General features: G+C 64.7%; 52 protein-coding genes and 1 pseudogene (2 of these 53 running past the window's edge). 25 read left to right on the top strand and 28 right to left on the bottom strand.

What is annotated here, in order from left to right; translation table 11 throughout:
- The 3 genes in view from CIT39_RS27805 to CIT39_RS27795 are tightly spaced (at most 15 nt apart) and all read right to left on the bottom strand, a layout consistent with a single transcriptional unit that may run on beyond the window.
- A protein-coding gene (locus CIT39_RS27805; protein WP_094977157.1) for an IclR family transcriptional regulator crosses the window boundary here: on the bottom strand, window positions 1–125 show its beginning. The gene continues 670 nt to the left of window position 1, outside the view; the window shows 125 of its 795 coding nt (coding positions 1–125); it begins with the start codon at window positions 123–125; its stop codon lies off the left edge, out of view.
- A 15-nt stretch (window positions 126–140) separates the two neighbouring features.
- A complete protein-coding gene (locus CIT39_RS27800; RefSeq protein WP_094977158.1) occupies window positions 141–1,874 on the bottom strand; it encodes an FAD-dependent oxidoreductase in 1,734 nt (577 codons plus the stop codon).
- An 8-nt stretch (window positions 1,875–1,882) separates the two neighbouring features.
- The gene (locus tag CIT39_RS27795; protein ID WP_094977159.1) at window positions 1,883–3,097 is read right to left on the bottom strand and encodes an ABC transporter substrate-binding protein; all 1,215 of its coding nucleotides are present in this window, start codon (window positions 3,095–3,097) and stop codon (window positions 1,883–1,885) included.
- Window positions 3,098–3,307: 210 nt separating this feature from the next.
- Here CIT39_RS27795 and CIT39_RS27790 point away from each other — a divergent pair.
- Window positions 3,308–3,785: pseudogene (locus CIT39_RS27790) on the top strand (fumarylacetoacetate hydrolase family protein).
- A gap of 65 nt (window positions 3,786–3,850) precedes the next feature.
- Here CIT39_RS27790 and CIT39_RS27785 read toward each other — a convergent pair.
- From CIT39_RS27785 to CIT39_RS27770, 4 genes are read right to left on the bottom strand one after another with little or no spacing between them, the layout of a single operon-like run.
- A complete protein-coding gene (locus tag CIT39_RS27785; RefSeq protein ID WP_094977160.1) occupies window positions 3,851–4,591 on the bottom strand; it encodes an IclR family transcriptional regulator in 741 nt (246 codons plus the stop codon).
- A 22-nt stretch (window positions 4,592–4,613) separates the two neighbouring features.
- Window positions 4,614–5,465 (bottom strand): HpcH/HpaI aldolase/citrate lyase family protein, encoded by an 852-nt coding sequence (locus CIT39_RS27780; RefSeq protein WP_162308719.1) that lies wholly within the window; start codon window positions 5,463–5,465, stop codon window positions 4,614–4,616.
- Complete coding sequence (locus CIT39_RS27775) at window positions 5,465–5,917, bottom strand: MaoC family dehydratase (protein WP_011089535.1); 453 nt, start codon at window positions 5,915–5,917, stop codon at window positions 5,465–5,467. The genes CIT39_RS27780 and CIT39_RS27775 overlap by 1 nt, the downstream gene beginning before the upstream one ends.
- A 44-nt stretch (window positions 5,918–5,961) precedes the next feature.
- On the bottom strand, window positions 5,962–7,164 hold the full coding sequence (locus CIT39_RS27770) for a CaiB/BaiF CoA transferase family protein (RefSeq protein ID WP_094977162.1): 1,203 nt from the start codon (window positions 7,162–7,164) through the stop codon (window positions 5,962–5,964).
- Window positions 7,165–7,384: 220 nt separating this feature from the next.
- Here CIT39_RS27770 and CIT39_RS27765 point away from each other — a divergent pair, with 220 nt between their 5' ends.
- From CIT39_RS27765 to CIT39_RS27745, 5 genes are read left to right on the top strand one after another with little or no spacing between them, the layout of a single operon-like run.
- Entirely contained in the window at window positions 7,385–8,413 is a 1,029-nt protein-coding gene (locus tag CIT39_RS27765) for a TRAP transporter substrate-binding protein (RefSeq protein WP_094977163.1), read from the top strand.
- Window positions 8,414–8,449: 36 nt separating this feature from the next.
- Window positions 8,450–9,004, top strand: coding sequence for a TRAP transporter small permease subunit (locus CIT39_RS27760; protein ID WP_094977164.1), 555 nt, complete (start codon window positions 8,450–8,452; stop codon window positions 9,002–9,004).
- A gap of 11 nt (window positions 9,005–9,015) precedes the next feature.
- Complete coding sequence (locus CIT39_RS27755) at window positions 9,016–10,305, top strand: TRAP transporter large permease (protein WP_094977165.1); 1,290 nt, start codon at window positions 9,016–9,018, stop codon at window positions 10,303–10,305.
- Between the two features lie 38 nt (window positions 10,306–10,343).
- Complete coding sequence (locus tag CIT39_RS27750; protein WP_094977166.1) at window positions 10,344–11,510, top strand: acyl-CoA dehydrogenase family protein; 1,167 nt, start codon at window positions 10,344–10,346, stop codon at window positions 11,508–11,510.
- Window positions 11,511–11,523: 13 nt separating this feature from the next.
- On the top strand, window positions 11,524–12,768 hold the full coding sequence (locus CIT39_RS27745; RefSeq protein ID WP_094977167.1) for an acetyl-CoA hydrolase/transferase family protein: 1,245 nt from the start codon (window positions 11,524–11,526) through the stop codon (window positions 12,766–12,768).
- Window position 12,769: 1 nt separating this feature from the next.
- Here CIT39_RS27745 and CIT39_RS27740 read toward each other — a convergent pair whose 3' ends face one another.
- Genes CIT39_RS27740 through CIT39_RS27730 form a run of 3 tightly spaced genes read right to left on the bottom strand, consistent with a single transcriptional unit; the run spans window position 12,770 to window position 17,110 of the window.
- Window positions 12,770–13,306 carry a hypothetical protein gene (locus tag CIT39_RS27740; protein ID WP_094977168.1) on the bottom strand — a complete coding sequence of 179 codons (537 nt, stop codon included), beginning with the start codon at window positions 13,304–13,306 and terminating at the stop codon, window positions 12,770–12,772.
- Window positions 13,307–13,316: 10 nt separating this feature from the next.
- The gene (locus CIT39_RS27735) at window positions 13,317–14,636 is read right to left on the bottom strand and encodes a hypothetical protein (protein ID WP_094977169.1); all 1,320 of its coding nucleotides are present in this window, start codon (window positions 14,634–14,636) and stop codon (window positions 13,317–13,319) included.
- A 59-nt stretch (window positions 14,637–14,695) separates the two neighbouring features.
- Window positions 14,696–17,110, bottom strand: coding sequence for a hypothetical protein (locus CIT39_RS27730; RefSeq protein WP_094977170.1), 2,415 nt, complete (start codon window positions 17,108–17,110; stop codon window positions 14,696–14,698).
- A 512-nt stretch (window positions 17,111–17,622) separates the two neighbouring features.
- Between CIT39_RS27730 and CIT39_RS27725 the strand changes: the two genes are divergently transcribed.
- From CIT39_RS27725 to CIT39_RS27705, 5 genes are all read left to right on the top strand, one after another.
- On the top strand, window positions 17,623–18,309 hold the full coding sequence (locus tag CIT39_RS27725) for an RNA polymerase sigma factor (RefSeq protein ID WP_094977171.1): 687 nt from the start codon (window positions 17,623–17,625) through the stop codon (window positions 18,307–18,309).
- Window positions 18,310–18,452: 143 nt separating this feature from the next.
- On the top strand, window positions 18,453–19,277 hold the full coding sequence (locus CIT39_RS27720; RefSeq protein ID WP_094977172.1) for a flagellin: 825 nt from the start codon (window positions 18,453–18,455) through the stop codon (window positions 19,275–19,277).
- A 63-nt stretch (window positions 19,278–19,340) separates the two neighbouring features.
- On the top strand, window positions 19,341–21,023 hold the full coding sequence (fliD, locus tag CIT39_RS27715; RefSeq protein WP_094977173.1) for a flagellar filament capping protein FliD: 1,683 nt from the start codon (window positions 19,341–19,343) through the stop codon (window positions 21,021–21,023).
- A 21-nt stretch (window positions 21,024–21,044) separates the two neighbouring features.
- Window positions 21,045–21,473, top strand: a complete 429-nt coding sequence (locus CIT39_RS27710; RefSeq protein ID WP_094977174.1) for a flagellar export chaperone FliS — start codon at window positions 21,045–21,047, stop codon at window positions 21,471–21,473.
- Window positions 21,474–21,647: 174 nt separating this feature from the next.
- Window positions 21,648–21,920: a hypothetical protein gene (locus CIT39_RS27705; protein WP_094977175.1), complete on the top strand. Its 273-nt coding sequence runs from the start codon at window positions 21,648–21,650 to the stop codon at window positions 21,918–21,920.
- Between the two features lie 23 nt (window positions 21,921–21,943).
- Here the strand turns inward: CIT39_RS27705 and CIT39_RS27700 are convergent, their stop codons facing one another.
- Window positions 21,944–22,120, bottom strand: a complete 177-nt coding sequence (locus CIT39_RS27700; protein WP_155526034.1) for a hypothetical protein — start codon at window positions 22,118–22,120, stop codon at window positions 21,944–21,946.
- Window positions 22,121–22,184: 64 nt separating this feature from the next.
- Between CIT39_RS27700 and CIT39_RS27695 the strand changes: the two genes are divergently transcribed.
- Genes CIT39_RS27695 through CIT39_RS27670 form a run of 6 tightly spaced genes read left to right on the top strand, consistent with a single transcriptional unit; the run spans window position 22,185 to window position 27,598 of the window.
- Window positions 22,185–22,850, top strand: a complete 666-nt coding sequence (locus CIT39_RS27695; RefSeq protein WP_094977176.1) for a flagellar hook assembly protein FlgD — start codon at window positions 22,185–22,187, stop codon at window positions 22,848–22,850.
- Between the two features lie 19 nt (window positions 22,851–22,869).
- The gene (flgE, locus tag CIT39_RS27690) at window positions 22,870–24,135 is read left to right on the top strand and encodes a flagellar hook protein FlgE (protein WP_094977177.1); all 1,266 of its coding nucleotides are present in this window, start codon (window positions 22,870–22,872) and stop codon (window positions 24,133–24,135) included.
- 39 nt (window positions 24,136–24,174) lie between these two features.
- The gene (locus CIT39_RS27685; RefSeq protein WP_244607463.1) at window positions 24,175–24,399 is read left to right on the top strand and encodes a hypothetical protein; all 225 of its coding nucleotides are present in this window, start codon (window positions 24,175–24,177) and stop codon (window positions 24,397–24,399) included.
- 15 nt (window positions 24,400–24,414) lie between these two features.
- Window positions 24,415–24,882: a flagellar protein FlgN gene (locus CIT39_RS27680; protein WP_094977178.1), complete on the top strand. Its 468-nt coding sequence runs from the start codon at window positions 24,415–24,417 to the stop codon at window positions 24,880–24,882.
- 18 nt (window positions 24,883–24,900) lie between these two features.
- Window positions 24,901–26,673 carry a flagellar hook-associated protein FlgK gene (gene flgK / locus CIT39_RS27675; protein WP_094977179.1) on the top strand — a complete coding sequence of 591 codons (1,773 nt, stop codon included), beginning with the start codon at window positions 24,901–24,903 and terminating at the stop codon, window positions 26,671–26,673.
- A 13-nt stretch (window positions 26,674–26,686) separates the two neighbouring features.
- On the top strand, window positions 26,687–27,598 hold the full coding sequence (locus CIT39_RS27670; protein ID WP_162308718.1) for a flagellin: 912 nt from the start codon (window positions 26,687–26,689) through the stop codon (window positions 27,596–27,598).
- A 7-nt stretch (window positions 27,599–27,605) separates the two neighbouring features.
- Here the strand turns inward: CIT39_RS27670 and CIT39_RS27665 are convergent, their stop codons facing one another.
- From CIT39_RS27665 to CIT39_RS27620, 10 genes are all read right to left on the bottom strand, one after another.
- Complete coding sequence (locus tag CIT39_RS27665) at window positions 27,606–29,177, bottom strand: AMP-binding protein (protein ID WP_094977180.1); 1,572 nt, start codon at window positions 29,175–29,177, stop codon at window positions 27,606–27,608.
- Window positions 29,178–29,210: 33 nt separating this feature from the next.
- Window positions 29,211–29,846 carry a uracil phosphoribosyltransferase gene (gene upp / locus CIT39_RS27660; RefSeq protein ID WP_094977181.1) on the bottom strand — a complete coding sequence of 212 codons (636 nt, stop codon included), beginning with the start codon at window positions 29,844–29,846 and terminating at the stop codon, window positions 29,211–29,213.
- A 154-nt stretch (window positions 29,847–30,000) separates the two neighbouring features.
- Entirely contained in the window at window positions 30,001–30,129 is a 129-nt protein-coding gene (locus CIT39_RS27655; protein WP_256471536.1) for a hypothetical protein, read from the bottom strand.
- Window positions 30,130–30,227: 98 nt separating this feature from the next.
- A complete protein-coding gene (locus tag CIT39_RS27650) occupies window positions 30,228–30,605 on the bottom strand; it encodes a hypothetical protein (RefSeq protein ID WP_334273042.1) in 378 nt (125 codons plus the stop codon).
- Window positions 30,606–30,653: 48 nt separating this feature from the next.
- The gene (locus CIT39_RS27645) at window positions 30,654–30,845 is read right to left on the bottom strand and encodes a hypothetical protein (protein ID WP_094977830.1); all 192 of its coding nucleotides are present in this window, start codon (window positions 30,843–30,845) and stop codon (window positions 30,654–30,656) included.
- A gap of 111 nt (window positions 30,846–30,956) precedes the next feature.
- Window positions 30,957–31,394, bottom strand: a complete 438-nt coding sequence (locus CIT39_RS27640; protein ID WP_244607462.1) for a hypothetical protein — start codon at window positions 31,392–31,394, stop codon at window positions 30,957–30,959.
- Window positions 31,378–32,295 carry a 4-hydroxy-tetrahydrodipicolinate synthase gene (dapA, locus tag CIT39_RS27635; RefSeq protein ID WP_094977183.1) on the bottom strand — a complete coding sequence of 306 codons (918 nt, stop codon included), beginning with the start codon at window positions 32,293–32,295 and terminating at the stop codon, window positions 31,378–31,380. Before dapA ends, CIT39_RS27640 begins: the two co-directional genes overlap by 17 nt.
- Window positions 32,296–32,319: 24 nt before the next feature.
- Window positions 32,320–32,574 carry a hypothetical protein gene (locus CIT39_RS27630; RefSeq protein ID WP_162308717.1) on the bottom strand — a complete coding sequence of 85 codons (255 nt, stop codon included), beginning with the start codon at window positions 32,572–32,574 and terminating at the stop codon, window positions 32,320–32,322.
- Window positions 32,575–32,707: 133 nt separating this feature from the next.
- Complete coding sequence (locus CIT39_RS27625) at window positions 32,708–32,986, bottom strand: hypothetical protein (protein WP_162308716.1); 279 nt, start codon at window positions 32,984–32,986, stop codon at window positions 32,708–32,710.
- A gap of 20 nt (window positions 32,987–33,006) precedes the next feature.
- Window positions 33,007–33,474 (bottom strand): hypothetical protein, encoded by a 468-nt coding sequence (locus CIT39_RS27620; RefSeq protein ID WP_162308715.1) that lies wholly within the window; start codon window positions 33,472–33,474, stop codon window positions 33,007–33,009.
- Between the two features lie 624 nt (window positions 33,475–34,098).
- Here CIT39_RS27620 and CIT39_RS27615 point away from each other — a divergent pair.
- The 6 genes from CIT39_RS27615 (at window position 34,099) to CIT39_RS27590 (ending at window position 42,220) form a co-directional block, all read left to right on the top strand.
- Window positions 34,099–34,188 (top strand): K(+)-transporting ATPase subunit F, encoded by a 90-nt coding sequence (locus tag CIT39_RS27615; RefSeq protein ID WP_018454042.1) that lies wholly within the window; start codon window positions 34,099–34,101, stop codon window positions 34,186–34,188.
- 112 nt (window positions 34,189–34,300) lie between these two features.
- A complete protein-coding gene (kdpA, locus tag CIT39_RS27610; RefSeq protein ID WP_094977186.1) occupies window positions 34,301–36,004 on the top strand; it encodes a potassium-transporting ATPase subunit KdpA in 1,704 nt (567 codons plus the stop codon).
- 33 nt (window positions 36,005–36,037) lie between these two features.
- A complete protein-coding gene (kdpB, locus tag CIT39_RS27605; RefSeq protein WP_094977187.1) occupies window positions 36,038–38,152 on the top strand; it encodes a potassium-transporting ATPase subunit KdpB in 2,115 nt (704 codons plus the stop codon).
- 12 nt (window positions 38,153–38,164) lie between these two features.
- Window positions 38,165–38,770, top strand: a complete 606-nt coding sequence (locus tag CIT39_RS27600) for a K(+)-transporting ATPase subunit C (protein ID WP_094977188.1) — start codon at window positions 38,165–38,167, stop codon at window positions 38,768–38,770.
- A 40-nt stretch (window positions 38,771–38,810) separates the two neighbouring features.
- Complete coding sequence (locus CIT39_RS27595) at window positions 38,811–41,534, top strand: sensor histidine kinase (protein ID WP_094977189.1); 2,724 nt, start codon at window positions 38,811–38,813, stop codon at window positions 41,532–41,534.
- Entirely contained in the window at window positions 41,531–42,220 is a 690-nt protein-coding gene (locus tag CIT39_RS27590; RefSeq protein ID WP_094977190.1) for a response regulator, read from the top strand. Before CIT39_RS27595 ends, CIT39_RS27590 begins: the two co-directional genes overlap by 4 nt.
- Before the next feature lie 115 nt (window positions 42,221–42,335).
- Here CIT39_RS27590 and ku read toward each other — a convergent pair whose 3' ends face one another.
- A complete protein-coding gene (gene ku, locus CIT39_RS27585) occupies window positions 42,336–43,220 on the bottom strand; it encodes a non-homologous end joining protein Ku (RefSeq protein ID WP_094977191.1) in 885 nt (294 codons plus the stop codon).
- Between the two features lie 116 nt (window positions 43,221–43,336).
- On the opposite strand from ku, the gene ligD reads away from it, so the two are divergent.
- Complete coding sequence (gene ligD, locus CIT39_RS27580) at window positions 43,337–46,018, top strand: DNA ligase D (protein WP_094977192.1); 2,682 nt, start codon at window positions 43,337–43,339, stop codon at window positions 46,016–46,018.
- A gap of 164 nt (window positions 46,019–46,182) precedes the next feature.
- Here the strand turns inward: ligD and CIT39_RS27575 are convergent, their stop codons facing one another.
- Window positions 46,183–46,347 carry a DUF3309 family protein gene (locus CIT39_RS27575; protein WP_018318514.1) on the bottom strand — a complete coding sequence of 55 codons (165 nt, stop codon included), beginning with the start codon at window positions 46,345–46,347 and terminating at the stop codon, window positions 46,183–46,185.
- Window positions 46,348–46,529: 182 nt separating this feature from the next.
- Here CIT39_RS27575 and CIT39_RS27570 point away from each other — a divergent pair, with 182 nt between their 5' ends.
- Window positions 46,530–46,847, top strand: a complete 318-nt coding sequence (locus CIT39_RS27570; protein ID WP_094977193.1) for a polyhydroxyalkanoic acid system family protein — start codon at window positions 46,530–46,532, stop codon at window positions 46,845–46,847.
- A gap of 2 nt (window positions 46,848–46,849) precedes the next feature.
- Here the strand turns inward: CIT39_RS27570 and treY are convergent, their stop codons facing one another.
- The 5 genes in view from treY to treS are tightly spaced (at most 3 nt apart) and all read right to left on the bottom strand, a layout consistent with a single transcriptional unit that may run on beyond the window.
- The gene (treY, locus tag CIT39_RS27565; protein WP_094977194.1) at window positions 46,850–49,636 is read right to left on the bottom strand and encodes a malto-oligosyltrehalose synthase; all 2,787 of its coding nucleotides are present in this window, start codon (window positions 49,634–49,636) and stop codon (window positions 46,850–46,852) included.
- A gap of 1 nt (window position 49,637) precedes the next feature.
- Window positions 49,638–51,389, bottom strand: coding sequence for a malto-oligosyltrehalose trehalohydrolase (gene treZ, locus CIT39_RS27560; RefSeq protein WP_094977195.1), 1,752 nt, complete (start codon window positions 51,387–51,389; stop codon window positions 49,638–49,640).
- Window positions 51,386–53,464, bottom strand: coding sequence for a glycogen debranching protein GlgX (gene glgX / locus CIT39_RS27555; protein WP_094977196.1), 2,079 nt, complete (start codon window positions 53,462–53,464; stop codon window positions 51,386–51,388). The genes treZ and glgX overlap by 4 nt, the downstream gene beginning before the upstream one ends.
- 3 nt (window positions 53,465–53,467) lie before the next feature.
- Window positions 53,468–55,606 carry a 1,4-alpha-glucan branching protein GlgB gene (gene glgB / locus CIT39_RS27550; protein ID WP_094977197.1) on the bottom strand — a complete coding sequence of 713 codons (2,139 nt, stop codon included), beginning with the start codon at window positions 55,604–55,606 and terminating at the stop codon, window positions 53,468–53,470.
- Window positions 55,599–57,164, bottom strand: partial view of a maltose alpha-D-glucosyltransferase gene (treS, locus tag CIT39_RS27545; protein ID WP_094977198.1) — the end only. It continues 1,728 nt past the right edge of the window; the window shows 1,566 of its 3,294 coding nt (coding positions 1,729–3,294); the start codon falls outside the window, past its right edge — the gene reads right to left on this strand; the stop codon is at window positions 55,599–55,601. Before treS ends, glgB begins: the two co-directional genes overlap by 8 nt.

The following is a 57,164-nucleotide window of genomic DNA, read 5'->3' as shown; positions in this document are numbered from 1 at the left end:
GCCGGCGTCATGCCGGCCTCGCGGGCGAGATCGCGCAGCATCATCGGCTCGCCGCTGCGGGCGAGCGCCCGGAGCAGTTCTCCGCCGACCTCGATCGATTGGATGCCGCGACTCTCTCTCTTCATGCGCCTCCGAATGCGCTACGCCGCGTCGCGCTTGGCGGCGCTGTCGGCGAGATGACGGCCGGCAATGTAGCCGAAGGTCAGCGCCGGCCCAAGCGTGATGCCGGCACCCGGATAATTGCCGCCCATGATGCTCGCCATGTCGTTGCCGGCGGCATAGAGGCCGGGAATCACGCGGCCCTCGGCGTCGAGGGCCCGCGCGTTCTCGTCGGTGACGATGCCGGCATAGGTGCCGAGGTCGCCGATCACCATCTTGATGGCATAGAACGGCCCGTTTTCGAGCGGCGCGACGCAGGGGTTCGGGCCGTGCATCGCGTCGCCCTGGTAGCGGTTATAGGCCTTCGAGCCCTTGCCGAAGGCGGCGTCGTGTCCCAGCGGCGCCGTCGCGTTGAACTGCCTGACGGTCTCCACGAAGGCGCTAGCATCGATACCGGCCTTCGCCGCCAGCGCCTCCAGCGTATCGCCGCGCATCAGATAGCCGGACTTGAGGTGATGACCCAGCGGCATCGGGAAGGGTGGCACGCAGCCGAGGCCGTATTTCCGCAGCGTTGGGTGATCGCAGACGAGATAAGCCGCGATCTCCTCGCCGGGCTTGGCGGCCTTGACCATGGCCTGGACGAAGTCGTGATAGGAGTTGCCCTCATTGGCAAAGCGCCGGCCGTCACGCATCACCGCGATCACGCCGGGCTTGGCGCGGTCGATGAAATGCGGCATCACGCCCTTCGTGCCGTCCTTGCGCGTGGTCAGCGACACCGGCACCCAGGCCGCCGCGTTCGGCAGGCGATCCTCGACGTGCCCGCCGGCGGATTCCGCCAGACGCAGGCCGTCGCCGGTGTTGCCGGTCGGGCCGGGCGAGAAATGCTCGTTGCCGGTCGGCGCGTGCGGAAACATTTTTCTGCGCCGTTCGACATCATGCGGGAAGCCGCCGCAGGCCAGCACGACGCCCTGCCGCGCGCGGACGCGTACGTCGCGTCCCTCGCGCGACACGATGGCGCCGGTCACGGTGCCGTTCTCGACCGTCAGCTCGCGCACGGGCGAGGACAACCACATCGGAATCTTCAGGTCGAGCGCGGATTTCGCGAGGCGCCCGGCGAGCGCATTGCCGTTGGTCAACGTCATGCCGCGGCCATAGCGCAGCACGTCCATCAAGTGCCGCGACAGTCGCTTGGCGACATAGACCGCCGAGGTCAGCGACTTCGTCACCCGCATGAAATGGATGATCTCCTTGCCGCTTCCCAACATCATGCCGAACACGGTGAGCTCGGGGAGCGGCATGCCCAGCGTCTTGACGAGGTCGCCGAGCTCGCGGCCGTCGAACGGACGCGTCACCATGGAGCGGCCTCCTTGCGCGCCGCCGGGCGCCTCCGCGTGATAGTCGGGAAACACCAGCGGCATGTCGAATCGCAGCGCGGTCTTGCTGGTAAAGAAATCGACCGCCTCGGGACCGGCGCTGAGGAATGCATCGACGCGCGCGGCATCGTAATTGTTTCCGGCCTCATGCCGCAGATAGGTGTGGGCCTGCTCCGGCGTTTCCGCGATGCCGTAAGCCTTCGCCAGCGAGGTGCCGGGGATCCACAGCCAGCCGCCGGAGCGGGCGGTGGTTCCGCCGAAGCGCGGCTCCTTCTCGACGATCAGCACGTCGAGACCGCGATGGCGCGCGGTGATCGCGGCCGACATGCCGGAACAACCCGATCCGGCCACGAGCACGTCGCACTCGTAAGTCTCAATTGCGCTATGCTCGTTGCCGGTCATCACTCACCTCACTTCTTCAGGAGCGGACATTTGGACTCGGAGACTGGGCGGAAGGCGTCCTCGCCCTTCACGGTCTTGACGATCTCCAGGTAATCCCAGGGCTCCTTCGATTGCGCGGGCGTCTTCACCTTGGCGAGATACATGTCGCGGATGACGCGGCCGTCCTCGCGCAACTTGCCGCCGTGGACGAATGTATCCTCGATCGGCAGCTCGCGCATCTTGGCCATCACCTTGGCGGAATCGTCGGTGCCAGCGGCCTTGATGGCCTTCAGATAATGCAGCACCGAGCCGTAGACGCCGGTCTGGATCATGGTCGGCATCACCTTGGTACGCTCAAAGAATTTCTTCGACCAGGCGCGCGTTGCCTCGTCCATGTTCCAGTACGACGCGGTCGTCATGTAGGTGCCCTGCGCGGCCTTCAGGCCGATCGCGTGCACGTCGGTGTCGAACATCAGGAGGCCGACCAGTTTCTGGCCGCCCTGGACCAGGCCAAACTCGCCAGACTGCTTGATCGCGTTGTCGGTGTCCTGACCGGCATTGGCGAAGGCGACCACGTCGGATTTCGAGCTTTGCGCCTGCAGGGCGAAGGAGGAGAAGTCCGCAGTATTGGTCGGATGCTTGACGCCGCCGAGCACCTTGCCGCCCATCTCGTTGACGAAGCGCGTGGCGTCCTTTTCGAGTTGCTGGCCAAAGGCGTAGTCCGCGGTGATGAAGTACCAGGACTTGCCGCCTTCCTTGATCACGGCGGATGCCGTCACCTTGGACAACGCGTAGGTATCGTAGGTGAAATGCACGGTGTTCGGGCTGCACAGCTCGTCGGTCAGAGAGCTCGCGCCGGGACCGGAGAGCAGCGCGATCTTGTTGCGTTCGCGCACCATGTTGTGCACGGCGATCGCGATACCGGAATTGGGGATGTCGACCACGGCGTCGACCTTGCCGTTGTCGAACCAGCCGCGCACAATCTGCACGCCGACGTCGGTCTTCATCTGGTGATCGGCACTGATGATCTCGATCGGCTTGCCGAGCACGGTCGGACCGAACTCCTCCACCGCCATTTTGGCGGCCTCGACCGAGCCAGGTCCTGAGTTGTCGCGGCCCCAGCTCGACAGATCCGTCAACACGCCGATCCGCACCGCGTCGTCGGAGACTTGCGCGGTCGCCGCTGTGGTCATGGCAGCCGAAGTCATGGCCGCGAGCATGGCGCAGGCGAGATGCCCTCTCATGGTTGTTTCCTCTGTTTTATTGGCCGCTTGGCGCGGCTGGCTGGTTCGGAGGTAAATTAGATATAGGCAAACTGGTTTGTCAATGGCGAATGAGATGACGTGGCTTGGTTCGACGATGGCGTGTGACGCCGTTGCGGCATTGGCCTGCCGACCGTTTGTTTCTAAGAACGCCTCTGAGGAAACGAGTCCCCCAAGCCAGGGAACAGAACCATGACGAAGACGTATCGAGGTGACGTGCTCGCTGCGCCGGCCACGATGACCGCGGCGAAGCGGCGCCGGCCGCTGCGCAGGCTGCACCGAGGCCGATCTTTCCGGTGCCGATGGTGACGATCCCGATCGTCGGCGAAAGCCAGGTGTTCCAGGTCCGCCGCATCTACTGCATCGGGCGCAACTACGCCGCGCACGGGATCGAGCGCGGCTCGGATCCGAACCGCGAGCCTCCGTTCTTCTTCCAGAAGCCGACCGATGCGATCCAGAACGTCGCGACCGGCGAGATCGCCGATCATTCCTATCCGTCGCTGACCAGCAACTATCATCACGAGGTCGAGCTGGTCGCCGCGCTGAAATCAGGCGGCACCAACATCCCGGCCGATAGGGCGCGCCGGAAAATGTCGGCCCCGTGGTGAAGGGGGACGTGCTGCTCTGCAAGCTCGACGGCTTGCCGGATATGTCGATCAAGATCGTGTAGCGGCGGCTTTCGTCGCCTCTCCCCGCAAGCGGGGCGAGGGGGCGGACAGTCGGGGCAGCTCTAAGTTACGCCGCTGCTTTCGGTCGCAGCCGATCGACTGTCCGGGCGATCAGTGCGGCCACCTCAGCCACCCTCGGCCCGATCCGGAATTCCGGACCGGCGACGACGACGGACAGCCGGCGGTCGCCGATCGGCAGCGGGATCGCGGCGCCGGCGAGATCGCGGCTGTAATCAGCAAAGCTCTGGCAATAGCCGCGCGCGATCGAGTTGCGCAGCTCGGTCTCCACCGCCTCGATGCTGATCGGCGTCGATGGGCCGTATTGCCTGAACTCGATCTTGCGATAGACGGAGTCGCGCTCTTCCTGAGAATATTGCAGCAGCAGCGCGCGACCGCTGGCGGTCGCGTGGATCGGCACGCGGTGGCCGATGGTGGCGAAATAGCGGATCGCGGCCGCGGATTCGACGACGTCGATGAACACCGCCATCACGCCGGCCGGCGCCACGATCGATGCGGTCTCGCCGGTCTCGGCGGAGAGATCGGCGATCAGCGTATGCGTCCATTGCGGCAGCGGCTCGACCTCTGAGATCATCCGCGCCATGGCGAGCCATCGCGGTGTCGGATAGAAGCCGGCGCGTGGCCGCGGCTCATAGAGATAGCCCTTCTCCGACAGCGTCGCGAGCAGGTTGAAGGTCGAGGAGCGCGGCCAGCCGAAATGATCGGCGATCTCCGCAAGCGTCGCCGGCTTCTTCACTTGCGCGAAGAATTCCATGATCTCCAGGACGTTTGCGGCTTGGCGAACGATCATGGTGGCGTTGCGTCCTGCTTCTCTAGGGCTGGCCGAGGATCTTCTTCGCGGCGCGAAGATGTGGCTTGTCGATCATCTGGCCGTCGAGCCGCAGCGTGCCGGAATTGGGATTGCTGGCGAACGCCGCGATCACTTTCTCCGCCCAGGTCCGTTCGGCTTCCGTCGGCGCGAACGCGGCGTTGACGACATCGACGTGCTTCGGATGGATCAGCGCCTTGGCCGAAAAGCCGTCGCGCCGCGCTGCGCGTGTCTCCTGCTCGAGACCTGTGAGGTTGTCGATGTCGGTATAGACGGTGTCGATCGGCGCAACCTCGGCTGCGGCCGCCGCCATCAGGCAGAGATCGCGCGCGAGACGATAGGGGCTGTGGAACACGCCGCCCGAGGCCTTCTCGGTGGCGCCGAGCGAGGCCGACAGGTCTTCCGCGCCCCACATCAGGCCGGCGAGGCGAGGGGAGCAGTTCTTATAGCTGCCGAGGCCGAAGATCGAGCTTGCCGTCTCCGTCGCGACGCAGACGATGCGGGTGGTGCCGATCGCGATGCCGGCCGCCGCTTCCAGGGCTTCGAGCCAGGTCGCGACCTGGCGCACGTCGTCGCCGCCTTGCGATTTTGGCAGCACGATGCCGTCGGGCCTGCCGGGCATCACCGCCGCGAGATCGGCCAGTGTCATGCCGGTGTCGAGCGCGTTGACGCGGACATAGAGCTGGTGCTGACCGGGGCGGCCCTTCAGCATGGTCAGCGTCAGCCCGCGCGCCTCTTCCTTCTTCTCGGTGACGACGGAATCCTCGAGATCGATGATCAGCGCGTCGGCCTTGCCTTCGCTCGCCTTCTCGAATTTGCGCGGGGAATCGCCCGGCACGAACAACATCGAACGCATCAGACCGGCCTCTTGTGCATCATCGCCATGCGGCGGCATTTTCCGACGATCTCGTCGTTCTGGTTCAAGGCATGGTGCTCGAACTCGACGATGCCCGCTTTCGGGCGCGATTTGGATTCCCTCAACGAAAGCACCTTCGTCGTCGCCCGCAAGGTGTCGCCATGGAAGACCGGTTTTGGAAAGGTCACGTCGGTCATGCCGAGATTGGCGACGGTGGTGCCCATGGTCGTATCATAGACCGTCATGCCGATCATGATGCCGAGCGTGTAAAGACTGTTGAAAATGCGCTGGCCGAACTCGGTCTTTTCGGCGAAATGCGCGTCGATATGCAGCGGCTGCGGATTGAGGGTCAGCAGGCTGAACATGGTGTTGTCCATCTCGGTGACGGTCCGGGTCAGCGGATGCCTGAACTCCTGGCCTACGGAAAAATCTTCGAAATAAAGTCCGGCCATCGCGGTTTCCTCCCTGTATTGGTGCGATTTGGCCCGCGCTGCCGTTACGGCGGCGCGGCCAGGTGAACTCCTTTTTGCTCTGCGAGTTGCTCGATCTCCTCCGTCGAGAAGCCGGCCTCGCGCAAGATGTCGCGGCCATGCTGGCCGAGAGTCGGGGCTGGGCCGGCCGGTTCCGGCTGGGTCACGCTCCAGGTGGAGGGCACGCGCATTTGGCGGATGCGGCCTTCCACGGGATGATCGACTGTCCGGAAAAAATCGACCGCATTGAGATGCGGATCGTCCAGAATCGTCTCCAGCGTGTGCATCGGCATCACCGGAATGTCGGCGCGCTCCAGCAACTCGCGCCATTCCCCGGTCGAGCGCGTTGCGAAGATATGGCCGATCTCCTCGTAGATCTCATCGATGTGCCGGGTGCGCGCGGCGTGGTTGGCGAAGCGCGGCTGATCCAAGAACTCAGGCCGGCCGATCGCTTCGAAGAAGCTGCGCCAGTGCTTGTCGTTGTAGATGAGCACGCAGAGATAGCCGTCGCTGGTCTTGTAGGGCTTTCGGTAGCGCGACAGCAGGCGGGCATAGCCGCCGTGGTCGAGCGGCGGGTCATAGGTGAGGCCGCCCAAATGATCGACCAGCACGAACTCCGCCATGGATTCGAACATCGGCACGTCGATGCGCTGGCCGATGCCGGTGCGTTGCTGGTGCATCAGCCCGCCCATGATGGCGTTGACCATCATCAGCCCGACGATGCGGTCAGCGATGGTGACGGGGACATAGCGCGGCGTTCCGTCGCCGGCGGCTGCGAGCAATGTCGGAATCGTGGATGCGCCCTGGATCAGATCGTCATAGGCGGGCTTGGCCGCATAGGGGCCGGACTGGCCGTAGCCGAACGCACCGACATAGACGAGGGCGGGATTGATCGCGGCAAGCGTCTCGTAGTCGAGACCGAGCCGCGCCATGGCCTGCGGACGCACATTATAGACCAGCGCGTTGGCGCGCTTCGCGAGCCGCAGCAGCGCCTCGCGCCCCTCCGGCTTCTTGAGGTCGAGCACGATGCTCCGCTTGCCGCGATTGGCGTTGAGGAACATCCCGCCCATGCCGGGCGTGCGGCCGGGGCCGATTTGGCGGACGATGTCGCCCTCGGGGCTTTCGACCTTGATGACGTCGGCACCCATGTCGGCCAGCACTTGGGTGCCGTAGGGGCCCATCAGCACCGAGGTCAGGTCGAGAATGGTGAAGCCGGCGAGCGGTCCCATGAAGCCTCGTGTGAATTCATATAGGTGGAGTTAGAGTTCAGAAAACGGGAGTGTCAATTCGATGCTTCCTCGCATTGGTGCATGGCCCTATGCATCGTTCATATGCTTGACAGATAAATTCACATATATGTACATTTTCCTCAAGCAAGAAGTGGAACCGGACGGGCGGGCAGCAAATGGCTGCCGCCTTCCGCGTGAGGGCGCGTCAAGGAGAAGCCAAATGAAGAGGAATTGGGTCTGGGTGGCAGCAGCGTTCGCACTCTCGCTGCCGGTCTCGACGCTGTCGGCACAGGCGCTGGAGCTGAAGGTCGCAGACAGCTTCCCCGCCGACCACTATCTCGTCCGCCTGATGCTGAAGCCGTGGATGGACGATGTCGCCAAGCGCACCAACGGCGCCGTGACATTCACGCATTATCCGAATCAGCAGATCGGCAAGGCCACCGACATGCTGCGGTTGACGCAGTCCGGCGTGATCGACATCGGCTACATCGGGCCATCCTACGTCTCGGACAAGATGCCGCTCTCCGAGGTCGCGCAATTGCCGGGCGCATTCCAGACCAGCTGCCAGGGTACGCTGGCCTATTGGAAGGCGGCGCGGGAAGGCATCCTCGCCAAACAGGAGTATGCGCCCAACAAGATCAAGCTGCTGATGGCCGTGGTGCTGCCGCCCTATCAAGTGTGGACGGCCAAGCAGAAGGTCGAGACGATCAAGGACATGCAGGGCCTGAAACTGCGCACCACCGGCGGCGCACAGGATCTGACCGTGCGCACGCTCGGCGCAGTGCCGGTGCGAATGGCCGCGCCCGATGCCTATGAATCGCTGTCGCGCGGCACGATGGACGGGCTGCTGTTCCCCATGGACAGCGTCGTCGCCTATGGCCTCGACAAGCTCGTCAAATACGCCACCGACGGCGTCAGCTTCGGCAGCTTCATCGTCGCCTACTCGATCAATCAATCGGTCTGGGACAAGCTGCCCGACGATGTGAAGAAGGCAATGGACGCGGCCTCGGAAGCGATCACGCCGAAGGCCTGTGCCGAGGTCGACAAAGAGCAGGACGCGACGCGGCAGAAGATGAAGGACCAGGGCATCAGCTTCACCGCGCTCTCCGAGGCGACGCGCGCGGAGATGAAGGAGAAGCTCAAGGGCGTCGCTCAGGAATGGGCGGCCGGGCTCGACAGCCGCGGCAAGCAGGCCTCCGCAACCCTCAAGGAGTTCGACGGCCTGCTCGCCGCGGGCGGCGCCAAGTAGCGCGACACGATCGCAGCGGAAGAGGAGACGCGGGGGATGATCAGGCGGGCAACGGATGTGCTCGGCGCGCTGGAGCGCGCGCTGACAGTGATCGCCGCGATCGCTCTGTTCGCGATCATGGCGCTGGTGGTGGCCGACGTGTTCATGCGTTACGTCCTCAACAGCCCGTTCTCCTTCACCTACGACCTGATCGGGCTTTATCTCCTGGCGGCCGTGTTCTTCCTGACGTTGTCGGATACATTGCGCGTGCATGCGCATGTCGGCGTGGACATCCTGCTGACACGTTTTCCGACGGCGGGCCGGCGCCTCTCGGAAATCGTCACCGCGCTCGCCGGCCTGTTCGTGTTCGGCCTGATCAGCAAGGTCGGGTTCGAGCGCGCGCTGGAGAATTACGAGCAGCACGACGTGCTTGCCGGCGCCATTGCGTGGCCGACCTGGATTTCGGCCGCGCTGGTGCCGTTCGGCTGCGGCGTGCTCGTGCTGCGGCTGGCGCTGCAACTCGTCGGTAACTTCCTCAGCCTCGTCTCCGGGCGTGATCTGTTTCCCTTGCCGCCTGTCAACGAGACCGGCGAAGCCCATTCCTTCGAATAACGGCGGCAGCGATGACAGTCATTCTCGTGCTCGGACTGCTTTTCGTCCTGCTGGCGATCGGCACGCCGGTCGGTTTCGCCATGGGATTTGCCGGCTCGGTCGGCCTGCTCATGGTCGGCGGCACCGGCACGCTGTTCGGCATTCTCCAGACAGCCCCGCTTTCGACGGTGTCGTCCTATGAGTTGATCACGATCCCGATGTTCCTGCTGATGGCGGATCTCGTGCTGCTGTCCGGCGTCGCCGACGACATGTTCAAGACGGCTTCTGCCTGGGTCGGCCGCATTCCCGGCGGGCTCGGCATGGCAACGGCGCTTGCCGGCGCGGGCTTTGGCGCGATCTGCGGCACTTCGACGGCGTCGGCAGCGACGCTGGCGTCGACGAGCCTCCCTGCGATGATCCGACAGGGCTATGAGCCCAAGATGGCGGCCGGCGTCGTGGCCATCTCGGGAACGCTGGCCATGCTGATCCCGCCAAGCGTGGCGCTCGTCATTTTCGGTTTGCTCGCAGAAGTCAACATCGGGCAGTTGCTGATCGGCGGCATCATTCCGGCGATCCTCGTGACGGCAACGATCATGGCGACGATCGGCTTCCTGGTCTGGCAGGATCCTTCGCGAGCCCCGCGCGTGGAGCCGGTGTCGTGGCGGGAGCGGTTTGCATTGCTGTGGCAGGTCGGCCCGATGGTGCTGCTGTTCTCGCTCGTCACCGGCACCATCTATCTTGGCATCGCAACCCCGACGGAGGCTTCGGCCCTCGGGGCCGCGGGAGCGCTGGTGCTCGCCATCGCCAAGGGCAAGGTGACGCCCGGCACGCTCTACCGCGCGCTGCTCAGCGCCAGCCATGGCACCTGCATGATCGTGACGATCCTCGTCGGCGCCTCGATCTTCGGCTACTTCTTCACGCTCACCCACGTGACGCAGGATCTCGTTGCCTGGGTCGGCAGCTTGCCGGCCTCGCGCTGGGTGATCATCACGCTGATCCTGTGCGGCTACATCGTGCTCGGCTCGTTCATGGATCAGATCGCGATCCTGGTCTTGACCGTGCCGATCGTGCTGCCGCTGATCAAGACGCTCGGCTTCGATCCGATCTGGTTCGGCGTCATCAAGATCGTCACCGCCGAGGTCGGCATGATCACGCCGCCGGTGGGGCTGAATTGCTTCATCGTCGCGCGCTATGCCAAGCGGCCGGTGGCGGAGGTGTTCCACGGCACCTTCCCGCATTTCATCGCGCACCTGATCGCGATCGCGATTTTGGTGGCGTTTCCGTCTATCATCCTCTGGCTACCCTCGCAGATGGGGCGCTAGGATCGGAGCTCGCGGCTCCCAAGAAGGAGATCAAGAACGTGGATTTCGCGCTCACCGATCAGCAGGAAGCCATTCGCGACGCCATCGCCAAGATCTGCGAAGGCTTTCCGGACGCCTATTGGCTGAAGAAGGACCACGACGGCGGCTTCCCGCACGATTTTCACAAGGCACTTGCCGACGCCGGCTGGCTCGGCATTTGCGTGCCGGAGGAATATGGCGGCTCGGGGCTCGGCATCACCGAAGCCGCGATCATGATGCGCACCATCTCCGAATCCGGCGCCGGCATGTCCGGTGCCTCTGCGGTGCACATCAACGTGTTCGGGCTCAATCCCGTCGTCGTGTTCGGCACCGAGGAGCAGCGCAAGCGCATGCTGCCGCCGATGGTCGAGGGCCGCGAAAAGGCCTGCTTCGCCGTCACCGAGCCCAACACCGGCCTCAACACCACGCAGCTGAAGACCCGCGCGGTTGCCAAGAACGACCGCTACATCGTCAACGGCCAGAAAGTGTGGATCTCCACCGCGCAGGTCGCGCACAAGATCCTGCTGCTCGCGCGGACCACGCCGCTGGAAGAAGTGCGCTCGCCGACCCATGGGTTGAGCCTGTTCTACACCGATTTCGATCGCAACAGGATCAAGGTCCACGAGATCGAGAAGATGGGCCGCAAGGTGGTCGATTCCAACGAGTTGTTCTTCGAAGACTTTGAGATTCCGATGGAGGACCGCATCGGCGAAGAGGGCAAGGGCTTCCAGTACATCCTCGAAGGCATGAACCCGGAACGCATTCTCATTGCGGCGGAAGCGGTCGGCCTAGGAAGGATCGCGCTGTCGCGCGCCACCGAATACGCCAAGACGCGCGTTGTCTTCAATCGCCCGATAGGCAAGAACCAGGGCATCCAGCATCCGCTCGCGGTGAACTGGATCGAGCTCGAGGCCGCCTGGCTGCTGGTGATGCAGGCAGCCTGGCAATACGACAAGGGCTTGCCCTGCGGCGCTGGCGCGAATGCGGCAAAGTATTTCGCCGGTGAGGCCGGTTACCATGCCTGCGAGCAGGCGGTGATGACCCATGGCGGCTTCGGCTATGCCAAGGAATTCCACGTCGAGCGCTATTTGCGCGAAGTGCTGATCCCGCGCATCGCGCCGGTCAGCCCGCAGCTCGCGCTCAGCTTCATCGCCGAAAAGGTGCTGGGCCTCGCCAAGTCGTATTGAGCTCACGCCCGCAATGTCCGTGGACTCGCCGCCGATAGACTTCTACGGCCTGATCCGCGAGGGCGATCTCGTGGTATGCGGGCAGGCGACGGCGGAGCCTGTCACGCTGACCGAAGCGCTGATGGCGCAGGCGGCGCAGCTTCCGTCGTTTCGCATGATGATCGGGCCGGTGTTCTCGGAGACGTTCTCCGCGTCGTGCGCACCCAACGTCTCGTTCCAGAGCTACGGCGTGATCGGCAATGCGCGACGGCTCGCCTGGGCCGGACGGCTCGAAGTCATCCCGAGCAACTACAGCGCCTTTTGTGGCGACTTCGCCGCCCACCGCCACAAGGCCGATGTCGTTCTGGTGCAGCTTGCGGAAGCCGGTGACGGCCGCTTGAGCGCGAGCCTCTCCAACGACTACGTCATCGACGCCGCCCGCGCTGCGCGCCTCGTCATCGCCGAGATCAATCCGGATGCGCCTTTTACGTTCGGCGCGGAATGGCCCGAGGGCTTGCCGATCCACATGCGCGTGGCCGCGCGCCGGTCACCCGTCGAACTGGCTTCGACGCCGCCGGACGACGTCTCCCGGCGCATTGCGGCGCATGCGGCGAGCCTGATCATCGACGGCAGCACGCTTCAGTTCGGCGTCGGGCGGATTCCGGACGCAATTCTCTCGTCGCTGTCGCACCTGCACAATCTCGGCATCCATTCCGGCCTGATCAACGACGCCGTCGTCGATCTGATCGTGTGCGGCGCGGTGACGAACGCAAAAAAGGGGATGGATCCCGGCATCACGGTCACCAACCAGGTGATCGGCACGCGGCGGCTCTACCGCTTCGTCCATGAGAACAGGACGATCGCGGTGCGGCCGACGTCCTACACGCACAGCCAGAACGTGCTGGCGCGGCTCAACCGGCTGGTCGCGATCAACTCGGCGCTTCAGGTCGGGCTCGACGGCAGCGTCAATTCAGAGACGTTGAACGGCGTTGCGATCGGCGCGATCGGCGGCCAGCTCGATTTCGTGCGCGGCGCCAATGCCTCTCCCGGAGGAAGAGCCATCATCGCGCTGCCGGCGACGGCGTCAGACGGAACCAGCCGGATCGTCGCCCATGTCGAGACGGTGACGACGCCGCGCGCCGACGTCGATGCCATCATCACCGAATGGGGCATTGCGGAGTTGCGCGGCTGCGGCCTCGCCGAGCGCGGGCGCCGCATGATCGCGATCGCCGCGCCCGAACACCGCGATGCTCTGTCAGCGCAGCTTCGCGGGCGCTAGCTCAGTTCATCATCGCGGCCGTCGGACGCTGGCTCTCGCCGGATCCGATGATCCCGGGAAGGTCCGTCGCCTCGCCGGCGATCATGTGCGACATTTCCCAGAACAGATGGGCGAGGCGGGAGAATACCATGCGCTCGCGTTCGGCAGCAACGGTGCCCTCGGGGATCGTGACGGTCTCCAGCCCGACCACCTTCTTGAAATCCGGCCAGATCGTCATCGATTGCGCGATCACGGAGTAGCAGCGCGGATCGTCGTCGCTCTCGTCGGGTGCCGGCGGCAGGCCCGGATACTGGGTCGGCGCGGCGTAGAATTTATAGGCGCCGTAGCCGAGCTTGAGCAGGAATTTTTCGGGCACCGCGACGTCGGCGGCGAAAGACACCAGCCGCGCCTCGCTCAGCACGTCCGGGTCGATCGCGCTGAGGTCCGATGCGCGGAGTGCCGAGCAGAAGGACAGGTCGCGACGATGCTCGCGCAGCAGATTGGCCAGCGGCTGCTGCTGTTGCACGGTGTCGGTGAGCAGGATGATAGTCTTGAGCATTTCTGGTCTCTCAGGGGAAGAGCCGGCGTGCGGTCATGACCGCATCGTCGCAGGCGTTGGCGGCGAAGAAATCGTTGGCGATGTGTTGTCCCGGCGCGATCTCCAGGATGCGGTACCGCGCCAGGCCGGCGGCTTCACGCGCGACACCGACGTCGTCCTGCCAGGCGCAGAGCGACAGCTCGAGCCGGCCGAAGCCGCCGCAATCGGCGGCATAGGCGCCGGTCACGGCCTCGAGCGTCGCGGCCACCGCACCGGGATCACTGACCGAGACGTCGCGCAGGATCACGGCGATGCCGTTGCCGGTCGCGGCCTTCGAGGTCATCACCATGAAGGCGTCGCGGGCGCCGGTGCGGCCGGCGCGGCGAGCCGTTCGCACGATGCTGGCAAAGCCGGGATCGGGTCCGAGTTCGAGCGTCGTCGTCTGCTGGTCGTGCAGGATCGTGGCACGCGAGGCGCCGAGGTCGCCTTGCAGCGCGTGATAGGATCGCGGCAGCCATACGGTATCGAGCGGCACCTGCGACGATGTCAGGCTCCAGGCTTGGTCGAGCAGATAGCCCTCCCAGATCGCAGGGTAGGACGCAGCGAGTTGCTGCCAGGTACGCAGGAGCAACTCCGCAGCCTTGGTACGGCCGAGATACAGCGTACGCGCCGACATCTCCCAGCGATTCCATTTGTGAACCGCGACGTCGCAGCCGAGGAAAGACGGCAGCAGCGGGGCTTCGCGCAAGGTCGCGCCGGCTTCGACGAACAACAGTGGCTCGCGATATGTGGTCCACATCCGCAGCAGGAACTCCGCCTTCTCGAAGCAGAGGACGCGGTCGGCGAGCTGGGTTTCGATTGCCTCGATATGGCAATTGAGCTGCAACCGCTCGAGCGATTGCCTCAACTCGTGTGCGGCCCCATCGTCGCCGCCGCGCGGATGGCAGGAGACGATCCGCGGCCGGGCCGTGCAGTCGTCGGCGGCGGACAGGAATTTCGACCAGCCGATGCCGCCCCACCACATCTCGTGCGGGCCCTCCGCGCCGCAGGGGCCGACGGTTCCGAATTCGGTCAGCTTGGACTTGAGGAAATCGAAGCCGGGATTCTCGCTTCCGGCAATGACGACGGCGCAGGCGGGATTGAGCGAGCGATAGAACAACTCGGCCGCCGCGCCACTCGGCGGTTCCTTCAGAATGACGACGCCGTTATGCCGTCCGTCCGGAACGCCATCGAGCGTCGGCGCACCGTACTGGCCCACCAGCCAGCCCAGGCGGTCGTGCTGGGTCCGGCCGAGCCGGATGCCGCCGGACTGCAGCAAGTGATCGAGATTCGCCTGCGTCCTGTCCCGCAATTCCGTGCCCCCTCGTAAGCCCTGGCACTTCAACGGCCGGGGCGGCGCGATCAGGCGCACTATTTGGGGTCGGCTCCGAGCGGGGTGATCGCGATGGAGTAGACCGCGATTTCCCGCGTCATCGCGGTGACCGGGATCAGCAGGCAGCCGTCTTCAGTGTCGGCGCGATAATGGCCGCCATTCCATTGTACGCCAGCCCAGATCAGCCCGTCGGCGGCGATACCGACAACGTCCTGGCTCTCGGCGGCATCACGAACATCGTCGCCCCGCTGCACGGTCACGCCATGAAGCAGCCCCTCCGGTGCGAATTTCGCCAGCGGCAGCGCGATCATGGTGATCGCCATGCCGCGCGATAGAGGGATGCGCAGACGCAGCTCGCCGAGCCCGGTGCGATGGACGGTCACCGCCTCCAGCGACGCATCGCCGCTCGCACGGAACAGGCCGACCTGAACCGGGCGAGAGGGCCGTTCTTCAAAGACGTCGGCCGGTAGGCGGTTGGCGCCGAACAGCACGTAAAGATAGTTGTAGGACGGTGACAGGCCGGCGAAGCTGCCGGCGAGCCACATCGGCGGCGCTGCGGCCGTGCAAGCCGCCGAGAGGCCGCGCGCGGTGATCTGATTGCGCACGAACTGCTGGTCGAGCAGCGGCGCGAGGGCGTGGGTGCCGAGATTGACGTCGTGTTTCAACGTGCCGAGCAGCGCCAGTTCGTCATCGTCGGGCAGCAGCAGAAGCCGCGCCAGCGTCGCCGCGCACCAGCTCGCTGCGACATCGGGTGCCGCATAGGGATCGAGGCCGTAGTCGCGCGCGATGTCGCCCGCGCTGGCTGCGAAAGTCAGCGCGCCGGCCTGGATCTCGGCGGCAAGCGCCATCTGCTCCGGGGGACGCGGATTGATTTCGCGCAGCACCGCCCCGTCGTCGTAGTCACGCACCGAGCCGGCGGCGGAGCAGCAGGCCTGCTCCAGCAGCGCGACATTGCGGATCAGCATGCGCTTGACGTGCGGGGTGACCACGAGGTCGGAGATGAAGCCTGCTGCGCTGTCTTCCGCGGTGAGATCGTCGAAGGCGTCGTCGAGCGACATCAGATAGGCGCCGTGGAGTCGGATCTCGATCCCTTCGAGGTCGAAGATGCGGCGCAGCGCCTTCTGCACGCTGCCGGAATAGCCGAGATCGGCCAGCACGAGATCGGTGCAGTCGTCGAAGCCGGGGATGGTTCGACGCAGATAGGCGAGCAGCCGGGCGCGCAGACCCGCGGCGAGCGCGACGATCTCGGCTGGATCGATCAATCCCGGAAGCGCCTCGGCGAGTTCTTCGCCGGAGGCGATGCCGCCGGGAAATGCGGCGAAGAAGGCCGCGACCTTCGGCGGCATGATCTTCATCATGTCGTGGAAGGTCGGCGCGTCGATCTTGAACACCTTGCTCAGCAGATCGACCAGCGGCTGCATCGTATCGGCCGAGGCGATCAGGCTGACGCGGCGGTTGATCTCAAGATAGGCCGATGTGGTGTTATGCAGCTCCTGCCGGATCCGGTGCGACAGAAAACCGTCGCGGCCGAGAAAGCCGAGCGAGACCTTGCGGCCGGGACCTGCAATCTCCCCGCAGCGGCGCGTCAAATAGGCGTCGAACGCGGTCACCACCGGGCCGAGCACGGTCAGCCCGAGATGGAAGGCTTGCGATCTCTCGGCGTTGTGGCCGGCGACCATGCGCCGCAGCGTGCGCGCGCCATGATCGAGCCGCGATGGCGCGCCGGTGCACAGCAGCTCGAACAGTGCCGTCTCGCGCTGAAACTTCGAGGCGAGCTGTGCGGTCGCCTGCGGATAATAGCGGGGGTGAATGCCGTGGCGCTTCGCGCCCTTGATGTCGGCCTTCTCATTGTCGCCGACGTGAAAGGAGGCGCCGGCGTCGATGCCTTGTTCTGCGAGATAGGTGGCGAACAACGTCTCGCTCTTGCCGCTGCCATGGTCGCAGGACGCATAGAGGAAGTCCCAGACCAGCCCGGGGCGGCAAGCGCGCAGCAGCCGCGCCAGCCGACCGGAGTCCCAATAGGTGTCCGAGATGAATCCGACGCGATGGCCGGCGCGCTTCATGTCCAGATATTGCCGGACCATGTCCGGGTTGGCGCGGCAAAGCTCGACCTCGGCGGCGAACTCGGCTTCGACCAGATCGTTCAAGTCGCCGCGTGAAAGACTGAACAGCTTGAACGGAAAATAGGAATAGATCTCCTCGATGCGCACTTCGCCGCCGCCGCGCTTCTCCTTCGCGGTCCGACGCGCCCGCGATTCGGCCTGGATGCGATGTTGAACGAAACTCGCGGAAACATTCGGACAGGATCGTGAAATACCCGACAGCTCGTAAGTCCTTTCAAACACGCCATCCGGCGTCGTGCAGGCGCGCAGAAGAAATGTATCGAAAACATCGAAAGACCAAGCAGAAACAATTTTCGCACGGCGCTCTGCGCCGGCCGTCGCTGACTTCATGCTGCGATTCCCCGTCCACCGAGGCATTAACGCGCGCACGTGAGGAGTCAGGCGCCACAGATGCGAAAAAAGTTCACGCGCGATTCAAAAACGCATTCGTCGCGACTGACAGATTCAAAAATATCGCTAGGTTCGAAGAAGGTGATTCGGAAAAAATTGCCGAGTGCGAAAGTCGTCTCGTCTTCGTTCACAGTCGGAAACAATCGCTTCTCGATGCGCCACGCGCGTGTCGCGTGCGATCACCTAGTGCCGCGTAATGTCAGCGTTTTCTCTCAACGACATCTGTTCAGGATGAATGATCCGTCATGGCGCGAGACGATGCGATGATTGCAGGCTTGACGCACGAATGTCGTGCGCGGTCGGCAATTCTTGCCCGATGCTCGGCAAAAGATACCGACTAACATCTTGAAAAACAACAAAAATTCTCCGCCTGGATTGTTTTGGCCCTGCGTTCAACGCCTGGAAGCCGTGTGGCATGTGCGCCGCCGGCATTGCGGGTTGGAGATTGCGGGATGAGTTACGCTGCTGATGTCTGGGCTCCCGCCGAGGCCGAGATCACGACGACGGCGTCGGTCGATGCGATCGTGCCGGTGATGCCGTCGGTGCCGCTCGCGCCCGATACCGCCGATGTCGTCTACGACGAGGACAGCGAGCTCCTGGACAGGCTCGCAACCGGCGACGAAGTCGCATTCCGCATGCTGGTCGAGCGTCACATCGATCGCGCCTACGCGATCGCGCTCCGCATCGTCGGCAATGCGGCGGACGCCGAGGACGTGGTGCAGGACACCATGCTCAAGATCTGGAGCCACCGTGGGCGCTGGCAGCATGGCCGCGCCAAATTCTCGACCTGGCTCTACCGCGTCATCTCCAATCGCTGCATCGACCTCAGGCGCAAGCCGCGCAACGAAAATGTCGAGACGGTGCCTGAAGTCGCCGACGGTCAGCCCGGCGCCGTCGAAATCATCGAGCGCAACGAACTGAACGGCATGCTGGAGCTCGCGATGCGGCGCCTGCCCGAGCAACAGCGCATCGCGGTGATCTTCTCGTACCACGAGAACATGAGCAACGGCGAGATCGCGGAGGTGATGGACACGACGGTGGCGGCCGTCGAGTCGCTGCTCAAGCGCGGCCGCCAGCAGCTTCGCCAGCTCCTGCGCAAGCACGAACGCGACATCCGCGCCGCGTTTACCGATTGCTAACCATAAAAACCGCCTCTCGAAGATTTCCGCGCCTGATCTGCTGGCGCTCCACCGTTTGAGCGAACGGACGGGGCTGCGGTCCGCGTCGTCGTAGGTCGATTTCAACGATGCGGCACGCTTGCCCATCAGCACAGGAGCTTCCAATGCCCGCAATCAACACCAATACCGCCGCCAACGCAGCGGTCCGCTATCTCAACATCAACTCCGCGCAGGAGAGCAGCTCACTCTCGAAGCTGTCGAGCGGCTCGCGCATCACCTCGGCATCCGACGACGCCGCGGGCCTTGCGATCTCCACGCGCATCTCCTCGGACGTCACCACGCTTCAGCAGGCTGCGACCAACGCCTCGCAGGCTACCGCGATCCTGCAGACCGCCGACGGCGGCGCTTCGAACATCTCCGACATCCTCGCGCGCATGAAGTCGCTGGCCTCCGAGTCCGCCTCGGGCACCACGACCGACTCCAGCCGCGCCTATATCCAATCGGAATTCTCGCAGCTCAATTCCGAAATCGACTCGATCGCGACCGGTACCCGCTACTCCAGCCAGAGCCTGCTCGATGGATCCAGCGTGTTTTCGTCCGGCGTGTCCGTGCTGGTCGGCTCGGACGGCTCCGACACGATCACCATCACGTTGACCAGCCTGACGGCGTCCTCGCTCGCGGTCAACTCGCTCGACGTCAGCACCCAGTCCGGCGCGACATCGGCGCTCGACGCACTCGATACCGCAATCGACACGGTCTCCGCCGCGCGCGCCTCGATCGGCGCACAGGAATCGCGCTTCAACTTCTCGTCGGATTCGATCTCGACCCAGACGCAGAATCTCCAATCGGCAAACTCCGCGATCAAGGACGTGGATATCGCGGCCGAGCAGTCCAAGCTGTCTTCGGCCGAGGTGAAGACCCAGGCCGCCGTGTCGGCGCTGGCCGCCGCCAACCAGATGCCGCAGTATCTCCTCAAGCTCCTGGGCTGATGATCAACTTCCGGGCCGGCATGATGCCGGCCCGGTCCTCTCTGTCAGGGACGGCCGAGCCAAGTGACCAGCGTCAGTTCGAGCACCAGCAGCACAAGTTCGGGAGTCTCCGTCACCACGAGCGGAACCACCAATTCGAGCAGCATCGATTGGACGGCGCTGATCCAATCCGCCGTCGACGCGAAGACCGCCCAGGCGGACACGATCTCGACCACGATCACGAACAACGAGGCCAAGATCTCGGCCTATCAGACGCTCCAGAGCGATCTGAAGACGCTGTATTCGGGGCTGGCGTCGCTTTCGACCGCGGTGGTCAACTCGCTGTCCACCAGCGCATTCGCGACGCGCGCGGCGAGCATCAGTTCCACCGGCGACGTGAGCGCCTCGTCGGCGCTCTCGATGACGCTGAAGAGCGGCGCCGCCATCGGCGACCACACGCTGACGATCAGTCAGCTGGCCGCCGCTCAAAAGGTTTCCGGCACCTCGCAATCGAGTCAGACCGACGAACTCGGTTACTCCGGCACGTTTTCCATCGGTCTGGAGGGCGGTGCTACGTCCGACATCACCATCACCAGCACGATGTCGCTTCAGGACGTCGTCGATGCCATCAATGCACAGACTTCGACGACCAACGTCCAGGCCTCGATCGTACAGGTCTCCAGCACGTCCTTCCAGATGGTGCTGACGGGCACGGAGGATGCCGCCGACATCACTTATTCGAGCACGTCCGGCGACGATACCCTGAACAAGCTCGGTGTAACCGACAGCTCGGGGAGCTTCACCGACGTGCTCCAGGAGGCGCAGGCCGCCGAGTTCACGCTCGACGGCATCGCGATGACCCGCGACACCAACGACATCTCGGACGTCCTGAGCGGCGTCACCTTCAGCCTGCTCCAGGAGACGCCGGACGGGGCGACGCTGAACATCAGCATCGAGACGGACACCAGCCAGATCCAATCGACGCTGGAGACGTTCGTCACCAACTACAACGCCTTTCGCGACGAAGTGATCGCCCAGCAGGCGACCGCAACCGACGGCACCGCCGATTCGAGCGCGGTGCTGTTCGGCGACGGAACCATGCGCAACATCATGGATGCGCTCCAGAATGCCCTGAACACGACCGTGGGCGACATGACCATGGCCGATCTCGGCCTGTCCTTCAACGAGAGCAATGAACTCGAGCTGGATACCAGCACGCTGTCGGATATCCTGAGTACGAACCTGAGCGGCGTCACCAAGCTGCTGTCGGCGCAGACAACGACGTCGTCGAGCCAGCTCAGCGTCGTCAACACCGGAACGTCGCCGCAATCCTTCACCCTGGATCTCGCGGTCGATTCCGACGGCAACCTCACTTCGGCCTCGGTCGGCGGCGACGCGTCGCTGTTCACGGTCAGCGGCACCACGATCATCGGTGCTTCCGGTTCGATCTACGCCGGCATGGCCTTCACCTATAGCGGTTCGACCTCGCAGTCGATCACGGTGACGTCGACCTCCGGCATAGCAACGCGGCTCTATCAGATCGCGAAGGACTATTCGTCGTCGACCGGCGTACTGCAAACGCAGATTACCAGTCTGACGACCCGCGACGACGAGCTCCAGCAGAGGGTCGACGACATCAACAGCGCCGCGTCCACGCTCCAGGCGCAGCTCGAGGCGCAGTACGCGAAATACCAGGCGGCGATCGAGAGCGCCAACAGCACGCTGACCTACCTCAAGGCGCTGCTGAACAGCTCATCGAGCAGTTGATCGTGTAAAGCAGAGTGATCGATGATGCATAATCAGATGGCGTACATGGCCAACCAGGCCTATCGGGGCGCGGCAACCAGCGTGCCGCCGCTCAAGGCGGTTTCGATGCTGCTCGGTGGCGCGATCACCTTCCTGCAGAAGTCGCTGGCCGCGCAGGAGGCGCGCCGCTTCGAGGAGGGCCACGAATACCTGATGAGGGCGACCGCGATCCTGCGCGGGCTGAGCCACAACCTCGATTTCGCCAAGGGCGGCGCGGTGGCGGAACGGGTATTCCAGACCTATCATGCGATGATCCTGGCAAGCCACAAGGCGTTCGGCCGCCCGCATGCGCACGCGAGCTTCGGGCGTATCATCGCCGGGCTCGCCGAGCTCAGGGAGGCCTGGGAGTTCGTCGACACGACAGCGCGGGGCGGGGTGGCCGCGCCGGCCGATTCGGCGCGCAGGGGCTGAGGCGGCGCTATCTCTCTCCGATGCGGAGGGTGGGCGGCCGATGACGCCGGACTTCCGTTTCGGCGCTTTCCGTCGTGTTGCGGGCTCTTTTGGCGGAAAAACCAGCGCGAATCCGGTTTCCGGCGCGCGCGCAATGCTTTATGACGGGCCCGACTTTGGCGGGACCGGCGGGCGATGGACGTCAGCGAGTTTGAGGAACTGATCGACCGGCTGGGCGAGGATCTCTCGCTCTGGCCCGACGATCGGCGTGGGCTTGCTGAAGAGTTGCTGGCGCGCTCGTCCGCCGCGCAGGCCCTGCTGGAAGAGGCGCGCGCCGTACGCCAGGCGCTCGCCGCACCGCCGGTCCGCGCGCCCGCAGGCCTCGCCGACCGCATCGTCGCCGCCGCTGCGAAGCTGAAGGGCGACACCGCCGAGCCGCGCACCGAGGGCGAGACGGCCGAGAGCTGAACGGCTCTTTCTGACATCGAATATTACGAGACGTCGTCATGCCCGAGTCCGGCCATGACGCTGTTGCGCTCCTCCATAAACCAGCCTGACTCTCCCGCGCCGCTGAATGCGTGCACGCGGCAGATTTTGCCGTGCCGAAAGCCGTTTTCGCGCGCGTGAATCCCCGCCTGAATCCGCGCGCCCACCCGTTTCATCAGCACACAGATTTCAAGCGCCGCCGACCGACATCTGTTCGCCGGCGGTGAGGGAAAGCCGGAGCTTCTGATGACCGTTTCCGCAACGAGTTCTGCGTCGACCGCCACCACGACAACGTCGTCGTCGAGCACGTCGTCCAATTCGACGCTGACTTCCAGCGATTTTCTGAGCCTGCTCGTCAGCGAGCTCCAGAACCAGAATCCACTGGAGGCGACCTCGACCACCGACCTCGTCAATCAACTCACCTCCTACGCGAACTTCACCTCCCAGCAGTCGATCAACTCCAACCTCAATTCGCTTGCGAGCTCGTTCTCGAGCCTGGTGACGCTGAATTCCGTGAACTACATCGGGCACACCGTCGAGGCGAAGACGGACACATCGACCTTGAGCAACGGCTCGGCGACGTTTGGTTACTCGCTGTCGTCGGCCGCCTCGGATGTTTCGATCAGCGTCAAGGACTCCTCCGGCAATACGGTGTGGACCGGTACCGGGACCGGGAATGCCGGATCGAACAGCTTCACCTGGGACGGCAAGGATTCCAGCGGGACACAGCTCTCCGACGGCGGCCAGTACACGATCTCGGTGACCGCGACGAACTCCTCCGGAAACTCGGTCCTGAACTACACGACCGTCACCGGGACGGTAACCGGCATCGACACCTCGACCTCGACACCCTCGCTGACCGTGAACGGCGTTTCCGTCAGCGCCGCCAACATCATCGGCGTCACATCCTGATTTCGTCCGGAGTTTTATCATGAGTCTCAGCGGCGCATTATCCTCGGCGATCTCGGCGCTCAGTGCGCAGAGTCAGTCCCTGTCGATGATCAGCGACAACATCGCCAATTCCGACACGACCGCCTACAAGACGACGTCCGGGATGTTCGACGCGCTCGTGACGGCGTCGAGCAACACGACTTCCTACGCCTCGGGAGGCGTGACCGTCTCGGGTCGCGCCAACATCACCCAGCAGGGCCTGCTGGCCGCGACCTCCAACGCCACCGACGTCGGCATCCAGGGCTCCGGGTTTTTCGTGGTGACCAACGCCACGTCGGGCGGCACGGTCGCCTACACCCGCAATGGTGCCTTCACCACTGATAACGCCGGCTATCTCCAGAACAACGGCTATTACCTCGAGGGATGGCGCACCGACGCCGACGGCAATGTCGTCGGCAGTGAATCGGCGAGCAATCTCGAAGCGATTAACACCCAGGTCGCCTCGACCAGCGGCAGCGCCACTACCAAGACCACGATCGCGGCGAACCTGCCGTCGGACGCCGCGACGGGCGACACCTATACCAGCTCGATGACGGTCTACGATTCGCTTGGCGCCGCGAATTCGATGCAGATCACCTGGTCCAAGACCGGCACCAACACCTGGAGCGCGAGCTTCGCCAACCCGACCTCGGCCTCCGACACCACCACCGCGACGGGTACGGCTTCCGGCACGATCGATATCACTTTCAACAGCGACGGCTCGCTCGCCAGCACCAGCCCGGACCCGGCGACCGTCTCGATCACAGGCTGGACCGACGGCGCGGCCGACAGCACCGTCACCTTGGATCTCGGCACCGCCGGCAAGACCGACGGCCTCACGCAATATGCCTCCGGCGAGACCACACCGTCCGTCAACGTCACCAGCATCGATTCCGACGGCCTGTCCTATGGCAAGCTTTCCAGCATCGCGATCGGCGATAACGGTGTGGTCAACGCCACCTATTCCAACGGCCAGACCATCGCGATCTACAAGATCGCGGTGGCGACCTTCGCCGCTCCCAACGGGCTCGCCGCCTCCAGCGACGGGATCTATTCGGCGACCGTGACGTCGGGCAATGCCGCGTTGCAGGCCCCCGGCGAGAACGGCGCGGGCACGATCTTCGGCGGCGAGCTGGAGTCCTCGACCACCGACACCTCCAGCCAGTTCTCGAGCATGATCTCGGCGCAGCAAGCCTATTCGGCCGCGTCCCAGGTCATCTCGACCGTCAACAAGATGTACGACACCCTAATCTCGGCGATGAGGTGAGTGGTGCGCAGTGGAGAGTCCAGAGTTGTCGGAGAGGCATTGCTGCGTCGGCTGCAACGACTGGTGTCGCGGGCCGCGACCGCCAAGGGCGGCGACCGCAGGCAATTGCTCGCGCTGATCGACGATGTCGAGACGGCGCGCCGTGGCCTGCTGCGGGAATGCGCGGAGGTCGAGGGTGAGATGAGGCAAGCATCCGTCAGGAAGACCGCGATCGGCGCTTACCTGCGTAACGCGCAGGCCGGCCGCGGCAAGCGGAATAACTAGAAGAAGGCGATAACCATGACTGTAGCCAAAGCCAAGAGCCACGCCACGAGAACGAGCGCCGCAAACGGCGACACGCGGATCAAGTCGCTGATCGCACTCATCGACGTTCTGACCGCGCTGGTCGCCGAGGAGAATGTGGAGCTGGCCAAGGGCCTGCCGGCCTCGCGCCTGAAGCAGGTCGACGAGAAGAACCGCCTGGCGGAGATGTTCGAAAGGACCGTTGCCGAGTGCGCGGCGGGCACGACCAGCCTGAACGTCGCGGACCGGATTCTGCGCGAGCAGCTCATGGAACGGATCCTGAAGCTGCGCGCGGCGATGGACGAGAACCTGGTGCGCCTGCGCGCGGCGATCGAGGCCAGCAACCGCCGGATCGAGGCCGTCATGCAGGCGATCCGCGAGCAGATCGCGGCGGTGTCGCCCTATGGCGCTTCCGGCCGGGTCGCCGTGCGCTCCGTCTCCAGCGGCACCAGCCGCAGCGCCTGACGAGTCGGGGATCCCGCCGTGTCACTCAATATCGCGCGATCGATCGCCTTCAGCGGGCTGTCGGCCACGTCGGTGCAGATCAGCGTGACGTCGTCGAACATTTCGAACGCGGACACGACGGGATACACCACAAAGACAGCGAACCAGTCGAGCAGCGTCACCAACGGCGTCGGCACCGGCGTCACGGTGACGGGCATCACCTCGACGGTCGACAAGCTGCTGCTGAAGTCGCTGATCTCCGCGACCTCCGAGCTCGGATCGGCCGACAAGACCAACACCTATCTGACCTCGCTCGAAAAGCTCTACGGCTCGACCAGCAGCACCGATGGGAGCTCCACGGGAACCTCGCTCGCAAACAGCATCGCCACGCTGGAATCGGCGCTGTCTTCGCTGGCGAGCACGCCGAGCAGCGCCTCGCTGCAATCCAATGTCATCAGCGCACTCGATGACGTCGCGAGCCAGTTGCGGGAGACATCGAACGGGATCCAGAAGCTCCGTGGCGATGCCGACCAGGACATCTCGTCCTCGATCGATGACGTCAATGCGGATCTGGAGCAGATCGCGGATCTCAACGCAGCAATCAAGCAGACGGCGGCGGCCGGCCAATCGACCGCGGACCTGGAGGACCAGCGCAACACCGCGCTCCAGGACGTCGCCTCCAAGATGAACATCAGCTATTTCACGGCGTCGAACGGCGATCTCCAGATCTATACCACGTCCGGCCAGGCGCTGGTCGACAGTACCGCGCACACGATCAGCTATACCGCCGCGGCCAACGTGACGGCGTCGACGACTTACACCGCCGGCTCGTCGTCGAGTGGCTTCAGCGCGATCACGGTGAACGGGGTCGATATCACCTCCCAGATATCAGGCGGCGATATCGGCGCGCTCGTCACCTTGCGCGACAAGACCCTGCCGGACGCGCAATCCCAGCTCGACCAGCTCGCCCAGCAACTCGCCTCGGCCATGAACAGCGTCTCGAACAGCGCGTCCGCAGTGCCGGCGCCGACGAGCCTCACCGGGATGACCAGCGTCAGCAGCACGGCGCTCTCCGCCACCGGCACGGTGCGCATCGCAGCCACCGACCAGAGCGGCAATCTGGTCTCCTACGGTGATCTCGACCTCTCGTCCTATTCCACGGTCGGCGATCTCGTTACCGCGATCAACGGCATCTCCGGGCTCTCCGCATCGGTCGATTCGGACGGCCATCTCTCGATCACGGCGACCGGCTCCGGCAATGGCGTCGCCGTCAACGAGATGACGAGCTCGGTGGGAAGCTCAGGCGAGGGATTTTCGGAGTATTTCGGTCTCAACGATTTGGTGACTGGAACGAGCGCGTCGGATATCGCGGTCAACAGCAAGATCCTGTCCGGGACCAACGAGCTTCAGCTCGCGACACTGGACTCCTCGTCGAGCCTGACGGTCGGCGATTCGGTGCTGTCGTCGGGGTCCGCCACCGTCGTCAATGCCTTCTACGATGCCTTGACGGAGTCCCGGACATTTTCCTCCACCGGCGGGCTCGCCGCCACCACCGGCTCCCTCGCCGATTACGCCTCGGCCGTCGTCTCCGATGTCGCGAGCAAGTCGTCGCAGGCCTCCACCAACTACACCGCCAAGGAGACCGCGCAGTCGACCTATGCGAACTCGCTGTCGTCGCAGTCGGGCGTCAACCTGGACGAGGAATCGGCGAAGCTCAGCACGCTCCAGAACAAATATTCGGCAGCTTCAGCGCTGATCCAGGCCGTCAACTCGATGTATTCGTCGCTGCTCTCCGCCGTGCAGTCGACATAGGAGGCAGTGGGGCATGGTGGCGATGCGGGTCGCGACCTTCGCGCAGTCGAGCAAGATGATCTCCGACGCGCTGCGCGTGCAGGCGGTCATGGCCGAGAAGCAGGTCCAGGAATCGTCCGGCATCATCTCGAGCGATCTCGGCGGCTACGGCTCGGACGCCCAGCACGTCGTCAACCTCCAGGTCTCGGTGACGCGCGCGCAGTCCTATATCGACGCCGCGACGCTCGCCGACAGCAAGGTGCAGGTGATGTATTCGGCGGTCGGCTCGATGACCGATATCATCACTCAACTTCGCTCCCAGCTCAGCGCCGCCTCGACCGGAAGCTCGACCGAGACGAATTCGGTGATCAGTTCGGCCCAGCAGATGCTGGAGGAGATGGGGTCGATCATGAACACGCAGTATGACGGCCAATATGTCTTTGCCGGCGGCAGGACCGACACGGCCCCGGTCGATCTCACGGGCTTTTCGTCCGGGACGGGGTCCCTCACCACGGCGGACAGCAGCTACTACGGCGGCGACGACGAGCTCGCCTCGGTGCGTGTCGGCGCCGGTGAGACCGTCTCCTATGGGGTCACCGCCGACAATTCGGCGTTCGAGGAAGTGATGCGTGTGCTGAAATTCGTGGCCAACAGCACCTCGCTGTCGTCTGCGGACATCTCCAGCGCGCTCGATCTTGCCAGCACGGCGCTCGACGACACTGCGGCCGTGCAGGCGAAGCTCTCCAGCGCGGCGTCCTCGATCGAGACGGCGAGCGCGCGCCAGGCCGACTACAAGAGCTATGCCGAGACGTTGTCGAGCGACCTCACCAGCGTCGACGTCGCCGCCGTTACGGCGGAGCTCTCGACCTACGAGTCGCAACTTACCGCGTCCTATTCGGCGCTTGGCAAGATCCTGAGTCTGAATCTTGCGAGCTATCTGAAATAGGCCGGCCTCATTCGGCCGCGATGCGCTCCATCGCCATGGCACGAAGCCGGGCGCGCTGGATCTTGACGCCGTTGGCGCTGTCGGTGACGGGAAAGGCTTCCACGACATAAATCCGGGCTGGGACCTTGTAGCCGGCGAGCCGCTCGCGCAGGCGCGCGATCAGCGTCTCCTGCATTGGTGGCTCCTTCGCCGGGATCACGAAGGCGACGCAGCGCGCCTGGCCCTTGAGATCGACTGCAACCACCTGGGCGTCGGCCACGCCGTTGCACGATTTGAGCTCGTCCTCGATCTCGCCGGGCGCGACGAGGAAACCGCCGAGCCGCATGGCATCGCCGGCGCGGGTCTCGTAGACGAAGGAACCATCGCCGCGGAGCCGGCCGATGTCTCCGGTGCGGAAGAAGCCGTCCGCTGTGAACGCATCGCGCGTCGCATCGGGATTGTTGAAGTAACCGAGGAAGCGGGACGGCGCGTTGATCTCGATCTCGCCGGAAACGCCGAGCGCTGCGAGTTCGCCGGTCTCGGTGTCGCGCACGCGCACCTTTGCATCGGCCGACATCGGCCAGCCGCCGCCCTCGATCCGGTCGGCGAAGGCATCGCCGGCGCGGGCGATCGAGAACAGGGCCTGCACCTCGCTCGAGCCATACAAGCCGAACAGCGGCAGGCCGCGCGTCTCGGCCTCCGCGGCAAGCTCGCGCCAGCCGGGCTGGAACGCGGCGAAGCCGCAGACTTCCAGATGCGGGAACGGGCGTGGTGCATCGGTGAGGGCGAGGATGCGGCGGAACATCTCGTCCGAGCCGAAGGCGTGCGTGATGCCTTGCGTGCTGAGGATCTCCAGTGCCGGTGCCGCCTCGAAGGCGTCAAGCACGTGAACGGTCGCACCCGCCGCGACGAAGCCGAGCAGGCTCGTCATGCCGAAAGTTCCGCAGAACGGCAGCATGGCCAGCAGCGCATGACGCTGCGGATCAAGCTGGAGCGCGCGGGCAACGGAATTGGCGTGCGTGGCCAGCGTCCGCTGCGAATGCGCAACGAGCTTCGGCCCCTTGGTAGTGCCTGAGGTCGTGTAGAGCAGCACCGGAAGATCGACCTCATCTTGAGCTGGTGCCGGCGGATAGTTCGTGTCGAACGCATCGAAGCGTACGCAGGGCCAGTGCGCCGGGATCGCATCCGCACCGACCACCGCGAGCCGTTGCAGTGCCGGCACCTCGTCCTTTGCGACATCGGAGAGGATCGCAGCAAAGTCGATCGCACGGAATGCGGCCTCGACCACCATCAGCCTGGCGCCGGACAAACGAAGCAGATGCGCGACTTCCGCGCTGCGGTAGCGCGTATTGACGGCCGCGACGATCGCACCACAGCGGGCGGCGGCGAACAGCAGCGCGAGCCATTCGATCCGGTTGACCAGCCAGACTGCGACCACGTCGCCCCTGCCGATCCCCTGCGCCGCAAGCCAGGCCGCGGTCTGCTCGATCCTTTCGGTGAACTCCGCGTGCGAGACCGGCGTACCGTCGCATACGAAGGCGGGATCGGCGACGGACTCTGACCGGATCAGCGATTGCAGCGAAAACGCGTTGGCACTCATGGCAAGGGGAGTAACCCGATCGCGCCGACCTGTCTACTTGGTGCCGAACATCCGGTCGCCGGCATCGCCCAGGCCAGGCACGATGTAGCCGTGGTCGTTGAGTCGCTCGTCGATCGCGGCGGTCCAGATCGGCACGTCCGGATGCTCGCTCTGGAACTGCGCGATACCCTCGGGCGCGGCCAGAAGGCACACGAAGCGGATGTCGCGGGCGCCGCGGGCCTTGAGCAGGGAGGCGCCGGCGCAGGCCGAGTTGCCGGTCGCCAGCATCGGGTCCATCAGGATCACGGTGCGGTCGGACAGGTCCTGCGGCGCCTTGAAGTAATATTCCACGGCCTGCAATGTTTCGGGATCGCGGTAGAGCCCGATATGGGCGATGCGCGCCGAGGGCATCAGCGCCAGCATGCCGTCGAGGAAGCCGACGCCGGCGCGCAGGATCGGCGCCAGCGTGAGCTTTTTACCGGCGATCTTGGGCGCCCGCATCGGCGCGATGGGCGTCTCGATCTCGACCAGCTCCAGCGGCAAATCGCGCGTCACCTCGTAGCCGAGCAGCATCCCGATCTCGTTCAGAATCTCGCGAAAGCTCTTGGTCGAGCGATCCTTCTCCCGCATCAGCGAGAGCTTGTGCTGGACCAGGGGATGGGCGACGACGTTGACACTGCCTGTGCTCATGAAACCGCTCTACACGGTTCCCTGGAATTGTGCCAGATCGGCGCGGCGTTTTCCGCAGGACGGCCCGCCTCGGCGGGCAACGTCACCGCACTGTGGGCCGGGTTGCTCGCCGCGTAGGCAGTCAAGTTCGATTCACGGTCGGAGCAAGAAGGGGCTAGACGCCGAGCCCGCGCGCGACAAGCGTGATCACGAGCGTCAGGATGGCGCCCCAGATCAGGCTGAGCGTCATGGTCAGGATGGTCGTTGTGACCGCCTGCTCGAGATTCCCCTTGAAGGGCTGCATGCTAGCCGTCCGAGGCCGGGCGCGCGGTGACGCGCGTGCCCAGCAGCAATGCGCCCAACAATGCGACCAGGATGACGATCTTGAGCTCGATCATGTCGTTACCTCACAAGGCGGGCCAGATTTCGCTTCATCCCGTCCAGCCATCGGGCCGCAAGCGCGACCAGCGGACTGCCCTGGTTCTCGATGTCGAGCTCGAAGGTCTCGGCCGGAAACACCAGTGCGCATCGGGCCGGCGCGCTGCGGCGGTGGGCGAATTCGACCGCGGAACTCTTGAACAGGAAGAGACCGCCGGCGCGGCCCTGCGCCTCGCGGGCAACCCAGAGGCCGGCACGGTTGTGCCCGATGAAGAAGGCGGGAATGGCGGGGCTGACGACATCGGGATCGAGCGGCTTGAGCGCCGTCGCCGCGCCGATATCAGGCGCCCCGGTTCGTGACTTCGATGCGCGGTGCACGGCTTGTAGAGCAACGGCAGCCATGGCGGCCTCCTCACACATCTGCAGGGTCATGATGTCTGCCGCGGTGGATCAGGGGTGGAGATGCCAGACGTAGATTGCGGTCCGCAGCGCAATGAGCGCGGTGAGCACGCTGCCCATCGAGAGCAAAGTCAGCGCGCCGAGCGCGAGGCGCTTGAGCTGTGCCTTGCGCGCTTCCGAAATCAGCACCGGGCGCTCCGCCCAGGCGAGAGGCCGTTCAAGGCCGTGGGTCAGCATCGACATCTTCGGAAGTCCTTGTCTGTGGTGCGGCGAGAGCCGTCCTGATCCGTCTCGTAGGATGATGATCCCGGCGTAGGATTGCGAGATGAGCGCCAGGGCAGTCATATAGGAATGTCATAAGGAAACCGGACGTCGCGCCGTCAGCCCCTTGAAGAGGTCGGCGCGCAGCTTCGATCGAACCCCAGGCGTTACTGGGGCCGAATGCGTCATGCCGATGGCTGCGGCGAAAGCGAGCCGTAGGCGTGGTTCTTCGATCTGGCTGAAGAAGCCGTCCAGGGTTGCATCCGCATTCTGTTGCTGCCCGTGGATTGCCGCGCACAGTTTTGAGGAGCTTCGCCGGAAGAAATGGAGGGTATCATCAAGCTCGCGCCGGCCGCCGAGACGATCGAGCTCTGTGGCGAGCGCGACGACATTGAGCCTGTCGGGTTCGTCCAGCGTCACCGCAAAGCGCAGCACCGCCAGTTGCCAGGCCCGAAGCAGCCTCTGCGGTTCTTCAGTCGATTGCAGCATGTGAGAGCCGGATGGCCGCGCCGCATCAGGCTCCGACGCCATCGATCAGCTCCTCGTCGGCGATCGCGGCGAAGGCTCTTGCGATCTCCGCGCGGCCAGCGGCGTCGGACGGCACGATCGGCAGCCGCGTGTCCGGCCGCATCAAGTTGAGCATGGCGAGGGCGCTCTTGAGGGCCGCCGGGCTTTCCCTGGAGAGGCAGGTGATGAGCGGGATCAGGCGCTTGTGCAGGTAGCGTGCGGATTGCAGCCGGCCTTGCCTGACCTGCGAAAAGATCGTGCGGCAGAGATCCGGCGCGATGTTGGCAACTTCGGAGATCACGCCATCGCCGCCGTCCGCGATGTAGGCGAAGGCGGTAACGTCGTCGCCTGACAGCAGGCGAAAGCCCGCAGACAGGTGCCGGGACAGGCGCATCGGGCGGGTGATGTCGCCGCCGCCGTCACTCAAGCCCACGAATTGGCGGGATTCGGCCAGACGCAAAAGCGTCTCGTCGGCCAGCGGGCGCAGCGTGCGGGAAGGAACGTCGTGCAGGATCACCGGCAAGCCGATCGCACCGGCGATCGCGCGGAAGTGCGCGAGCATGCCCTCCTGCATCGGCTTGTTGTAGGCGGGCACCACCGCCATGACGGCATCGGCGCCGGCTGCCTCCGCCCGCCGCGCGAGTTCGATAGCATGGCTGGTCGCATTCGACATCGCGCCGGCGATGACCCGCACGCGGCCGCGGGTGACATCGACCGCCGTGCGGATGACGAGCTCCTGCTCGGCCGGCGAGAGCGTCGGCGCCTCGCCAGCGGTCTCGCAGACCACGAGCGCGGGAACGCGGGCCGCGACCTGGCGCTCGCAGAGAGCTGCGAACGCCTTGAGATCGATCGCGTCCGCCGTATCGAACGGAGTCGGCATATCCGGGATGAAGCCGGTGAACCAGGCTGAGGGAGGAGTGAACATGGCTTTTCGCCCGTATGCGCCGGCTCAGGCGGCGCGGCGTGCGCTGTTGCTGCTGGGGCTCTTGCCCATGTCGAGCTCGATCTCGCGCGGCAGCTCGACGATGGTTTCGGGATGCTGGCCGTTCTCGAACAATGCGTACTTGATGGCCTGGACGCGGCTGACGAACAGGCCGCCATAGAGGCCGTTTTGTTCCTGCGCGACCCACTGTCCGCTGTGGTTGCGGCCGATGAAGACGATGGTCGAGGGCGAGTTGCACGAGGGAGGTTCGACGAGTTTCACGGACTTATTCCTTCCGATTGACAGAGGTGGCGGGCGCATGTCCCGCAACCGTCTGATCAATATCGTTTCAAGCAGATATGAATTCGAGTGAGGCTGCGCGGCGATCTCATAAGCGCGCCATAAAGGCCTGGGTTCAGGTCAGCTCGTTGACGGCATGGACCAGCGCGAACAGCGCACCGAATGCGGCGCATTCGTCCCAATGATTGAGGGCGCGACCGAACAGCGGCTCGCGCCGCAGGAGGGCGACGGCGGCGCACAGGACGATCGACATCCAGAGCAGTGCTGCCAGGCTCCGCCCGAAGCCGATGCTGCCGAAGGCGGCAAAGGCGGCGAGGAGTACCACGCGGACGGCAAAGCGCGCGATCGCGCGTGTCGGGCTCAGGACCGGCGATATGTCCGAAGATTGCGGCAAGGCGCTAACCTCCGGCTAGCTCAGCTGAAGTTTTCGCAGCCGAGCGGCTCGTAGAACGGGTCCGGAGCGGGACGCACCGTGGGAACGCTTGGCCGCGATGTCTCCACGGCTAACGCCTGGACCTCGAGGAAGGCCGACAGCAGCGCGAGCGCCAGGTCGGCGTGACGTGCCTCGACCGCGTTGTCGAGCCAATCCGGCAATTCGCGCTCTCGCGAGAGCGCGCAATGCCACTCACCCTCGTCATAGGCGATGCGGCGGACCTGCCACAGCGGCAGCTCCAGCTCCATCAGCGCCAGCACGGCATCAGCCCAGGCCTCCACGTCGACCAGGCGCATCACGCGCGCAGCGCGATCGCTCTGACCGAGTGAGGGAAAGCGCCGGCAAGCAGTGTCGATGATCTCGAGCATCAGCGGCTGCGTCATCGCATGCGCATCGCGCAGGCGTCCGCTGAGTGAGGGGGGAGCATAGCGTCGGAGAGCGGCGGTCATGTCAGGCCTCCTGGAATTGGCGTCGGTCAGTCGGCCGGCCTCTCCAAGATGGCCGGAAGGACATTTGAAAACGAGATGGGGAAGAGGCGGGAGATATAAGGATTTCATAAATGCACTGTCGCCGCCAGTTCGGGCGTCTGGACTGCGTTCAATCTCGACCGCAGTCTTTGTGCGAAGCAGGCATTTATAGAAGCAGGCCTTTTGAAAAGACCTCGGCCACCGTCCGAGGTAACAATCGGCAGCGAGGACGATGGTAGATCGCGTACTTGCGTCGCCGGTCTGAACGACCGTTTGGAATGCGCTGTCGGGGGCGTATGGCCACCGATCACGACGTCCCGGGTTTTTATAAGATTCCTATAACTTCGCCATAGCCCTCATCTCGAAAACCTATGCCCGGGGTGGCACTTGAACGCGGTGAAAGTTCCGGCCAGGAGCCGCGGGGCCTGCGTTGCGCTTGATCCAACGCAAGCCCCCTGCCGGGAATAGAGACACAGTTGCCTCCGGGATGGAGTGCAACGAGGAGTATTCCAATGATGGACATTCTGATGCTGGCGCTGGGCTTCGGCTTCTTCGCGCTTGCGATCGGCTACACCTACGCCTGCGAACGGCTGTGAGGGACGGATCATGATCTTCGATTATTCGCTCGCCGGTGCCGTGTCGCTCGGCCTGCTGTTCTACCTCACCTACGCGCTGCTGCGGCCCGAGCGGTTCTGACCCGTGCTGCTGCTTCTCGAATTGCTGCTGGCCGACGCCGCGCTCGTCGCCTGCCTGCTTGCGTTGCTGCTGCCGCTTCTGCGGCGGACACAAAGTCTGAAGGGTTAATGCCATGACTATGATCGGTTGGCTCCAGATCATTCTTTTCTGCGCGATCATCGTCGCGCTGACAAAACCGCTCGGCTGGTACATGACGCGCGTCTTCAACGGCGAGCGAACGTTCCTGTCGCCGGTGCTGCGCCCGATCGAGGCCGGGATCTACTGGTTCTCCGGCGTCGACGAGAAGCGCGAGCAGCATTGGCTGACCTATACGGTCGCCATGCTGCTGTTCCATGTCGGGGGCTTCCTCATCATCTACGGCGTGATGCGCCTCCAGGCCGTGCTGCCTTTCAATCCGGCAGGCCAGGGCGCGGTCGCGGAAGATCTTTCGTTCAACACTGCGATCTCCTTCATCACCAACACCAACTGGCAGAACTACGGCGGCGAGAGCACGTTGTCCTATCTCGTCCAGATGCTCGGCCTGACGCATCAGAACTTCCTGTCGGCGGCAACCGGCATCGCGCTGGCGATGGCCTTGATCCGTGGTTTCTCGCGCGCCTCGATGCGTACGGTCGGCAATTTCTGGGTCGACGTCACCCGCACCGCGCTCTACGTGCTGCTGCCGATCTGCGTGGTCTACACGCTGTTCCTGGTCTCGCAGGGCATGCCGCAGACGCTCGGCCCGTATGTCGAGGCGACGACGCTCGAGGGCGCCAAGCAGACCATCGCGCTCGGCCCGGTCGCCTCGCAGGTCGCCATCAAGATGCTCGGCACCAACGGCGGCGGCTTCTTCAACGCCAACGCGGCGCACCCCTTCGAGAACCCGACCGCGCTGTCGAACTTCGTGCAGATGCTGTCGATCTTCACGCTCGGCGCGGCCATGACCAACGTGTTCGGCCGCATGGTCGGCAATCAGCGCCAGGGTTGGGCGATCCTGTCCGTGATGGGCGTGCTGTTCATCGCGGGCGTCGCCGTCACCTATTGGGCGGAAGCCAGCGGCACCGCGACGATGCACGCGCTCGGCCTGACAGGCGGCAACATGGAGGGCAAGGAGGTTCGCTTCGGCATCGTCGCGTCCTCGCTGTTCGCCGTGATCACGACGGCCGCCTCGTGTGGTGCCGTCAACGCCATGCATGACAGCTTCACCGCGCTCGGCGGCATGATCCCGCTGATCAACATGCAGCTCGGCGAGATTATCATCGGCGGTGTCGGTGCCGGCCTCTACGGCATGCTGCTGTTCGTCGTGCTCGCGATCTTCGTCGCAGGCCTGATGGTCGGCCGTACGCCGGAATATGTCGGCAAGAAGATCGAGGCGCGCGAGGTCAAGATGGCGATGCTGGCCATCCTGGTGCTGCCGCTGATGTATCTCGGCTGGACCGCAGTCGGCGTGGTCTATCCGGCGGCGGTCGCCTCCATGGCGAATGCCGGCCCCCACGGGTTCACCGAAGTGCTCTATGCCTTCACCTCGGCGACCGGCAACAACGGCTCGGCTTTCGCGGGCCTCACCGGAAACACCTTGTTCTACAACCTCACGCTTGCAAGCGCGATGTTCGTCGGCCGCTTCTTCATGATCATCCCGGCGATGGCGATTGCAGGCTCACTGGCTGCCAAGAAATCGATTCCGCCGTCGGCGGGCACGTTCCCGACCACCGGCGGGCTGTTCGTCGGTCTCGTCGTCGGCGTGATCCTGATCATCGGCGGCCTCACCTTCTTCCCGGCGCTCGCGCTTGGCCCCATCGTCGAGCATCTCGCGATGAACGCCGGCCAAGTGTTCTGATCTACAGCCTTCTGATTGTCTGGAGTGACCTCCATGGAAACCATGAAACTGCAAAAACGCGCGTCCGTCTCGGCAATGCTCGATCCCAAGATCGTCGTGCCTGCGATCCGCGCCTCCTTCGTCAAGCTCGATCCGCGGCTGATGGTCAAGAACCCCGTGATGTTCGTGGTCGAGGTCGTGGCTGCGCTCACCACGGCGATCTTCCTGCGCGACGTCCTTACGGGAGGCGCTGGCCTGGGCTTCACCTTCCAGATCATTCTCTGGCTCTGGTTCACGGTGCTGTTCGCCAACTTCGCCGAAGCGGTGGCCGAAGGCCGCGGCAAGGCGCAGGCCGACTCGCTGCGCAAGACCCGCACCGAGAGCCAGGCCAAGCTCCTGACCGGCTCCGACACGACCTATCGCCTGGTGCCGGGCACCAGCCTGAAGGTCGGCGACATCGTGCTGGTCGAGGCGGGGGACACCATCCCGTCCGATGGCGAGGTGATCGAGGGCGTTGCTTCCGTCAACGAGGCCGCCATCACCGGCGAATCCGCGCCCGTCATCCGCGAGTCCGGCGGCGACCGCTCGGCGGTGACCGGCGGCACGCAAGTGCTGTCCGACTGGATCCGCGTCCGCATCACGGCAGCCCAGGGCTCGACCTTCATCGACCGCATGATCAAGCTGGTCGAGGGCGCCGAGCGCGCGAAGACGCCGAACGAGATCGCGCTGAACATCCTGCTCGCCGGCCTCACCATCATCTTCGTGTTCGCCACGGTCACCATTCCGAGCTATGCGGCCTATGCCGGCGGCTCGATCTCGGTGGTCGTGCTGGTCGCGCTGTTCGTGACGCTGATCCCGACCACCATCGGCGCGCTGTTGTCGGCGATCGGCATCGCCGGTATGGACCGCCTGGTCCGCTTCAATGTGCTGGCGATGTCCGGCCGTGCGGTCGAGGCCGCCGGCGACGTCGACACGCTGCTACTGGACAAGACCGGCACCATTACGCTCGGCAACCGGCAGGCGACCGCATTCCGTCCCGTGCGCGGCGTCACCGAGCAGGAACTGGCGGATGCAGCCCAGCTCGCCTCGCTCGCCGACGAAACGCCGGAGGGCCGTTCCATCGTGGTGCTGGCAAAGGAGAAATACGGCATCCGCGGCCGCGACATGGCCGAGTTGGGAGCGACCTTCATTCCCTTCACGGCGCAGACCCGCATGAGCGGCGTCGATGCCGGCGGCTCGTCGGTGCGCAAGGGCGCGGTCGATGCCATGCTGAACTATGTCGGCGGTGGTGCGCCGCTGGCGGTTGCGTCGGGCAACGTGGCGCGGGCGATCCAGCCGGCGGCGCTGTCGGACCTCGGTCGCGAGGTCCAGACCATTGCCGACGACATCGCTAAAGCCGGCGGCACGCCGCTGGCGGTCGCGAAGGACGGCAAGCTGCTCGGCGTGATCCAGCTCAAGGACATCGTCAAGGGCGGCATCCGCGAGCGATTCGCCGAGCTGCGCCGCATGGGCATCCGCACCATCATGATCACCGGCGACAACCCGATGACCGCGGCCGCGATCGCAGCGGAGGCAGGCGTCGACGATTTCCTGGCACAGGCGACGCCGGAGGACAAGCTCAAGCTGATCCGCGACGAGCAGGCCAAGGGCAAGCTGGTCGCCATGTGCGGCGACGGCACCAACGACGCGCCGGCACTGGCGCAGGCCGACGTCGGTGTCGCCATGAACACGGGCACGCAGGCCGCCCGCGAGGCCGGCAACATGGTCGACCTCGACTCCAACCCGACCAAGCTGATCGAGGTGGTCGAGATCGGCAAGCAGCTGCTGATGACGCGCGGCGCGCTGACAACGTTCTCGATCGCCAACGATGTCGCGAAGTACTTTGCGATCATCCCGGCGATGTTCCTGGCGTTCTACCCGCAGCTCAACGTGCTCAACGTCATGAACCTGTCGAGCCCGCAGAGTGCCATCCTCTCGGCGATCATCTTCAACGCGTTGATCATCATCGGGCTGATCCCGCTCGCGCTGAAGGGCGTTGCCTATCGTGCCGTCGGTGCCGGCGCGCTGCTTCGCCGCAACCTCTTGATCTACGGCCTCGGCGGGATCGTCATTCCGTTCATCGGCATCAAGGCGATCGACCTCGTCGTTGTCGCCTTGCACCTGGTCTAAAGGAGACCCAGCATGCTCAGAGAAATCCGCCCCGCCATCGTTCTGTTGCTGGTGCTTACCGCCATCACGGGCCTCGCCTATCCGCTCGCAATGACCGCCATTGCCGGTGCGATCTTCCCCTCACAGGCGCAAGGCAGCCTGATCGAGCGGGACGGCAAGGTGGTCGGCTCGGCCCTGATCGGGCAGGAGTTCAAGGACGACAAATATTTCCACGGCCGCCCTTCGGCGACGCTCGCGCCGGACCCGAATGATTCGACCAAGACGGTGTCCGCGCCCTACAACGCCGCCAATTCGGGAGGCTCCAATCTCGGCCCGACCAGCAAGGCGCTGGCAGACAGGCTCAAGGAAGATGTGGACAAGTTGAAGGCGGAAAATCCGAACGCTGCCGTACCGGTAGATCTCGTCACCACCTCCGCCAGCGGCCTCGATCCGGACATCTCCCCGGAAGCGGCGCAATTCCAGGTGCCGCGCGTTGCCAAGGCCCGGAATATGCCGGAAGACGCGGTGAAGCAGCTTGTGGCCTCCAATGTCCAGGGCCGTCTGCTCGGCCTGCTGGGCGAACCGCGCGTTAACGTATTGGCGTTGAACCTCGCGCTCGACCGCACCGCCGCGAAGTAGCGGACTAGGCTCGCGGCGCTCCCATGATTATATTGTCCCGATGGTCCGAGAGCGCCGCGATCCCGAACAACGTCCGTCTCCCGAGGCGCTGCTGGAAGCCGCGCGGCGGGAGGAGGGTGCCAGCGGCAAGCTGAAGATCTTCGTCGGCGCCGCGCCCGGCGTCGGCAAGACCTACGAGATGCTGCAAAGCGCCCACGCCCGGCGCAAGTCGGGCGTCGATGTCGTGGTCGGATTCGTCGAGACCCATGGACGTGCCGAGACCGAGGCGCTGGTGCGCGACCTCGAAGTGATCCCTCGCAAGCGGCTGGACTATCGCGGGCAGATCGTCGAGGAGATGGACCTCGACGCGGTGATCGCGCGCCGGCCACAGATTGCACTGGTCGACGAGCTCGCCCACACCAACGCGGCCGGCAGCCGCCATCCCAAGCGCTATCTCGACGTCGAGGAATTGTTGTCCAACGGCATCGACGTCTACACCGCCGTCAACATCCAGCACATCGAGAGCCTGAACGACGTCGTCGCGCAGATCACTCACGTCCGGGTGCGCGAGACGGTGCCCGACTCCGTGTTCGACCGCGCCGACGCGATCGAGCTGATCGACCTCACGCCCGACGATCTCATTCAGCGCCTGAAGGAGGGTAAGGTCTATGTGTCCAGGCAGGCCGAGCGGGCGCTGGAGCACTATTTTTCGCCGGGCAACCTGACCGCGTTGCGCGAGCTTGCTTTGCGGCGCACCGCCGAGCGGGTCGACGAGCAACTGCTCACTCACATGCAGGCGAATGCCATTGTCGGTCCCTGGGCCGCAGGCGAGCGCATCCTCGTCTGCGTCAGCGAGGATCCGCGCGCGGCCGGTCTCGTCCGCTACACCAAGCGGCTGGCCGATCGGCTGCATGCGCCGTTCACCGCGATCTCGATCGAGACACGGCGATCCCTGCAATTGTCCGACGAGCAGCGCGACCGGCTGGCCGATACGCTGCGGCTCGCGGAATCGCTTGGCGGCGAGGCGCTGACCATTCCCGCGGTCGGCCGCCGCATCGCCGACGACGTCGTCAGCTTTGCTCAAGGCAACAACGTCACCCAGATCGTGATCGGCAAGTCCACGCGCTCGCGCTGGTTCGAGATGACGCGCGGCTCCGTCGTGAACGACCTGGTGCGTCGGGCCGGCAATATCAGCGTTCACGTCATTCCAGGTGACGAGCTGACGAGCGAGCCGGCGCCGAAGACGGCGGTACAGACCGCTGCACGGTCCGAGCCATTCGACGCGATTCCTTACTTGAAGGCGCTCGGGATCACCGCGCTCGGCCTTGCCGCAGCGGTGGCCATCAAGCCGTATTTCGGCATCGAGAACGTCGATCTCATGTTCCTGACCGCGGTGGTTGCCGTGGCTGTCCGCTATGGGTTGTTGCCGTCGCTGCTGGCGAGCATTGCGGCGTCGCTGGCGTATAATTTCTTTTTCCTGCCGCCGGTCTACACCTTCACCATCACCGATCCGACCAACGTCGCGGCGTTCTTCTTCTTCATGCTGATCGCATTCGTGGTGTCCAATGTCGCCGCGCGCGTACGCACCCAGGCCGACGCCGCCATCGGCCGGATCAGGATGAGCGAGCAGCTCTACGCTTTCAGCCGCAAGCTCGCCGGCACCGCGACGCTCGACGACGTGCTGTGGGCGAGCGCCTACCAGATCGCCCTGATGCTGAAAGTTCGGGTGGTGCTGCTGCTGCCGGAGGAAGGCCTCCTCACCGTGAAGTCCGGCTACCCGCCCGAAGACGAGCTCGACCAGGCCGACCTTGCCGCGGCCAATTGGGCCTGGAGCAACGACCGCCCCGCCGGCCGCGGCTCGGACACGCTGCCGGGTGCAAAACGGCTGTTCCTGCCGATGCGCACCGGGCGTGGCCCGATCGGCGTGATCGGCATCGACAACGATCGCACCGGCCCGCTGCTGACGCCGGATCAGCGCCGGCTGCTGGATGCGCTGGTCGACCAGGGCGCGCTGGCGATCGAGCGCGTGCTGCTCGTCGAGGACATGGACCGCGTCAAGCGCACCGTCGAATCCGAACGCTTGCGCTCCGCGCTCCTGACCTCGATCTCGCACGATTTGAAGACGCCGCTCGCCTCGGTGCTGGGGGCGGCCTCGACCATGCGCGATCTCGCCGGTGCGCTATCCGACACCGAGAAGCGCGATCTGCTCGCCACCGTCATCGACGAGTCCGAGCGGCTCAACCGCTTCATCGCCAATCTGCTCGACATGACCAAGCTCGAATCCGGAGCGATCGTGCCCAACACGGCGCTGCACGATCTCGGCGAGATCGTCGGCAGCGCGCTGCGGCGCGCCAGCAAGATCCTGATCGCCCACAAGGTGGAGCTGCAGTTGGCGGCAGATCTGCCGATGCTTCAGCTCGATGCCGTCCTGTTCGAGCAGGTGCTGTTCAACTTGCTGGACAATGCCGCAAAATACTCACCGCCGGACACCACGGTTTCGATCAAGAGCAGGCGCGAGCGCGATCAAATCGTACTGGATGTCGCCGACGAAGGCGACGGCATCCCGCCTGATGAGCTCGAGAGCGTGTTCGACAAATTTTACCGCGCGCAGAAGGGCGATCACGTCCGTCCCGGCACGGGGCTCGGGCTGGCCATCTCCCGCGGCTTCGTCGAGGCGATGCGCGGCACGATCTCGGCCGCCAACCGCCGTGACTGCAGTGGCGCCGTCCTCACCATCCGTCTTCCCGTTCCGGCAGACAGCCGCGCATTGGACACCGCCGCATGAGTGCTGCCCTGATCAAGGTCCTGGTCATCGACGACGAGCCGCCGATCCGGAAATTGCTGCGGATGGGGCTGACGACGCAAGGCTATGAAATCCTGGAAGCGTCGAACGGCAGGATGGCGCTGGAGAAGCTGGCCGAGGAGCCGGCGCTGATCATCCTCGATCTCGGCCTGCCCGACGTGCAGGGACACGAGCTGCTGCGCACCATTCGTGCCCGCAACGAAGCCGTGCCGATCGTGGTGCTGTCGAGCCGCGGCGACGAAGCCGGCAAGGTGCAGGCGCTCGATCTCGGCGCCGATGATTATCTGACCAAGCCGTTCGGCATGGAAGAGCTCCTGGCGCGCCTGCGCGCCGCGCTGCGGCACCAGCTCCAGATCCAGGGCGAGCGGCCGGTGTTCCGCACCGGCGATCTCTCGGTCGATCTCGTCCGCCGCATCGTCAAGGTCGGCGAGCGTGACGTCAAACTGTCGCCGAAGGAATATGATCTTTTGCGCGTGCTGGTGCAGCACGCGGGTAAAGTGCTCACCCACCGCTTCCTGCTGAAGGAGCTCTGGGACGAATTGACCGACGCGCAATATTTGCGCGTCTATGTCCGCCAGCTGCGCCAGAAGATCGAAGCCGATCCTGAGCGGCCGCAATTTGTGCTGACCGAGACGGGGATCGGCTACCGGTTGAAGGCGGGGGATTGAGACCCGTAGGGTGGGCAAAGGCGCAAAGCGCCGTGCCCACCATTTTCTCGTTCCGATAAGGTGGTGGGCACGCTTCGCTTTGCCCACCCTACGATATCCCGTGCTGGGCGAGCAGTTAGCCCGCCTTGCGGTGCCGCGCCGTGGACCGATGCGCCTTCTTGGCGGCCTGCCGCCGCCCCGTCCCACGGCGCGCGTGCGGCTTCGCCGCCGTCTTCTTGCCGCCGCGTCCCTTCAGGCTCTGCTTCAGCGCATCCATCAGGTTGACGACGTTGCTGGGGCGCTCCTCGGGCTCCGGCAGCTCGATTGTCTTGCCGCTGGCCTTGCGCTTCACCAGCGCCTTCAGCGCGGTCTCATATTCGTCCTTGAACTTGCCGGGGTCGAAATGTGCCGCCTTGGTGTGGAGGATGTGGCCGGCGAGCTCGACCATGTCCTTGGTGATCTTCGGGCTCTTGATGTCGTCGAAGAACTCGTCCTCGTCGCGCAGCTCGTAAGGAAAGCGCAGCGTGGTGCCCAGCAGGCCCTTGCCGAGCGGTTTGATCGCGATGATGTGCTCGCGGTTGGTGAGCACGATCTTGGCAAGCGCCACACGATCCTGGTCCTTCATGGCGTCGCGGATCACCGCGAACGCATCGACCGCGGCCTTGCCGTCGGGCGCGATGTAATAGGGGTGGTTGAGATAGCGCTCGTCGATCTCCTCGCTCGGCACGAAGCTCTCGATGTCGATGGTGTGGTTGCTCTCGATCTGCACCGCCTCGAGCTCCTCCGGCTCGATCTCGACATATTTGCCCTTGCGCAATTCGTAGCCGCGGCCTTTCTGGTCGCTCTCGACGACGTCGCCGGTCTCGGAATCGATCATCTGCTGCTTCAGCCGGTTGCCGGTCTCGCGGTTGATCATGTGAAACCGCGTCTTCTCGGCCGCCGTGGTCGCCGGATAAAGCACGACCGGGCAGCTGACCAGCGACAGCCTCAACGTTCCCTTCCAGTAGGCGCGCGGTGCCATTCCATTCTCCGGTGTTCAAGGCGATTTGGAACCCCAACCGCCCCGTGGGGTTTTGGTTCCGGATGGGACTTGGGCCGTGATAGGCTTGAATCCCCGAATGAAAAGCGGGACTGGCCGTGCTGCAGAAACTCTCAACCTATCGACAGAAACGTGATTTCGAGAAGACGCCGGAGCCGTCGGGCAAGACGGCGGTGACGCCGTCGAAGCAGCGGCGCTTCGTGATCCAGAAGCACGATGCGAGCCGGCTGCATTACGATCTCAGGCTCGAATTCGACGGCGTGTTCAAGTCCTGGGCGGTGACCAAGGGCCCCTCGCTCGATCCGCACGACAAGCGGCTGGCGGTCGAGGTGGAAGACCACCCGCTCGACTATGGCGATTTCGAAGGCACGATTCCGGAAGGGCAGTACGGCGGCGGCACGGTGATGCTGTGGGATCGCGGCACCTGGGAGTCGGAAGATCCCGAACGCGGCTTCAAGAAGGGCGATTTGAAGTTCACCCTGCATGGGGACAAGCTGCACGGCAGCTGGGTGCTGGTGCGCATGCGCAATGACCGCAGCGGCGGCAAGCGCACCAATTGGCTCCTGATCAAGCACCGCGACGAATATGCGGCCGAGGGCGAGGACATTCTCAGCGAGGACAAGTCGGTCGCCTCCGGCCGGGCGATGGAGCAGATCGCCGAGGGCAAGGGGCGCGCGCCAAAGCCGTTCATGCTGGCCAAGGGCGCCAGGACCAGGGCCGACGCGGTCTGGCAGTCCAACCGGGCCGAGGAAGCGAAGGGGCAAACTGTCAAGCCGGCGCCGCGCAAGGCATTGAAGGGCAGCAAGATCGTCAAGACCAGGGCGGCGAAGAAGAAGGCCTCGACGGCGACGAATGCCAAAAAAGTCTCGGAGATGCCGGACTTCGTCGCGCCGCAGCTCTGTACGCTGGTCGAACGGCCGCCGGCCGGCGAGGGCTGGTGCCACGAAATCAAGTTCGACGGCTATCGTGTGCAGCTCCGGGTCGAGGATGGCAAGGCGACGCTGAAGACGCGCAAGGGTCTCGACTGGACCGGGAAGTTCGGCTCCATCGCGGAGGAGGCAGCCGCGCTGCCGGACGTGGTGATCGACGGCGAGATCGTCGCACTCGACCACAATGGCGCGCCGAACTTCTCCTCGCTTCAGGCTGCGTTGTCCGATGGCAAGACTGACGACCTGATCTTCTTTGCGTTCGACCTTCTGTTCGCCGAGGGGCAGGATTACCGGCGGCTGCCGCTTGCCGAGCGCAAGGCGCAGCTCAAGAAGCTGCTGGAGAAGCGCAAGCGCAAATCGGCCCAGATCCGCTATGTCGAACATTTCGAGAGCGGCGGCGATGCGGTGCTGCAATCGGCCTGCAAGCTCGAGCTCGAAGGCGTGGTGTCGAAGAAGCTGGACGCGCCCTATCGCTCCGGCCGCACAGAAAGCTGGACCAAGGCAAAGTGCCGCGCCGGCCATGAGGTCGTGATCGGCGGCTACAAGACGACCAACGGCAAATTCCGTTCCCTGATGGCCGGCGTGCAGCGTGGCGATCATCTCGCCTTCGTCGGCATGGTCGGCACCGGCTTCGGCGCCGATAAGGTCAAGCGCATCATGCCGTCGTTGAAGGCGATGGCGGCCAAGGAAAGTCCTTTCGGCGGCAAGAACGCGCCGAAGAAAGGCCGCGAGGTGCACTGGCTGAAGCCGGAGCTCGTCGCCGAAATCGAGTTCGCCGGCTTCACCGCCGACGGCAATATCCGCCAGGCCGCGTTCAAGGGCTTGCGGCAGGACAAGCCGGCCGAGGAGGTGGAGGCGGAGACGCCTGTCGACACCGAGCTCGCCGAGCCAAAAGCCGGCAAGCGCGCAACGAAGACGGCGAAGCGGTCGAAAGACGCCGGCACGGCCGAGGTGATGGGCGTCGTCATCTCCAAGCCGGACAAGGAGCTTTGGCCGGACGGCGGTGACGGCGAGGGCGTGACCAAGCTGGATCTCGCGCGCTTTTTCGAGGCGGTCGGGAGCTGGATGATCGAACACCTGAAGGGGCGGCCGTGCTCGATCGTGCGTGCGCCCGATGGCATTGGCGGCGAGACGTTCTTCCAGCGTCATGCCATGCAGGGCACTTCGAACCTGCTCGAACTCGCCAAAGTCTCCGGCGATCGCAAACCGTATCTGCAGATCGATCGCGTCGAAGGGCTTGCCGCCGTCGCGCAGATCGGCGGCGTCGAGCTGCATCCTTGGAATTGTGCGCCTGATGCTTACGATACGCCGGGCCGGCTGGTGTTCGATCTCGATCCAGCGCCGGATGTCGGGTTCGCCGATGTGGTCGAGGCCGCCAAGGACATGCGCCAGCGGCTCGTCGACCTCGGCATGGAGAGCTTCTGCAAGACCACGGGCGGCAAGGGCCTGCATGTGGTGGTGCCGCTGCTTCACGGCGCGCGCGACAAGGTGAGCTGGAAGGAAGCCAAGGCCTTCGCCCAGGGCGTCTGCCAGTGGATGGCCAACGACGATCCGGAGCGCTATCTGCTCAACATGTCGAAGAAGCTGCGCGAGGGTAAGATCTTTCTCGATTATCTCCGCAACGACCGGATGTCGACGGCGGTGGCGCCCCTGTCGCCGCGGGCGCGCGCGGGGGCCACGGTCTCGATGCCCGTCACGTGGGCGCAGGTGAAGAGCGATCTCGATCCGAAGCGCTATACGCTGCGAACCGTCCCGGGCCTGCTGCCGCGGTCGAAGGCGTGGGAGGGCTATGACGATGCGGCCGCCTCGATCAAGGCGGCGATCAAAAAGCTTGCGGGAAAAATGAAGTAGGCGGGCTCCGGACACCGCGTCCGTAGGGGCGGGCAAAGCGACTTGTCCGCCGTAGCTCGAAGAGCGAAGGCGGAAGCGTGCCCACGATCTTTTCGTCACGACGAATAGGTGGGCACGGCGCCAAAGCGCGCTGGCCCACCTACAAGTCTAAGCGGTCGTGCTTGCTAGATCCGTCCCATCAGCAGCAGGATCAGCAGGATGACGATGACGAGCCCGAGGCCGCCGCCGCCGTAATAGCCGGTGCCGTAGAACGGTCCGCCGCCGATGCCGCTGAAGCCGCCAAGCAAGGCGATGACGAGAATGATCAGAATGATTGTACCGATAGACATGCGAAACTCCTCCAGCCCTTCCTCAAAAGGGTCGTTGCCAACCTGTCTCGTTGTACGAGGGCAACTTGCCGCAGGTTTTAAAGTTCCATCTTTGAAACACGGCCGGCGCATCAACTTGCATGGAACCATTGGACACGCCGCCGGCATGACTATGTGAGTATCCGTCACTATAGGGCAGGGCCATGTCAGCACCGCTTGTTGTTTCAATTCCGCACCGTCTTGGCCGGGAGGAGGCGGTACGCCGGCTCAAGACCGGGCTTGGTCGCGCCGCCGCCAGCATTCCCGTGATGCAGGTCGAGGAAGAGCGCTGGACCGGCGACAGCATGAATTTCCGCATCCGCGCGCTCGGGCAGATCGCGAGTGGTCAGGTCGACGTCGGCGATGATCAAGTCCGGGTCGAGGTGGTGCTGCCCTGGCTGCTGCAGCGCTTTGCCGAGATGGCGCAGGCCACGATCAAGAAGCGCGGGCAGTTGCTGCTGACCAAGGACGGGGGAAAGTAGCTTCAGCCGCGCGCGCGCGGTCGCGAGGGCCTAATGGCGGTTGCCGTGCGAGCCTCGATGACGGCAGCGGGAAAATCACCGAAGGCCTGCGTGACCGGCAGTTCGTGGCTCTCATGGCCCTTTACGACATAACCTGTGATATCGACGGTCGCGTCAAAGCCATCCAGCGCGGGCCATTCCCGGCCGGCTTGGGTGAACGGCGCGAAATGGCGCCCGACCACGACGATCGCCGCAGCGCGGCCATGGCGGCGGGCGAAAGCAATGACATGGTCGGCATGTGCGCCGCGCACCGCCAGCGGCTGATAGTCGCCTTCCGCGAAAACGTCGGCGAGTTCATTGCGCAGCTTGAGCAGACGCCGTGTCCAGGCCAGCTTGATCAGGCCGTCGGGCCAGCTCTTGCTCAGACTGGTCCAGTCCGGATCGTCCAGCGCTTTCAGCGCCGCGTGCCGCGCAGCAAAGTCGACCGGGCGGCGATTGTCGGGGTCGACCAGCGACAAGTCCCAGAACTCGGTGCCCTGATAGAAATCGGGCACGCCGGGCAGCGTCGCCTTGAGGGTGACCTGGCTCAAACCGTTCAGCGCGCCCAGCAGCGCCACGCGCCGCGCCATCGTTTGCAGGGACTCCAGGAACTCACTGGATAGTGCGGGATCGAGGATCTTCTCGATGAAGCTGTTGACGCCGTTCTCGTAGGCTTCATGCGGGTTGAGCCAGCTGGTCTCTTCCTTGCCCTCGCGCGCGGCCTTCAGCGCATAGACCTGGATGCGATCGACGAAGCCGGCATCGACCGGCCCCTGCAGCGGCCAGGCCCCGAGCAGGGTCTGGTAGAGCATGTATTCGAACGTCGCCGACGGCGCGCGGTAATTGCCGTGGAGCGTGAGGTGCGGCGCATTCAATACCTTCCAGCGCGAAACCGCGCTGGTCCAATCGCCGGGAATCTCGCTGAGCGCGGCGATACGGGCGCGGGCGTCCTCGCCGCGCTTGGTGTCATGCGTGGCGGTCGCCGTCATCCCCAGCGGCCATTCCCTGGCGCGGGCCTGCATGGTCTCGTGGAAGGCGGAAATCGTGAGACCGGAGCTGGCGGGATCACCGCCGACCTCATTGAGCGCGAGCAGCCGGTGGAATTGATAGAAGGCGGTGTCCTCCAACGACTTCGCCATCATCGGCCCGGTGAATTGCTGCACCTTCAGCGCGAAGCGGCGCACGCGCGGAGCGCTGTGCGGTGGGCGGCCAGGCGCGAGCAGATCCATGGTCAGGGCGTCGCGCAGGAAGTCGAAGATGCCTTCGTCCGCCGCGAACCATTCCGCACGGGCGCGCGCGATGGTGTCGTCGATCAGCTTGCGATCGGGCGCCGTCGGGCCGCTGTTGGTCAGATAGGTGCGATACACGGGAAAATGCAGCACATAGAGCTCGAGCGCCTGCCGCAGACTGTCGGCGGAGAAATCGCGGGTGGTGTAATGCCCGTTGGCGATGCGCGCGAGCAGGCGGGTCAGCACGGTGAATTCGCTGGTGAGCAGGGTCTCCAGCACGCGCCGCTTGGCGTCCTTGACGTAAGGCGCAAGCCGCGGCGGCCGGTTGCTGATCTGCCGCCAGGTCTCGTCCAGCGCCCCCAGTCCCCCGGCATCGATCAGCACCTGGGTGATGACGTTCATCCATTCATAGCCGGTGGTGCCCTGAACGCCGGCGAAGTGCGGCAGGCGTTCGTGCTCGCACAGGATTTTCTCGATCACGGTGTAGAACGGCTTGGTGTTGCCCTGCGCGTCCCGCACCAGCCGGCGCAGCCGCTGGCAATATTGCGCGGGGTCGCGCAGGCCGTCGATGTGGTCGAGGCGAATGCCCTGCAGCTTGCCGTTGGCGACAAGCCGCTTCACCAGTCGGTGCGTGGCGGCGAAGGTGCTCGCGTCCTCGACGCGCAGGCCGGCGAGCCCGTTGACGTCGAAGAAGCGACGGTAATTGATATCGCTGGAGGCGAGCCGCCAGTGGCCGAGCTTGTAATGTTGACGCTCGAGCAGATGATGCAGCGTCAGCGTCTGCGCTGGACGATCCGGGGCGGCACGATAGGCGCCAAGGCCGCGGGCGATGATTTCGGCGGCACCCGGGATCTCCCTGAGTTCGGCCTTGAACGCGGGGGCATCCTTGCGGTTGGGACGACGCAATCCCGTATAGCGCGCCGCAAGCGAGAGCAGGCGTTTGCCCGCGTCGGTCTCGCCGGCGTCGGCCTCCTTCACGATCATGCGCAGCAGCTCGCCATAGCGCTCCGGCGCGACGGGTAGGCGATGCTCGAAATACCAGGCGGAAAAGCTTCCTTCGTCAGGATCGTAGCGCAGCTCGATGTCGCCGCGCTCGAGCGCCTCGCCATAGGACGCGCCGAGGATCGGCAGCAGCACGCCGCCGCGGGCGCGGTAGGGCAGCAGATCCCAATCGATGTCGAAGGACGCGGCGTGAGGCGAAGCCTGGCCCCATTCCAGCACGTCGAGCCACCAGGGATTGTCGGCGAAATGCACACCGACATGATTGGGCACGAAGTCGATGATGAGGCCGATGTCGTGCCTGGTCAGCGCCTCGCTCAGCCGGGCGAAGCCGGCTTCGCCGCCGAGCTCCGGATTGAACTGGCCGTGGTCGACAGTGTCGTAGCCGTGGGTCGAGCCCTTGCGCGCCTTCATCACCGGCGAAGCGTAGAGATGCGTGATCCCGAGCGTCTTCAGGTAAGGCACGACCGCGGCGGCTTTGTCGAAGTCGAACTCCGCGGTGAGTTGAAGCCGGTATGTCGCGAGCGGAATGGCCGGGGGCATGCTAACCTCCGAGGCGCCAGATGACCGACCAGGGCGGAAGCCGGCCGCCGGTCTCTTCGCCCCAGATCGTCGTGCCTGCGCCGACACTGGATGTGATCTCGTGGTCCGAGAGATTGGCGGTCAGGCGCAGTTCTGTGCCGTCGCCCATGCGCCAATGCGCGGTGAGCAGGCCGTTGTCGGCCGCCTCGGCCGCGCCGAAGCTCGCGCCCTTCAGTCGCGGCATGATCTCCTTGCGGCGGAGCGCGAGCAGCTCCCGGACCAGCGCGAGCCTTGCGTCGTGCTGCTGCGTGCGGCCGGTCCAATCGAGCACCGCCGATTGCAGCGTGGCGGGATCGAGCGGGTCGGGCACCTCGTCGCCGTATTTCTCGTAGGCCCAGGCATATTCCTGCCTGCGCCCCTTGCGGACGGCGTCGGCAAGGCCGCCCTGGAAATCGCAAAAGAACGGGAACGGCACCGTCGAGCCCCATTCCTCGCCCTGAAACAGCATCGGCACCATCGGTGCGAGCAGGGTCACGGCGAGCGCCGCTTCGATCTGCTGCGGCGATGCCAGGCTTTCGAGCCGGTCGCCGAGTGGGCGGTTGCCGATCTGGTCGTGGTTCTGCAGGAAGTTGACGAAGGTCGCCGGCGGCAGCTCGCCGCTCGGTTCGCCGCGTGGTTTCTTGCCCCAGAACTCCGAAATCTCGCCCTGGTAGACGAAGCCGGAGGCCAGCGCGCGGGCGAGATCGAGTCGCGGCGTTTGATAATCCGCGTAGTAACCGGCGAGTTCGCTGGTCAGCATCACGTGCCAGGCGTGATGATAATCGTCGTTCCACTGCGCCCGATATTTCCCGTTCGGGGGCTCCTGCGCCGCGTCGAGCAGGCAGGCGCGATTGTCGCCGTTTTCCAGCACGAGATGGATGTGCCGGCCCGTCGCCTTCGAAAGCTCGCCAGTGGCAGCGCTGAGATCCTGCAGCATCGATACCTCGCCGGGGATCGCCACGATGTGGTTGGCGGCATCCAGCCGGAGGCCATCGAAGCGATAGTCGGTGAGCCAGGACAGCGCGTTCTCCACCGCGAAGGCGCGCACCTGAGGCACGCGGTAGTCGATTGCGCTGCCCCAGGGCGTGTGCGCATCCGTGAAGAAGGCCGGCGCGTAGCGGCCGAGATAATTCCCCTCCGGGCCGAAATGATTGTAGACGACGTCGAGGAAGACCATCAGCCCGCGCAGATGCGCCTCGTCGATCAGCGTCTTCAGGTCTTCGGGCCGGCCATAGGCGCTGTCGGGCGCATACCACAGCACGCCGTCATAGCCCCAGCCGCGGCGGCCAGCGAAATCGGCCAGCGGCATCAATTCCAGTGCAGTGATGCCGGTTGCGACGAGATGATCGAGCTTGTCGATCATGGCGCGGTAGGTGCCTTCCCGCGTGAACGTGCCGACATGGGCCTCGATCAGTACCGTCTCTTCCCAGGGACGGCCGCGCCAATCGCGGGCACGCCATGCAAAGGCGTCGTGATCAATCACTTCGCTCGGGCCGAACACATCTTCGGGCTGGAAAGCCGAAGCGGGATCTGGCACGTCGATCTCGTCGTCGATCCTGAACTTGTAGGCGCTTCCGGCGGTGAGGCCGGAAATCTCTGCCACGTACCAGCCATCCTGCCGGCGCTGCATCGCGTGTCTTCGTTCGAGCAGGAGGTCGACGCGGCGCGCGGCAGGCGCCCAGAGGCGGAACGACACGCCGTCCTTCATAGGCTTCGCCCCGAAGGACGGCCTCATAGCGCCCCCGCGAAGGCGAGCACGGAGCGCGGCGGCGCCTTGCTGTCGCTGCCGGGCAGGAAGTCGATCGTATTCAGCTTGGCATCCGTCGTGTTCAGGATCTGCTGCCAGCCTTTGTATTCGGTCATTTTTGGCAATTTGAATTCGATCTCTTCGGGGGCGGCGTTCAGTACGATAAAGATTGCAGCCCCGCCCGGTTCCACCGGGCCCATCACGTAGGAAAGGAATCTCCCTTCCGGGAATTTCCAGTCGTTCTCCGTCATTTCGTCGCCGGCAGGCGTGAGCCACAATGCGCCGTAGGACACGCCGTCGGCCGGGCGGCCGTCCAGCCAGCGATGGCTACGAAGTTGCGAGAACCGGCGGCGGATGTCGGCGAGATGGCTGACGAAATCGATCATGTCGTCGCTCTCCTTGCCGAGATTGTCCCAGCCGACCCAGCCGATCTCGTTGTCCTGGCAATAGGCGTTGTTGTTGCCGGACTGCGAATTGCCGACCTCGTCGCCGGCGAGGATCAGCGGAACGCCCTGCGCCAGCATCAGACAGGCCAGCACGTTCTTGCGAAGCTGGCGGCGCAGGCTGAGGATCTTCGGATCGTCGGTCGGGCCTTCGACACCGCAATTGTTGCTGTGGTTGTCATTGGAGCCGTCGCGGTTGTCCTCGCCGTTGGCCGCGTTGTGCTTCTCGTTGTAGCTGAAGAGGTCGGCGAGCGTGAAGCCGTCGTGGACGGTGATGTGGTTGATGCTGGCGCGCGGCCGCCGGCCATCGTGGTTGAACAGGTCGGAGGACGCCGTCATCCGGCTGGAGATGTCGCCGATCAGGCTGCCTTCACCGCTCCAGTAGCGGCGCATGGCGCTGCGATAGCGATCGTTCCATTCCGACCATTGCGAGGGGAATGCGCCGACCTGGTAGCCGCCGAGGCCGAGGTCCCACGGTTCGGCAACCAGCTTGACCGTCGCCAGCACCGGATCCTGCCGGATCGCGGTCAGGAACGAGCTGCCGCGGTCATAACCGTTCGGTCCGCGCGCGAGCGTTGTGGCGAGGTCGAAGCGGAAGCCGTCGACGTGGCAGACCTCGACCCAGTAGCGCAAGGAATCCATCACCATCTGCAGCACGCGCGGATGGGTGAGGTTCACCGACGAGCCGCAGCCGGTGAAGTCGTCGTAATAGCGCGGGTTCTCGCGATTGAGCCAGTAATAGGATGCGTTGTCGATGCCGCGATAGCACAGCGTCGGGCCAAGATGGTTGCCTTCGGCGGTGTGGTTGTAGACGACGTCGAGCATCACCTCGATGCCGGCATCGTGCAGTCGCGCCACCGTGGTTCGGAAGGAGTCGAGTGCATTGTCCTGGGCGTAGCGCAGCTCTGGTGCGAAGAAGGAGAGCGTGTTGTAGCCCCAGTAATTGGCGAGCTTCTTCTCCACCAGGATGCGGTCGTCGACGAAGCTGTGCACCGGCAGCAGCTCGACCGTGGTGACGCCGAGCTTCTTCAGGTGCTCGATCATCGCCGGTGAGGACAGCCCGCCATAGGTACCGCGCAGGTTCGGCGGCACGTCGTCGCGCTTCTGCGTCAATCCCTTGACGTGAGCCTCGTAGATGACGGTGTCTTCCCATGGGATGTTGGGACGGATCTCGCGGCGGCCCCAGTTGAAGGTCTCGTCGACCACGACGCCCTTGGGCATGCCGCGGGCATTGTCGCGGCGGTCGAACGACAGATCCTCGCGCGGGCTCCCGGTGCGGTAGGCAAAATGCGCGTCGCTCCAGACCAGCCGCCCGGCGAGCCGCTTGGCATAGGGGTCGAGCAGCAGCTTGTTGGCGTTGAAGCGGTGGCCGTGCTCGGGCTCGTAGGGGCCGTGCACGCGGTAGCCGTAGAGCTGGCCGGGCGAGACGTCGTTGAGATAGCCGTGCCAGACGTCCTCGGTGCGCTCCGGAAGTTCGATGCGCTCGAGCTCGCGGCGGCCCTGGCTGTCGAACAGGCATAGCTCGACCTTCTGCGCGTTGGCCGAGAACAGCGCGAAGTTGGTGCCGCGTCCGTCCCAGCTTGCGCCGAGGCGTGCGGGCGATCCGGCAGTCAGGCGCATGTCTCAGCTTTCCGGAACGAGGAAGATCGCGGCGAGCGGCGGAATGGTGAGACGAAGCTCGCCGTCAGCGGCCTGGACCTCGCCGATATTGCCGACATTGGTGCCGCCGTAATGGGCCGAGTCCGAATTGAACACTTCTTTCCACTTGCCGGCAATGGGCACGCGCACGCGATAGTCGCGATAGACGTTGGGTGAGAAGTTGACGAGCACCAGACAACGCGAATGGTCGTCAATGCCCTTGCGCAACCAGGCGAACACGTTGCGGTTGGCATCGTCCGTGATGACCCATTCGAAGCCGGCCTGGTCGCAGTCCATCTGGTGCAGCGCCGGCACCGCGCGATAGACCCGGTTGAGGTCGCGGATCAGCGACTGGATGCCGGAATGGGACTTGTATTCGAGCAGGTGCCAGTCGAGCGACTGGTCGTGATTCCATTCGCGGCTCTGGGCGATTTCCGCGCCCATGAACAGCAGCTTCTTGCCGGGATGGCCGAACATGAAGCTGTAATAGGCGCGCAAATTCGCAAAGCGCTGCCACTCGTCGCCGGGCATGCGGCCGAGGATCGAGCGCTTGCCGTGCACGACCTCGTCGTGCGAGAGCGGCAGGATGAAGTTTTCCGAGAAGGCGTAGTGCAGGCCGAACAGGATGTCGCCGTGGTGGTGCTTGCGATGGATCGGGTCCTTGCTGATGTAGTTCAGCGTGTCGTGCATCCAGCCCATGTTCCACTTGTAGCCGAAGCCGAGCCCGCCGAATTCGACCGGGCGCGAGACTTGCGGCCAGGCGGTGGATTCCTCGGCGGCCGTGGTCGCCTGCGGGAAGCGCGCGAAGACCTCGGTGTTGACGCGGCGCAGGAAATTGATCGCCTCGATGTTTTCGCGGCCGCCATATTGGTTCGGAATCCAGGCGCCGGGTGGCCGGCTGTAGTCGAGATAGAGCATGGATGCGACGGCATCGACGCGCAGGCCGTCGATCGCATAGCGCTCCATCCAGAACAGCGCGTTCGACACCAGGAAGTTCGTCACTTCGGTGCGGCCGTAATTGTAGATCAAGGTGCCCCAGTCGAGATGGCGGCCCTGCAGCGGGTTGGCGTGCTCGTAGACGGCGGTGCCGTCGAAGCTGCCGAGCCCGTGCGGATCGTCGGGGAAGTGACCGGGCACCCAGTCGAGCAGCACGCCGACACCCTCGCGGTGGCAGGCATCGACGAGGGCGGCGAAATCCTCAGGAGTCCCGAAGCGGCTGGTCGGCGCATAGAGGCCGGTCGGCTGATAGCCCCATGATCCGTCGAAGGGATGCTCGCTCACGGGTAGGAATTCGAGATGGGTGAAGCCCATGTCGCGGGCATAGGCCGGCAGCTGTTCGGCCAGCTCGCGATAGGTCAGCCATTCATCGCCGTTCTTGCGACGCCACGAGCCGAGATGCACCTCGTAGATCGACATCGGCGCAGACAGCGCGTTGATGCCGTCCGGCGCCGGACGCGGCCGCGGCAAATGCGCTTCGTCGAACACGATGGAGGCGGTCTTCGGACGGACCTCGCTCGCAAATGCCATCGGATCGGATTTCAGCGGCAGCAGATGACCGTGCGGCCCGATGATCTCGAACTTGTAGTGGTCGCCGGCCTTGGCATGCGGAACGAACAATTCCCAATAGCCGGCGCCGCGCACCCGCATCGCATGGCGCCGCCCGTCCCAGAAATTGAAATCGCCGACCACGGACACGCGCCGTGCGTTCGGCGCCAGCACCACGAAGCCGATGCCGTCGACGCCTTCGAGACGCATCGGATGCGCCCCGAGCTTGTCGTAGAGGCGCTGATCGGTGCCTTCGCCGAGCAGATACAGGTCGAAATCGGTCAGGATCGGCGGAAACCGGTAGGCGTCCTCGAACTCGACGACATTGCCCGCGAATTTCGCGCGCAACTGATAGTGCTTCGAGCCATTGGGCAGGGCCCCGATGAAAAGCCCGGCATCATGCACGCGGTCGAGCGGAGCGACTTCGCCATGCTCGCCGACCGCCTCGACATTCGAGGCCTCGGGAAGAAAGGCACGCACCACGCTTTTGTCGCCCTCGGGATGCAGCCCGAGATAGTGGAAGGGGTCGGAGTGGCGGCCTTCGATGATCGCATAGGCCTCGGCAGGCAGTTTAGGCATGGGCTTCGCTCCCGGTGCTTGACAGAATGCGAAGCAGTCCGGTCAGCGGCGCATGGAGCCCCTCAGGCCGGTTGGACAGCTCGTACTCTACTTCATTGAACGCTTGATCAAGCAGGAAAAACCTTAACAGGCTTTCCGCGGATTTCCGATCCTCCGGCCACAGCCGTCGATCGGTCATGGCTTCGCGATAGGCGGACAGGAAGGTCGCGGCGGCGCGCTCGCGCCATTCGCCGAGCGCGGCGGTGATCCGGCCCTGCTCGTCGGAGGCCCCCGTGAGCGCCCGGCTCAGCGCCGCGTTGACCGAAAGGTCGATCGAGCGGATCAATCCGGCGACGTCGCGCGCGGCAGGCAGCTTGCGACGCTTGTCGGCCAGCGGCAGGCGCGGATCGCCGTCGAAGTCGATGATGAAGATATCGTCCTTCACGATCAGAGTCTGCCCGAGGCGGAAGTCGCCATGATGACGGATGTTCAGACCGCCGATCCCGGATGGCAATAGCGCATCCAGGTGGTCGGGCAGGGATGCCCGCATGGCGGCGAGCCGGTCGATAAGCGGCCGGTGCGCCTCCCGCAGGTCGTCGCGGCTGTCCGTCAGCCGTTCGAAAACCCGCTCGGCCCGCGCCTTGAGGTCGGACACAAGTCGCTTGACGTGCGTGGAGCCGATCGGTTCCGGGGCGAGTTCGTCCGACTTTGCCGCCGCCAGGGCAACATGCAGCTCGCCGAGCCGCCGGCCGATCTGCGCGATGAAGTGCAGATAAGGCGCTTGCTCCTGGGTCTCGCGGGGCGCTTCGCCTGCCGATAGCACGCGCTGCTCGTCGATATAGCGATCGAGATAACCCGTGGTCACGATCCAGCCGTCACCCTGGTTCTCGACATAGGCATGCAACACGCCGAGCGCGCTGCGCTGGTCGCCCTCGACCAGCTCGACGCTGCCGAGCAGCGCCGGCGTATTGGCAAATCGCGCGACCTCGGTGAGATATTGGCCGATCTCGATCTCGGGGTTGATGCCGCTATCGAGCTGGCGGTAGATCTTGGCGACGTACTGGTTGTCGACCAGTGCGGTGCTGTTCGCCTGCTCGATCGTGCGGATGCGTTCGGGCTCCTTGATGGTGTAATCGCCGAAGCGGCTGGTCGCCCTGAATTCGAGCCGCAGATTGTTCTCTTCCACCACCAGATTCTGCGACAGGTTGCGCAGGAAAAGGCCGATGAAGATCTGGTCCGTAGCAACGTCGAGCAGCGTGCCCTCGCGCGCGCCCTGGCGCACGGCGGCGAGCGCCCTCGGGTTGAAGCGCTCGCGATCGAAGCGTACCCACTCGATCTGCATCGGCAGCACGTAGCGCGACGCGGCGTCCTGCTCTGTCGTCTCGAAGAATGCGATCCAAGGCCTGTTGTCGCCGATGTCGCAGAACGGCACCGCAGAGGTCAGCCTGGTCTTGATGTGCTTGGGATTGTGCTCGGGATACCATCGCGTCCGCGACAAGAAGCCCGGCAGCACCTCGCGCTCGAACACGCCGCGCTCGCGGGCGAGCGACACCCAGTTGGAATTCAGAGGCACCACCAG

Origin of the sequence: Bradyrhizobium symbiodeficiens, from assembly GCF_002266465.3 — a bacterium.
Lineage (GTDB): Bacteria > Pseudomonadota > Alphaproteobacteria > Rhizobiales > Xanthobacteraceae > Bradyrhizobium > Bradyrhizobium symbiodeficiens.
Note: the sequence above shows the minus strand (reverse complement) of the source record. Positions and strands in the feature narration are given on the sequence as shown.

Bases quoted from the DNA above. Each gene is read 5' to 3' on its own strand.
- CIT39_RS27615 (WP_018454042.1), top strand. From the start codon at position 34,099: ATGATCTTCGATTATTCGCTCGCCGGTGCCGTGTCGCTCGGCCTGCTG.
- CIT39_RS27695 (WP_094977176.1), top strand. From the start codon at position 22,185: ATGACCGTTTCCGCAACGAGTTCTGCGTCGACCGCCACCACGACAACG.
- CIT39_RS27670 (WP_162308718.1), top strand. From the start codon at position 26,687: ATGGTGGCGATGCGGGTCGCGACCTTCGCGCAGTCGAGCAAGATGATC.
- CIT39_RS27745 (WP_094977167.1), top strand. From the start codon at position 11,524: ATGTCCGTGGACTCGCCGCCGATAGACTTCTACGGCCTGATCCGCGAG.
- treZ (WP_094977195.1), bottom strand. From the start codon at position 51,389: ATGAGGCCGTCCTTCGGGGCGAAGCCTATGAAGGACGGCGTGTCGTTC.
- dapA (WP_094977183.1), bottom strand. From the start codon at position 32,295: ATGTTCACTCCTCCCTCAGCCTGGTTCACCGGCTTCATCCCGGATATG.
- CIT39_RS27620 (WP_162308715.1), bottom strand. From the start codon at position 33,474: ATGACCGCCGCTCTCCGACGCTATGCTCCCCCCTCACTCAGCGGACGC.
- CIT39_RS27770 (WP_094977162.1), bottom strand. From the start codon at position 7,164: ATGGGACCGCTCGCCGGCTTCACCATTCTCGACCTGACCTCGGTGCTG.
- CIT39_RS27655 (WP_256471536.1), bottom strand. From the start codon at position 30,129: ATGCAGCCCTTCAAGGGGAATCTCGAGCAGGCGGTCACAACGACCATC.
- CIT39_RS27665 (WP_094977180.1), bottom strand. From the start codon at position 29,177: ATGAGTGCCAACGCGTTTTCGCTGCAATCGCTGATCCGGTCAGAGTCC.
- CIT39_RS27640 (WP_244607462.1), bottom strand. From the start codon at position 31,394: ATGGCGTCGGAGCCTGATGCGGCGCGGCCATCCGGCTCTCACATGCTG.
- CIT39_RS27785 (WP_094977160.1), bottom strand. From the start codon at position 4,591: ATGATCGTTCGCCAAGCCGCAAACGTCCTGGAGATCATGGAATTCTTC.
- CIT39_RS27755 (WP_094977165.1), top strand. From the start codon at position 9,016: ATGACAGTCATTCTCGTGCTCGGACTGCTTTTCGTCCTGCTGGCGATC.
- CIT39_RS27780 (WP_162308719.1), bottom strand. From the start codon at position 5,465: ATGCGTTCGATGTTGTTCGTGCCGGGCGATTCCCCGCGCAAATTCGAG.
- CIT39_RS27795 (WP_094977159.1), bottom strand. From the start codon at position 3,097: ATGAGAGGGCATCTCGCCTGCGCCATGCTCGCGGCCATGACTTCGGCT.
- CIT39_RS27710 (WP_094977174.1), top strand. From the start codon at position 21,045: ATGATGCATAATCAGATGGCGTACATGGCCAACCAGGCCTATCGGGGC.
- CIT39_RS27740 (WP_094977168.1), bottom strand. From the start codon at position 13,306: ATGCTCAAGACTATCATCCTGCTCACCGACACCGTGCAACAGCAGCAG.
- CIT39_RS27725 (WP_094977171.1), top strand. From the start codon at position 17,623: ATGAGTTACGCTGCTGATGTCTGGGCTCCCGCCGAGGCCGAGATCACG.
- CIT39_RS27650 (WP_334273042.1), bottom strand. From the start codon at position 30,605: ATGGCTGCCGTTGCTCTACAAGCCGTGCACCGCGCATCGAAGTCACGA.
- CIT39_RS27730 (WP_094977170.1), bottom strand. From the start codon at position 17,110: ATGAAGTCAGCGACGGCCGGCGCAGAGCGCCGTGCGAAAATTGTTTCT.
- CIT39_RS27645 (WP_094977830.1), bottom strand. From the start codon at position 30,845: ATGTCGATGCTGACCCACGGCCTTGAACGGCCTCTCGCCTGGGCGGAG.
- kdpB (WP_094977187.1), top strand. From the start codon at position 36,038: ATGGAAACCATGAAACTGCAAAAACGCGCGTCCGTCTCGGCAATGCTC.
- CIT39_RS27800 (WP_094977158.1), bottom strand. From the start codon at position 1,874: ATGACCGGCAACGAGCATAGCGCAATTGAGACTTACGAGTGCGACGTG.
- treY (WP_094977194.1), bottom strand. From the start codon at position 49,636: ATGCCCCCGGCCATTCCGCTCGCGACATACCGGCTTCAACTCACCGCG.
- CIT39_RS27775 (WP_011089535.1), bottom strand. From the start codon at position 5,917: ATGGCCGGACTTTATTTCGAAGATTTTTCCGTAGGCCAGGAGTTCAGG.
- CIT39_RS27590 (WP_094977190.1), top strand. From the start codon at position 41,531: ATGAGTGCTGCCCTGATCAAGGTCCTGGTCATCGACGACGAGCCGCCG.
- CIT39_RS27570 (WP_094977193.1), top strand. From the start codon at position 46,530: ATGTCAGCACCGCTTGTTGTTTCAATTCCGCACCGTCTTGGCCGGGAG.
- CIT39_RS27600 (WP_094977188.1), top strand. From the start codon at position 38,165: ATGCTCAGAGAAATCCGCCCCGCCATCGTTCTGTTGCTGGTGCTTACC.
- CIT39_RS27705 (WP_094977175.1), top strand. From the start codon at position 21,648: ATGGACGTCAGCGAGTTTGAGGAACTGATCGACCGGCTGGGCGAGGAT.
- glgX (WP_094977196.1), bottom strand. From the start codon at position 53,464: ATGCGCCTGACTGCCGGATCGCCCGCACGCCTCGGCGCAAGCTGGGAC.
- CIT39_RS27720 (WP_094977172.1), top strand. From the start codon at position 18,453: ATGCCCGCAATCAACACCAATACCGCCGCCAACGCAGCGGTCCGCTAT.
- CIT39_RS27575 (WP_018318514.1), bottom strand. From the start codon at position 46,347: ATGTCTATCGGTACAATCATTCTGATCATTCTCGTCATCGCCTTGCTT.
- CIT39_RS27760 (WP_094977164.1), top strand. From the start codon at position 8,450: ATGATCAGGCGGGCAACGGATGTGCTCGGCGCGCTGGAGCGCGCGCTG.
- kdpA (WP_094977186.1), top strand. From the start codon at position 34,301: ATGACTATGATCGGTTGGCTCCAGATCATTCTTTTCTGCGCGATCATC.
- CIT39_RS27765 (WP_094977163.1), top strand. From the start codon at position 7,385: ATGAAGAGGAATTGGGTCTGGGTGGCAGCAGCGTTCGCACTCTCGCTG.
- CIT39_RS27680 (WP_094977178.1), top strand. From the start codon at position 24,415: ATGACTGTAGCCAAAGCCAAGAGCCACGCCACGAGAACGAGCGCCGCA.
- CIT39_RS27595 (WP_094977189.1), top strand. From the start codon at position 38,811: ATGGTCCGAGAGCGCCGCGATCCCGAACAACGTCCGTCTCCCGAGGCG.
- upp (WP_094977181.1), bottom strand. From the start codon at position 29,846: ATGAGCACAGGCAGTGTCAACGTCGTCGCCCATCCCCTGGTCCAGCAC.
- flgE (WP_094977177.1), top strand. From the start codon at position 22,870: ATGAGTCTCAGCGGCGCATTATCCTCGGCGATCTCGGCGCTCAGTGCG.
- ku (WP_094977191.1), bottom strand. From the start codon at position 43,220: ATGGCACCGCGCGCCTACTGGAAGGGAACGTTGAGGCTGTCGCTGGTC.
- glgB (WP_094977197.1), bottom strand. From the start codon at position 55,606: ATGCCTAAACTGCCTGCCGAGGCCTATGCGATCATCGAAGGCCGCCAC.